Here is a 42,442-nt window from a genome sequence, read left to right on the forward strand (position 1 = left end):
ATGCGGCTTGCGTGGCCTCGGCCACGACCGGTGCCACGGCATCGCTTGCATGGCAGAGCACCGACGACACCGGCTCGAGGATGTCTGCGACGGGGCCCTTGCCTCCGAGCAGGCCGCCGAGCAGGCTGCCCACGAGGCCGTCTTCGCCGACGATGCCGCCGAGCAAGCCGCCTTCGCCGCCACCGAGGACGCCGCCCAGAAGGCCGTCGTCACCGAGCACGCCGCCAAGCAGACCACCGTCGCCGCCGAGGACACCGCCCAGGAGGCCGTCGTCACCGAGCACGCCGCCGAGCAGACCACCGTCACCACCGAGGACACCACCCAGGAGGCCGTCGTCACCGAGCACGCCGCCGAGCAGACCGCCGTCACCGCCGAGGACGCCGCCCAGGAGACCGTCGTCACCGAGGACGCCGCCGAGCAGACCGCCGTCACCGCCGAGGACGCCGCCCAGCAGGCCGTCGTCACCGAGCACGCCGCCGAGCAGACCGCCGTCACCGCCGAGGACGCCACCCAGCAGGCCGTCGTCACCGAGCACACCGCCGAGCAGGCCACCGTCGCCACCGAGGACGCCGCCCAAGATGCCGTCGTCGCCGAGCAAGCCACCCAGCAGGCCGCCGTCACCGCCGAGCAGTCCGCCCAACAAACCATCGTCACCCAGCACACCGCCGAGCAGGCCACCGCCGTCGCCACCAAGGACGCCATTCAACAGGCCGCCGACCGGGCCTTCGGCACCGAGGATGCCGTCGTCGCCCAGCACGCCGCCCAGCAGGCCGTCGTCACCGAGGACGCCACCCAGGAGCCCGTCATCGCCCACCAGGCCGCTGAGCAAGCCGTCTTCGCCGCCGAGCAGGCCGGCCAGCGGGGTCGCGTTCAGCAGGGAGCCGACCGCGCCGTCGGGGCCGAGCAGGCTGTCCACGAGCCCGTCGCCACCGAGCAGTCCGCCGGTGAGGCCTTCGCTGCCGAGCAGGCCGGACAGGGCGCCGTCGCCGCCGAGCACGCCGCCCAGGATGCCTTCGTCACCGAGGAGGCCGCTGACCAGGCCGTCGTCGCCCAGCACGCCGCCAAGCAGGCCGCCCTCGCCGCCGAGGAGGCCGCCCAGCAGGCCATCGTCGCCCAGCACGCCGCCGAGCAAGCCGCCTTCGCCACCGAGGACGCCGCCCAGCAAGCCGTCGTCGCCCAGCACGCCGCCGAGCAGACCTCCATCGCCACCGAGCAAGCCGCCCAGCAGGCCGTTGTCACCCAGCACACCACCGAGCAAGCCGCCTTCACCGCCGAGGACACCACCCAGCAGGCCGTCATCGCCCAGCACACCGCCGAGCAGGCCCCCGTCGCCACCGAGCAGACCGCCCAGCAGGCCATCGTCACCCAGCACACCGCCCAGCAGGCCGCCATCGCCGCCGAGCACGCCGCCCAGCAAACCGCCATCGCCCAGCACACCACCGAGCAGCCCGTCATCGCCCAGCAACTGCCCGATCAACCCGTCTTCGCCGAGCACGCTGCCCAGCAGGCTGCCGTCACCCAGCAGCCCCTCGAGCACCTGGCCGACGACACCATCGGTGCCGAGCAGGTCGTCCACGAGGCCGTCCAGGCCCAGCGGGGTGGTGATGCCGCCGAGCAGGCCTTCGCTGCCCAGCACGTTCTCCAGCGCATTGCCCAGCGCGTCGGTCAGGTAGTCGACCTGGCCGATCAGCGAGCCGACGAGGGCGTCGGTCAGGCCATCGCCGAGCAGGCCGTCGACCACCGGGGTCAGCACGCCGCCCACGTGAACGGCAATGTTTTCGACCGCGTTGTCCACCGGTTCGAACTCATTGGGATCGTTGGGCTTGAACTCCTCGCCGGTGACCGGCGAGAGCAGGTCGTCGACGAGGTCGGTGAGGCCGTCGGCCACCGGCATCAGCGAGGCCAGCGTGCCCGACGAGCCGGAGGCGCTGCGCACGTTGGTCGCACCGCCGCCCAGGCCGAGCGCGTTGTCGAGGGCGCCCAGCAGGTGCCCGGCGAGGCCGTCGCCCGGATCGAGCAGGTGGTCTGCGTCGGCATCCGCGTCCGAATCGGCGTCCGCATCAGCGTCGGCGTCTGCATCCGAATCCGCGTCGGCGTCCGAATCGGCATCGGCATCGGCGTCTGCATCCGAGTCGGCGTCGGCGTCTGCATCGGCATCCGAATCGGCATCCGCGTCGCTGTCGCCGATGCCCGAGACGAACAGCGGAAACCCGCCGCCGTCGCCGCCGCCACCGCCGCTCAGCGCGGCGCCCAGGCCGATGGCGCCCAGCGCGCCGAGTGCGAATTCGCCCAGGCCGATGCCGCTGCCGGCCGCGGTCTTCTTGCTCACGGCGAGCGCCGCGGCTTCCGCGTCGCTGTCGGGCGAGGTGACATCGAGGTTGCCGGCGGCCACGTCGACGTTCACCTGTTCGAGGCCGCTGGACAGCTTGGTCGAGGTGATGGTGGCGTCGGTGCCGCCCGCGAACACACCGGCCAGCGGCGCCTTGTTGGTGGCCGAGCCGGGGAAGAGCACGTTGGCCTGCCCGCCGTCGGGCACGATCACGCGATCGCCGGCGATGAGGGTCTGGTTGCCGTCCACCGGCATGCGAAATCCGTCGCGCATGACGACCGTGCCGGGCGTGGCGTTGGACAGGGTGCCCAGGCTGGTCGGCCCGGCGGGCGCGGCCATGGGGGCGCTCGAGGCGACAGGGCCCAGGGGGGTGACGCTGGCCTGAGCAAGCACCACGGGAGCGCCGCTTTCGGCGGCGGCGGGGATCGAAGCGATCGGCGATACGGTGGTGGTCATGCGGCCTCCTCGTCAAATAAATGACTACAGAGGGCAACATGCGTGCCGCCTTCGACTTCAGCCGTCAACGACGGACCGGAAACGCCGTATCTCGTTGATTCGAAATGATTTTTGTGCGAATGGCCCTGTCAGGCCAATGGTGCAAAACGGGCAGCTGTCGCCACTCGTTACGTAACACGGCGCACGCTTTGGCCGGAACGCCGGGCGCGTTCAGCGCGGTTCAGCCGCGCAGCCGGACCTGCAGGCTCTTCAGGTTGGCCAGCCACGCAAGGTAGTCCTCGTCGTCCTCGCCCAGCTCGGCCCAGGTGTCGTGCCCGTCCGCATCGGGGTCGTCGAGGATGGCCTGCAGCGCGTCGGCGGCGGCATGGCGCAGGTCGGTGGGCGGCGCGGCCTTGCCGGCGCACCAGTCGACGGCATCCGGGTGCACGTCGGCGCTGCCGTGTCCGGCGAGCAGTGCCAGCACTTCGGCCGCGGCGACGGTGCCTTCGGTCGAACCTGAATCCAGCGTCTCGCGGATGAAGGCGAGCGCGTCATCGGCTTCCTGCAATTCAGCCAGCCAATCGAGTGCCTCGTCGTTGCCGAAGCCTGCTGTCGACCATGTACCCATTCGTTTGACTCCCGTGTGTGGCGTGTCGCGGTGCGGCCACGGTTTGAAGATGCGGTGATGCTAGCGGCGCGAATCTCGTGATCGCGCGGCCTCGCAGAATTCGTCAGAATGCCAGGCGACGCTTCCCAGTAGCATGGCCGCGCTCCTGACATGGGGGCGCGTGATCATCCAGTCCGTGAGCCGCCGGGGAACGCTTCCCTTGGGCCGGCGTTGCGGCGGTGTCCTTCCAGGACACGCCGCGGTCACGGCCGATCTGCCGTGCATGGCCCACGGAAGCAGATGCCGGGCCGCTTACCCATTCACAACCACGGTTTCAGGGAGAGATTCAGCATGTCATTCGTTTTTTCGTCGTTCACCGATCACCTGGGCGCGCTGCCGCCCGAACGCGCGCGCCACGGCGATGCCTTGCGCGCACGCGTGCAGCAACAGGTGCAGGCACCGTTGCATGCCGACCTGTCGGCCTTTGCCTTCCTGCCCGACCAGGCAGACCACCCCGACCACGAAGATGCGCCGCAGGTGTTCGCGCAGGCGGTCGAGCAGATGTACCTGCCCAGGCCGTGGCTGGGCGACGAGATTCCGCTCTTCTTCCTCGGCTACCACGCCATGAACCGGCTCAGCGGCAAGCGCACCTCGCAAGGGCTGCTGCTGACCGACCAGGCCGTGTACGTGCAGGACGACTTCACCGTGCTGTCGGCCGCACCGCCACCGGCGCAGGGCCATGCCTTGCCTGCGCGCGCCGACGATGCGCCTTCGTTCGTCTCGACGCTGCTCGCGCGCTTCAAGGCGTGGAAAGACTGGTCCGGCGTGGCCGACGCGCCCGAGCCGGTGCTGCTCAAACGCTGCGGCGAGTTGCTGGCGCCGACGGTCGCGGCGGTGGTCGCGTACCACGCCGAAAACGGCAGCCAGCGGCAGGCGCAGCAGCGCGTCTGGACGCTGGCCGAGCTGGTGGCCGACTACGGTGCAGTCGACACCTTGCTCGACCCCGCCAACCCGAAGCTCGCCAAGAAGCTGGGCAAGGTGACGGACAAGTTCCAGATTCCCGCGGGCGAGACGCTGCAGTTCGCGCTGGCCGACTTTCCGCTGTTCGGCGGCCCCTACGGCGTGGCGCTCACCGCGCAGGCGCTGTACGGCAAGGACCTGATGGAGTCGCCGCTGCGCATCGCGCTGGAGCGGGTGGAGGTGCGTGCGCTGCAGATCGGAGAGAAGGGCGACCAGCTGCTGACGGGCTCGACCCCGCCGATGGCGCTGCCGGCGCACATGAAGGAATCGCTGCGCGCACCCTTCCTCGCGTTCCTGCAGCAGGAGATCGCGCGCCTGCAATCGAAGGCCTGATCGATTCGCCCACGCGGCATTCAACAAATTTCGGGGGAGTTTTCATGGGGTTCAAGGACACGCTCGCGCACGCGATGCTCGACAACGACAAGCTCAAGTTCGACGCCGCCGCGCCCGCGCTTTCCGCGCAGGAGCAATGGCTGGTCACGCTGAGCACGCCGCTGTCGGCCTTCAACGGCGACTGCGTGAACGCGGTGCTCACCGGCAAGGACAACGACACCCTGCGCGAAGGCATCGCGCAGGTGTGGAACGTGAGCGACCGCGCGAGCTTCGAGCAGACCGCGCGCTGGCTGACCGAGGAAGGGCAGCGCGCGAAGTACCTGCCGGCCTGGAAGGCCATCGGCGCGATCGATGCGGCGGTGCAGTCCACGCCCGGCGTGCTGCGCCTGGTCATGGACGCGTGGTTTCCCGCGTTCTTCCAGATCAAGGCGCGCGAGCACCTGGACATGCGGGCGCTGTCCGCGCAGACCGGGCACTCGAGTGCCGAGCTGAGCCAGCTGATGACCGGCAGCCAGAGCTGGGTCAGCGCCCTGCGCAAGCACTTCGGTGTGGCGCCGGATCAGCTGACGAGCCTGGTGGCCTGGGACGCGGTGCGCCTGGCCAGCCTGTCGCGCTGGGCCGTGCAGCTGGGCTTCATCGAACGCGCGGAGTTCGCCGACTTTGCGGGCGGCCTGGCATCGCAGGTGCGCGCGGCCCATGCCAGCTGGTCGCAGGTGAGCGCCGCGTACATCGCGGCGGGCCTGATCTGGCAGTACTCCGACGCGCGCGAAGAGCATCTGCTGCGCACCAACCGCCTGCTGTTGAGTGACACGCGCAGCCCGTGGCGCAGCGTGCCCTTCGCCTGAAGAGGTCCTAGTCCTTCGCCCTCAGCGCGTACACCGCATAGATCGGCACGCCGAGAAAGAACAGCACCATCGGCGCGAACAGCGTGTAGGGCCAGCCGATGCCTTCCATCACGCGGTAGGTGCCGTCCAGGTGCAGGCGCGGATGGGGCTGCGTGAGGTCTTCGTACCGGCGCAGGCCCCACTGGAACTCCGCACCCGTCGCGCGCACGGACGGATGTTGGCGCGCGCGGCCCACGGCCAGCCAGCACATCGCGTCGAAGGCCAGCACCGAGCCCGCAGGCGCGCGTTCGCCGAAGGTGGTGAACACCGCGTTCACCTGTTCGGGCGTGAGGTACATCAGCACGCCCTCGGTGAACAGGAAGACCGGCTGCGCCTGGCGCTTGCGCGGCAGGCCGAGCTGCTCCCACCAGCCGGGCGCCGTGAGATCGAGTTCGCGCAGGTCGTGGCGCGGATGCGTGTCGGGCAGCAGCTCGCGGCGCAGGGCCAGCACCTCGGGCAGGTCGGCATCGGTCATGCGCGACTTGCCGTCGTCCAGCCATTGGAAGTAGTGGCTCAGGCCGCAGCCCATGTTCACGACACGCGCGCCCGGGTGCAGCTTGAGGAAGTCCTGCGCCAGGCTGCGAAAGCGCCGCGTGCGCGCCAGGATGCCGTAGATGGTCGTGCGGTCGTCGGGCAGGGCATGGTCGTCGTCGCGGATCTGCTCGAGGATGCCGGCGGCGTAGGCGTCGCGCACGGCCATCTGCGGAAAGAGCGCATCGCCGGAGGCCCGCGCGGCCAGCGGAATCCGCAAGGTGGACGGCACGGCCGAGAGCTTGCGCGCGGATTTGCCGGTGGTCATGAATGCGGGGGCAGGGCCATGCGCAAAGTCTGGCCGGTCCCGCGCATGCGGGCAAGTCAGTCTTTGGTGTTGCCCGCGGGCGGGCGCTGGCGCGCGAGATGGCGGTACACGGTGCTGCGGTGAACGCCGAGCCGGCGGGCCGCGCGCGCCACGTCGTGGTCGCAGGCGCGCAGGGCTTCGTCGATGGCGTGGCGCGTGATGGTCTGCAGGGGCGCGTTGGGTTGCGACAGTGTGGCTTCGTTGAAGTCAGCGAGGGGAGCGGCGTCTTGCAGGTGCGCGGGCAGCGCATCGGCCGTCACCGCATCGCCTGGGTCGGCCAGCGCCACGAGCGCACGCAGCACGCTGCGCAGTTCGCGCACGTTGCCGGGCCAGCGGTAGGCGGCCAGGCGTTCGAGCGCATCGTTCTCCAGGCACAGGTGCTTGGCGGCGCCGCCCGATTCGAGGAACAGCCGCGCGATCAGCGCGCGCCGGTCGGCACGCTCGTGCAGCGCGGGCAGGGCGACGGTGAAGCCGGCCACGCGGTACATCAGGTCGGCGCGAAAGCGCCCGGCCTCGACCAGCGCGGGCAGGCCGGCGTGCGTGGCGCAGACCAGGTCGAAATCGACCGCCACGCCCTGGCCACCGCCCAGCGGCGTGACCACGCGGCCTTCGAGCACGCGCAGCAGGCGCGTCTGCAGCGCGAGCGGGATCTCGGCGATCTCGTCGAGAAAGAGCACGCCGCCGTGCGCTTCGCGGATGCGCCCCGGCATGCCCTTGCGGCGCGCGCCGGTGAAGGCGCCTTCTTCGTAGCCGAACAACTCGGCCTCGATCAGCGTCTCGGGCAGCGAGGCGCAGTCGACCGCCACGAACGGGCCCGCGCTGCGGCGGCTGGCGGCGTGCAGGCGGCGCGAGAACACCTCCTTGCCGCTGCCGGTTTCGCCGTTCACCAGCACCGGCACGCCTTCGTTGAGCACGCGCACGGCGCGCGCCAGCAATGGGCGCACCACGTCGTCGTTGTCGACGGGGGCGGCGTTCGCGGTCATCACCTGCCGCGCGCCGGAGCGGCCCGTGCCGCTGTTCGCCGTGCCCGTGCGCTCCATGACGGTCGCGATCTGCCGTCCGCCCGGCAGCGTGAGCAGGCTGCGCCGGTGCTCCATGCGTGGCCACTGCGCGCCCAGGAATTCTTCGGCATCGAGGTCGAGCAGGCCCTCCCACGTGCGCCCGAAGAGGTCGAGCGCCACGCGGTTGGCCGCCACGATGCGCCCGCCCTCGATCACCATCAGCCCTTCGCGCGCGGTGCCGATCAGCGCGGGCCGCGCATGGAAGCGCAACACATGGCCCGAGGCCTCGGCCAGCAGCATGCGGTGCTCGACCTGCTGCGCCGCCATGCGCACCAGGCCCAGGGCGTGGTGGTTCACGCGCGCGGTCTCGCCCGAGATGTCGAGCGCGCCGGCCAGCTCGCCGCGTCCGCTGAAGATGGGCGCCGCCGCGCAGCCCAGCCGGCCGTTCTGTGCCAGGTAATGCTCGCCGCCCAGCACCATCAGTGCCTCGCGCTCGGCCAGCGCGGTGCCGATGGCGTTGGTGCCGCGGTGGCTCTCCGACCACTCCACGCCGGGCTGCAGCGCCACGCGCTGGGCCTTGGGCAGGAAGTCGGGGCTGCCGATCTCCTCGAGGATCAGGCCGCTGGCGTCCGACAGCGCGACGATGCAGCCGTTGCCCACCGCGTGCTCGGCGAGCCCGTCGAGCTCGGGCTGCGCGCAGCTGAGCAGGCGCATCGCCTGCTCGCGCCGCTCGTTGAGCAGCGAAGGTGCCATGGGCGTGGGGTCGATGCAATGCGGATCGACCGGCCGGCTGCGCTGCCACGAGCGCGAGATGTGCGGCGCGATCCACGGCGCCGGGTCGCGGCCCTGCGCGAAGAACAGCTCGCGCGCCTGCGCGACGCTGACCGATGGCGCGGAAGCTTCACTCGTCATGCGTGACTCCGTGGACGGGGATTGCCGGCGATTCGCCTTGTGCGACATCGTAGTCGCCGCCGTCGCGCCCATCTGTCGCAGATTGCGAATGGAAACCCTCTGCGCGGGCCGCGCCCCTGTGGCGCGAGGCTTGGGGATTGTCCCGATCCGCGCGGGTATGCCGCTTGCGGTGCCTGTGCGGGCCGCCGCATGTCGCGGTGCCCGTTCATACCTTACCCAACGGAGACAACCCATGGACATGCTCGAACCGGGCAAATTCGGTACCGCAGTGCCTTTCAAGAAGCGCTACGGCAACTACATCGGCGGCGAATGGGTCGCGCCGGTGGAGAACCAGTATTTCGGCAACATCACGCCCGTCACCGGCAAGGTCTTCTGCGAAGTGCCGCGCTCCAGCGCCACCGACATCGAGCGCGCACTCGACGCCGCGCACAAGGCCAAGGGCGCCTGGGGCCGCACCTCGACCACCGAGCGCGCCAACATCCTGAACCGCATCGCCGACCGCATGCAGGAAAACCTGGCCATGCTGGCCGCCGCCGAGACCTGGGACAACGGCAAGCCGATCCGCGAGACCATGGCCGCCGACCTGCCGCTGGCCATCGACCACTTCCGCTACTTCGCCTCGTGCATCCGCTCGCAGGAAGGCGGCATCAGCGAAATCGACCACGAGACCTTCGCGTACCACTTTCATGAGCCCATCGGCGTGGTCGGCCAGATCATTCCGTGGAACTTCCCGATCCTCATGGCCGTGTGGAAGCTCGCGCCCGCGCTGGCGGCCGGCAACTGCGTGGTGCTCAAGCCCGCCGAGCAGACGCCGGTGTCGATCCTGGTGCTGATGGAGGTCATCGGCGACCTGCTGCCGCCGGGCGTGCTCAACGTGGTCAACGGCTTCGGCGTGGAGGCGGGCAAGCCGCTGGCGTCGAGCAACCGCATCGGCAAGATCGCTTTCACCGGCGAGACCACCACGGGCCGGCTGATCTCGCAGTACGCGAGCCAGAACCTCATTCCGGTGACGCTGGAGCTGGGCGGCAAGTCGCCCAACATCTTCTTTGCCGACGTGATGGAGCGCGACGACGCTTTCTTCGACAAGGCGCTCGAAGGCTTCACGATGTTCGCGCTGAACCAGGGCGAGGTCTGCACCTGTCCGAGCCGCGCGCTGATCCAGGAATCGATCTACGACCGCTTCATGGAGCGTGCATTGAAGCGCGTGGCCGCGATCAAGCAGGGCAGCCCGCTCGACGCGGCCACCATGATCGGCGCGCAGGCCTCGAGCGAGCAGCTGGAAAAGATCCTGTCGTACCTGGACATCGGCCGGCAGGAGGGCGCGCAGGTGCTCATCGGCGGCGAGCGCCAGCAACTCGACGGCGACCTGGCCGACGGCTACTACGTCAAGCCGACCGTGTTCCGCGGCCACAACAAGATGCGCATCTTCCAGGAGGAAATCTTCGGCCCGGTCGTGTCGGTCACCACCTTCAAGGACGAGGAAGAGGCGCTGGCGATTGCCAACGACACGCTCTACGGTCTGGGCGCCGGCGTGTGGAGCCGCGACATGAATCGCGCCTTCCGCATGGGCCGCGGCATCCAGGCCGGCCGCGTGTGGACCAACTGCTATCACCAGTACCCGGCGCATGCGGCCTTCGGCGGCTACAAGCAGTCGGGCATCGGACGCGAGAACCACAAGATGATGCTCGACCACTACCAGCAGACCAAGAACCTGCTCGTGAGCTACAGCGAGAACAAGCTGGGCTTCTTCTGATGACCGGCGAGGTCCTGCGCGTCACCGCGACCGATGCGGCGCTCGCGCTCATCGACGACCTCGCCGCCAGGCACGGCCCGCTGATGTTCCATCAGTCGGGCGGCTGCTGCGACGGCAGCGCGCCCATGTGCTACGCGCAGGGCGAGTTCATCGTGGGCGACTACGACCGGCTGCTGGGCCGCATCGGCGGCATGCCGTTCTACATCAGCGGGCCGCAGTTCGAGTACTGGCAGCACACCCAGCTGATCATCGACGTGGTGCCGGGGCGCGGCGGGATGTTCTCGCTGGAAGGGCCGCTGGGCGTGCGCTTTTTGACGCGCTCGCGGCTGTTCACGGAGGCGGAATGGGCGGTGCTCGAGGCGGAGGCGGCGGGGTAGGGCCCCGGCCGGTCGTCAGTTCGACGAGGCGAGCAGCTGCCGCACCAGCAGCTGCGTCGCCGGCGTCAGCGCCGCGCCCGTCTTCGTCGCCATCAGCAGGCGCCGCGTGGCCCACGTGTCCTTCAGGTGCACCACCTTCAGGTCGAGCGCCGCCACCTGCGCCTTGCAGGCGGCCAGCGGCACCACGCCGATGCCGAGGTTGGCCGCGATCATGTGGCACATCGCATCGAAGCTGCGCACCTGCACGCGCAGGCGCATCGGAATGCCGGCCTGTTCGGCCGCGCGCGAGGTCAGCTCGAGCAGCGAGCTGCTGCGGTTCAGCCCCACGAATTCGTGTGCCAGGCAGGTCTTGAAGTCGACCTGCTTCGCACGCAGGCGCGCCAGCGGATGCGGCCTGGCGCACAGCACCACGAGCTCGTCGGTCTGGAAGGGCGCGACGTCGAGGCCGTAGGCGGGTGTGTTCTCGGCGAACACGCCGACGTCGGCGAGGCCGTCGACCAGCGCGCGCACGATGTCGCCGCTCAGTTGTTCCTCGACCTCGACGCGGATATCGGGATGCTGTCCCAGGAAAGCCGCCAGCGTGGTCGGAAGGAACTCCGTCAGCGCCGACATGTTGGCCCACAGCCGCACATGGCCGCGCACGCCGCTGGCGTAGTCGCCCAGCTCGTTGCTGAACTGCTCGAAGCCCTGGAACAGGCGCATCGCATGCTGCATCGCCACATGCCCGGCCGGTGTGAGCGCGATGCCCTGGGCGCTGCGTTCGAGCAGCTTGGAGCCCGTGGCGGCTTCGAAGTCGGACAGGCGCCGGCTCGCCGCCGAGAGCGCGAGGTGACACGCTTCCGCGCCCTTGGTGATGCTGCCCGACTGCGCCACGGCGCAGAACAGGCGCAGCGTCACGAAATCGACACGCGCGGGGTTGATGGTGCTGGCCATCGGCGGATTCTAGAGAGCGCGCCAGTGCCGAAAGTCATGCGCACGGGTTAAAAGAATTTTTGACATGTTATGTCGCTGCACCTATAGTGAATCCATCGAAGCATCGCGCGCTTCCCACGGTAGACAACCCAAAGGAGAGGTATGCAATCACTGCTGGATCAACTCGAAGGCCTCGACGTGCTGGCCGGTGCCGCGATGGGCGGGCTGTCTGTTCAGCTGCAGCCGATTCCGGGCAGTACGCCGGTGGTGCAGGTGAGCATCGAAGGGCGCGATGAGCTGCCGATCTTCGTCACCAGTTCCGACATGCAGATCATCTGCATCTGCTACCTCTGGACCGAGGAAGACGTGAAGCCTGCGCGGCGCACCGAACTGCTCGAATCGCTGCTCGACCTCAATCCCTCGGTCCCGCTGTCGTCCTTCGGGCGCGTCGGCGGGCGCTACGTGCTCACGGGAGCGCTGGGGCGCAACGCGAGCGTGGAAGACATCGCACGCGAAGTGGCCGTGCTCAGCGACAACGCGCTCGATGCCCTCGACGCCTTGTCCGAATTCCTGAACTAAGCGGAGATCACATGACAGTCATCAAGAAGCTGGTCACCTTGCTGCGCGGCAGCGCCCGCGAAATCGGCGAGAGCGTGATCGACAGCAACGCCACGCGCATCTACGAGCAGGAAATCATCGACGCCAAGCACAGCATCGAGAAGGCCAAGGGCGACCTCACGGGCGTGATGGCCAAGGAGATGCAGTCGGCCCGCGAAATCGAACGCCTGAAGGGCGAGGTCGCGCGCTACGAAGGCCTGGCGCTCGAAGCGCTCAACAAGACCCAGGAAGGCCTGGCGCTCGACGTGGCGGCCAAGGTCGGCACGCTCGAGCAGGAGCTCGAGGAGCAGGCCAAGGCCCATGCTTCCTACGCGCTGCAGGTGTCCCGGCTCAAGGACCTGATCAAGTCGGCCGAGGCGCGCATCCGCGAGCACGAGCGCGAGATCGGCATCGCCAAGACCACCGAGAGCGTCTACCGCGCCACGCAGTCGATCTCCGAGAACATCGGCAGTGGCGGCTCGCGCCTGGCCAGCGCACGCGAATCGCTGGAGCGCATCCGCTCGCGTCACGAAGACCTGTCCGACCGCATGGCGGCGGGCCAGCAGCTCGAGGACGAGTTTGGTCACAGCGCGCTCGAGAGGAAGCTGGCCGCGGCAGGCATCGGCAATGATGCCGACCGCACCGGCAAGGTGATGGAGCGCATCCGCGCCCGGCAGGCCAAGCCGGCCGAACCGCCCAAGCCGTCCGAACCGGCGTCGGAGTGACGATGGTGCGGGTCAAGCCGGTACGCTGGCAGGGCTCGGACGAGGCGATCCGCGCGGTCCAGGTGGCCTTCGACGTGGAGGAGGCCGTGCTCGAGGCCGTGCGCACCGCGGCCTTCGAGCAGCATGTGTCCACGCCCGACCAGATCCGGCAGGTGCTGGGCCTGGCGACCACCTCGAAGCCGAAGCGGCCGCGTCTCACGGTGTCGTTGAACACGGCCGACTACGAATTTCTGGCGGCGCGGTATGGTCTGTCACCTGACGACCGCCTGGCCATCAAGGAGAGGGCCACGCGCGAACTGATTGCCTTTGCAGGCAAGGCGAACAAGAAGAACACCGGCACGAAGAAGCCGGGCGGCAGGTAAGAAGAAAAGAGAACAACAACCAACCCGCACGCGGGAGGATCAATGGGCGATTTCATGGGAGCGGTGACGGGGTACCCCACCGCGATCTACACGGTGCTGCTCGGCGTCGTGGTGATCTATTGGGTGCTCGCGGTGGTCGGCATGGTCGACTTCGAGAGCAGCGGGATCGACGTCGACCTGCAGACGCATGCCGACGGCGACACCAGCGACATGGGCCAGATCGCGAGCTACGTGGTCGCCTTCGGCCTGAACGGCGTGCCGTTCTCGGTGGCCGTGAGCCTGCTGGTGCTGGTGGCCTGGACGCTCTCGTGCCTGGGCGGCGAGTGGCTGCTGCCGCTGGTGCCGACGATCGTGCTCAAGCTGGTGGCTGGCACGGTGCTGCTGGTGGCCAGCGCGGCCCTCGCCATCCCGGTGACGGCGGTGGCCATCCGACCGCTCAAGGGTCTCTTCGTGAGCCACACGGCCGTGAGCAATGCGGCGCTGGTGGGCCAGGTCTGCCGCGTCGTCACCGGCGTGGTGAACGAGAAAGACGGCCGCGCCGAAGTGGCGCGCCGCGGCGCCAGCCTCAACATCCGCGTCTGGGCGCCCACGCCCAACGCCCTCAAGCGCGGCTCGCACGCGCTCATCCTCGAATACGACGAGGTGGCCGCGCGCTACCTCATCGCGGCGCACGAAGACATCGTCTGAGAAGGCGTGAACGAACCCGCCATGTCCGTTCATCGGCCACGCCGGATTCACTCACACCTTCTGCCCGCGCGCATCCCTCACCCAAGTTCGTTCGCTCGCTCTTAAAGCATCTGGAGAAAAAATGGAGCCCATCATCTTCGCCGTGGTCATACTGGCCGTCGTCATCCTCGGCCTGTTCGCGATGTTCGCCAAGTTCTATCGCAAGATCGAACAGGGCCACGCCCTCATCGTGAACACGCTGCGCGCCGAGCCCGAGGTGACCTTCACCGGCCGCATGGTCTACCCGATCATCCACAAGGCCGAGCTGATGGACATCTCGGTCAAGACCATCGAGATCGACCGCTCGGGCAATGAGGGCCTCATCTGCCGCGACAACATCCGCGCGGACATCAAGGTGAAGTTCTTCGTGCGCGTCAACAAGACCGCCGACGACGTGCTGAAGGTGGCGCAAGGCATCGGCTGCGCGCGGGCCTCCAACCACGAGACGCTCGAAGAGCTGTTCTCGGCCAAGTTCTCCGAAGCGCTCAAGACCGTGGGCAAGTCGATGGACTTCGTCGACCTGTACCAGGCGCGCGACGGCTTCCGCGACGAGATCATCAGCCAGATCGGCAACGACCTCTCGGGCTACGTGCTCGAAGACGCCGCCATCGACTACCTCGAGCAGACCCCGCTGTCGGAGCTGGACGCCAACAACATCCTCGATGCGCAGGGCATCAAGAAGATCACCGAGCTGACGGCGGTCGAGCACGTGCGCACCAACGAGCTGCGCCGCAACGAGGAAATGCAGATCAAGAAGAAGAACGTCGAGACGCAAGAAGCGTTGCTCGAGCTCGAGCGCCAGCAGGCCGACGCCACCGCGCGCCAGCAGCGCGAAATTGCCAGCGTGCGTGCCCGCGAAGAAGCCGAGACCTCCAAGATCCAGTCCGAAGAGCGCACCAAGTCCGAAACCGCGCGCCTGATGGCCGAGCAATCCGTCTCGGTGCAGCAGGAGAACGTGCAGCGCGAAAAGGAAGTGGCCGAAAACAACCGCAAGCGCGCGGTGGCCATCGAGGAAGAAAAGGTCACGCGCGCCCGCGACCTCGAAATTGTCGATCGCGAGAAGGAAGTGACCCTGCAGCGCATCGAGAAGGACAAGGCCGTCGAAGTGCAGAAGAAGGCGATTGCCGACGTGATCCGCGAGCGCATCGTGGTCGAGCGCACCGTGGCCGAACAGGAAGAAGCCATCAAGGAGCTGCGCGTGGTCGCCGAGGCCGAGCGCACCAAGAAGTCGGTCGTGATCATGGCCGAGGGCCAGGCCGAAGAGAAGATGGTGCTCGACGTGAAGGCCGCCGAAACGCAAGAGAAGCGCGCCCGCCACAAGGCCGCCGAAGAACTCACGCTGGCCGACGCCAAGCTCAAGGTGGCCGAACGCGACGCCGAATCGAAGAAGCGCGAAGCCGAAGGCGTGGAAGCCATTTCCGCCGCACCGGGCCTGGCCGCCGCCAAGGTCGAAATTGCCACGGCCCAGGCCAAGCTCGCAAGCTTCGAAGCCGAGGCTTCGGGCAAGGAAAAGCTGGGTCTGGCCGACGTGCATGTGCGCCAGGCCGATGCCGACGCGATCCTCAAGGCCGGCCAGGCCGACGCGCAGGTCATCGAAGCCCGTTCGCAGGCCGAAGCCGCCGGAATGCGGGCCAAGTTCGAGGCCGAAGCCTCGGGCAAGGAAAAGCTCGGCCTCGCCGAAGTCAACGTGCGCACGGCCGACGCCGAGGCCACGCTCAAGTCGGGCCAGGCCGATGCGCAGGTGATCGAAGCGCGCTTCAACGCCGAGGCCAAGGGCCTGCACGAGAAGTTCGAGGCCATGAAGTCCATGAGCCCCGAAACCCGCGACCACGAAGAATTCCGCATGCGCCTGGAAAAGTCGCACATCGAAACCATGAAGGGCATCGATGCGCAGACGTCCATCGCCAAGGAACAGGCCGACGTGCTGGGCACCGCGCTCGCCAACGCCAAGATCGACATCGTGGGCGGCTCGGGCGACTACTTCGACAGCTTCGTGCGCTCGCTCTCCGTGGGCAAGGGCATCGACGGTGTCATCTCCAAGAGCCAGGCGGTGCAGGTCGCCTTCAAGGAGCAGCTCTCGGGCGAGCGCGACGTGGTGAAGGACCTGCGCGACATCGTCGGCGCGCTGGGCAATTCGTCGGGCGAAATCCAGAACCTCAGCGTCGCCTCGCTGATGAGCAAGATCGCCAACGACGGCACCGAAAGCCAGAAGTCGGCGCTGCAGAACCTGATCTCCTCCTTCCGCAACTGAGCCGGGGGCGCGCGATGAACCCGAACCTGAAGTGCAGTTGCGCCGCCCATGCCGCGATGCAGCCCGTCGCGCTCGCCGAAGCCTTGCTCGGCGTGCAGTGCGGCGACTGCCACGGCATGGTGATGGACATGGACGACTGGCGCAGCTGGAAGGCCGCCGACCCGAAGCGCGTGCCGCATGAGGTCGACGACGAGGTGATCGAAGTGTTCGACGTCGCCGCCGTGCGCCACTGCCCCGAGTGCGAGCGCCTGATGCAGCGCCTGCGCGTGAGCGCGGGGCCCGACTTCCGCATCGACCGCTGCGTGGCCTGCCAGAACCTCTGGTTCGACCAGGGCGAATGGCGCGCCCTCGTGAGCCGCGGCCTGGCCGGCCGGCTCGACGAGCTGCTGTCCGACGGCTGGCAGCGCCGGCTGCAGACCGAGGAGGTGCGCGAGGCGCGCCTGGCCGCGCTGCGCCGCCGCTACGGCGACGACTGCATCGACGAGCTGGACCGCATCCGCGCCTGGCTCGACACCCAGCCTCACCGCGACGAATTGCTCGCACTGCTGCGCGCGGACTGACCGCGCCGATCCATGCAACCCACCGACGACACCGCAGCGCCGCCCGGCGCCCAGGCCCCCATCGACCCCACCGAAGCGCTGGTCTCCGGCAGCGGCAGCTACGACCTGCTGAAGAAGCGGCTCGAAACCCAGGGCGAGGGCCTGCTCAAGAAGACGCAGGCGCTCAACGAGCAGCGGCTGGCCGAGTTCGGCCGCTCCGACCAGGCGCTGATTTTGCGCACCCGCGCACGCACCGAGAACAACGCCGTGGCGCGCGACATCGTGCGCATCGGCGACCTGCTGCTGTTCGGCTACAACGTCTTCATCGGCCTGCGCAAGGAGACGGCCGTGGGCGATGTGTTCGGCCTCTACCGGCTCGCGACGGCGGGCGAAGCCGCCACCGAGAACGACGAGCTGCAGCCCGTGCCGCTGGCGGGCAGCTTCCTCGAAGACGCGCGCTTCACCTCCGACTTCCGCGAGCTCTACGCCTACTACAAGCAGGCCACGCTGCTGCAGCTGCGTGTGACGCAGGACAAGCTGCTCGCCTCGTTCCAGATCGGCCAGCAGCTGCACGACGTGCGCGTGTTCCGCTGGGCCATCGAGCGCAACGGCGGCATTCACTACATCGACAACCGCGGCGAGCGCGACATCGCCTTGCCCGCGAGCCACGATTTCGAGTGGACCGTCGCCACGCGCGAAGACCACGTGGGCGGCAAGCACCCGCACGTGAACGTGCTCGATACGGTGTTCGTCGAGACGCTGGGCGGCGACCTCACGGTCAAGATCGAGAACAACACCGAGACCGGCCTGGGCATCTACAGCGAGCCGGTGGAAGACAAGAGCCAGTCGCTCACCGACGCCGAGATCGCCTGGGCCAAGCTGGGCATGCTGATCCTGCTGCGCGTGAAGCCCTACCGCGAGCAGGTCACGCGCTACCTGGTGTTCAACATCCGCACGCAGCAGGTCGAGCGCATTGACGCCATCGGCGGTTCCTGCGTGCAGCTGCCCGAAGACCACGGCATCATCTTTCCGGGTGGCTACTACCTGCAGTCGGGCGAGTACAAGCGCTTCGACCTGCCGGCCGAGGTGGTGGAAAACCTGCGCTTCAAGCGCATGCTGCGCTCGCCCAACGGCGAGGACGTGGCCTATGTGTTCTACGACCCGAAGCCCGGGCGCTATGCGCTGTTCAACTACAACCTGATCGACAAGAAGCTCGCCACGCCGATCATCGCCAACGGCTACGCGCGCTTTGCCGATGGCCGCATGCTGGTGTTCAACGGCGACGACGTCGAGCCCACGCGCGTGCACCCGATGCAGCTGTGGCAGACGCCCTTCGCCAGCGAAGAGCACGTGAGCGCGCAGCCGCCCGCCACCGGCTTCTTCGGCAAGATCGGCAACGCCGAACTGGTGCGCGGCGTGAGCGACCTCATGGGCATCGCCCGCGCGGTGCGCGAGCAGGCGCCCACGCGCGCCGCCTACGAAGACCTGATCCGCCAATGCACCCGCGTGAGCGACGCCTACTTCTGGCTCGACGCGCCCGAGGCCACCGGCCTCATGGGTGAGTTGCGCAGCATTGCCGAGGTGGCGCGCAGCACGCTGGCCGAGTTCGAAAAGGTCGACACCATCCGCCGCGAAACCGCGCGCGCGCTGGCCCGCGCGGAAGACGAGCAGCACGCGCTGCTGGTCGACATTGCCAGCACCCTCTGGCGCGCCCCCGACGATTTCGTGAAGGCGCTGGGCCGGCTGCGCGAGCGGCGCGGCGCGCTGCAGATGCTCAAGGAGCTGCGCTATGCCGACCTGCCGCGTATTGCCGCGATGGACGCCGCGCTCGAGGTCGAGCAGCAGCGCATCGGCGAACGCGCGATGCAGTTCCTGGCGGCCGACACGGCCTTCCACGGCCAGCGCCAGGCGCTGGACAAGCTCGCGCTCGAACTGCCCAACCTGGCCATGTCGCCCGCGCTCGGCCAGATGCTGGTCACGCTCGACGAGCAGGCGGCCGGCCTCGACCTGCTGACCGAGCAGCTGGGCAGCCTGCCGGGCGGCGATGCGGTGATCCGCACGTCGATCCTCGACCGCATCTCGCTGATCTACGCCGACATCAACCGCATGCGCGCCGATGCGCGCGCGCGGCGCAAGTCGCTGGGCGCGACCGAGGCGCGTGCCGAGTTCGGCGCGCAGTTCAAGCTCTTCAGCCAGGCGGTCGAGAACGCGCTGGAATTCGCCGACACGCCCGAGAAGTGCGACGACGCGCTCACGCGCCTGCTGGCCCAACTCGAGGAAATCGAAGGCCGCTTCGCCGAGCAGGAAGACTTCCTGGCCGACATCGCCGAGAAGCGCGAGACCGTGTACGAGGCGCTGTCCGCGCGCCGCCAGAGCCTGGTCGACGCCCGCCAGCGCCGTGCGCAGGGCGTGGTCGACGCGGCAGGGCGCATCCTCGACGGCATTCCGCGCCGCATCGCGCAGTTCGGCGACCTGACGCAGGTCCACAGCTACTTCGCGGCCGACCCGATGATCGGCAAGCTGCACACGCTGATCGCCGACCTGCGCACGCTGGGCGCCGCGGTGCCGGCCGACGAACTCGACACGCGCCTGAAGACCGCGCGCGACCAGGCGCTGCGTTCCATCCGCGACAAGCGCGAGCTGGTGAGCGAGGGCGGCGACACGCTGCGCCTGGGCCGCCACGCCTTCACCGTGCACCGCCAGCCGGTCGACCTGACGCTGGTGGCCCGCGACGAGGGCATGGCCTATCAGGTGACGGGCACCGACTACCAGAGCCCGGTCGACGAACCCCGGCTGCTGCCGCTGCAGCGCTACTGGGACCAGTCGCTGGTGTCCGAGACGCCCGAGCTGTCGCGCGCCGAATACCTCGCGGGCCGGCTGCTGGAGGCGCTGCTCGACGGCAAGGCCGAGCGCACGTGGGCCGAGGTGCTCACGCTGCTGGCCGAAGACCCGCTGCATTCGCAGCTGCTCGACATGGTTCGCCGCTTCGCTGCGGCGCGCTACCAGGAGGGCTACCAGAAGGGCATCCATGACGACGACGCGATGCGCCTGCTGGGCGCGCTCGTCGGCATGCAGGACCAGGCGGGCCTGCTCGCCTGGGGCCCGACCGAACGCGCGCTGGCCTTGCTCTACTGGCAGCACGGCCACCTGATCGCGCACCGCGAATCGATGCTGCGCCGCGCGCGTGCCGCGATGCAGATGCTGGCGCTGTTCGGCCGGCGCGATGCGCTGGAGCAGCTCGAAGCCGATATCGCGCGCGCGCTGAACCACTTCGCCCGCGACGTGGTGCCCGACCTGCTGCCGCAGGCCGACACCGCAAACGACGAAACACGCGACGCGCACGACGGCCGCGTGACCACCTTGTGCGACCAGGCCGCCGCGTACCTCGTGCGCGAACTCGCCGGTCCGCATGGCGGCGAGACCTGGGCGGTGTCGGGCGCGGGCGAGGACCTCGCGGCGGCGTTGCTGCGCGAGCTGGAGCGTGGCGGCCGGCGCGATGCGTGGCAGCACGACCTCGACGCCGCACCGCCCGCCGAGCGCTGGCGCCTGGCGCGCGACTGGGTGCGCGCCTACGCGACGCACCAGGCGCCGCAATCGGCCGACTGGACCGACGACGCGGCCAGCGTGCTGGCCATGCCGTTGCAGCGCACCCGCGTCAACGCGGCGCTCGACCGCACCGTCGAGGGCCTGCGCGGCGAGCACCCGCGCGTCGCCGAAGGGCGCCTGACGCTGAACCTCAACGACTTCTGGCGCCGCTTCCTGTTCCACACGATGCACGCCGTGCCGGGCTACGAGGCGCTGCACAGCCTGCGCCACGAGCTGCTCGAACGCGAGAAGGCGCGGCTCAAGCTCAGCCAGTTCCAGGCCAAGCCGCTCTCGACCTTCGTGCGCAACCAGCTGATCGACGAGCTGTACCTGCCCATCATCGGCGACAACCTCGCCAAGCAGATCGGCTCGGCGGGCGAGGGCAGCCGCACCGACCGCATGGGTTTGCTGCTGCTGATCTCGCCGCCCGGCTACGGCAAGACGACGCTCATGGAGTACGTGGCCGACCGCCTCGGCCTGATCTTCGTGCGCATCAACTGCCCGGCGCTGGGCCATGGCGTCACGGCCATCGACCCGGTGAACGCGCCCAACAGCGCCGCGCGGCAGGAGCTGGAAAAGCTCAACCTGGGCCTGGCCATGGGCAGCAACGTGATGCTGTACCTGGACGACATCCAGCACACCAGTCCCGAGTTTCTGCAGAAGTTCATCGCGCTGGCCGACGGCACGCGCCGCATCGAGGGCGTGTGGAACGGCGAGCCGCGCAGCTACGACATGCGTGGCAAGCGCTTCGCGATCGTGATGGCGGGCAACCCGTACACCGAGTCGGGCGACGTGTTCAAGATCCCGGACATGCTGGCCAACCGCGCCGACATCTACAACCTGGGCGACGTGCTCTCGGGCCGCGAGGCGGCGTTCGCGCTCTCGTACATCGAGAACAGTCTGACCTCCAACCCCACGCTGATGCCGTTGGCCTCGCGCGACCCGAAGGACGTGCAGCTGCTGGTGAAGATGGCGCAGGGCCACGACGTGCCGAGCAGCGCGCTCTCGCACGCCTACAGCTCGGTGGAGCTGGAAGAGATCAAGGCGCTGCTGCAGCGGCTGTTCCGTGCACGCGACCTGCTGCTGAAGGTGAACCTCGCATACATCGAATCGGCCGCGCAGCAGGAGACCTACCGTGTCGCGCCGCCGTTCAAGCTGCAGGGCAGCTACCGCAACATGACCAAGCTCGCCGGCAAGATCACGCCGCTGATGCGCAACGACGAGCTCGACGCACTGCTGCGCGACCACTACCGCGGCGAAGCACAGACGCTGACCACCGGCGCGGAAGAAAACCTGCTGCGCCTGGCCCAGTTGCTCGGCAGCCCGACGCCGGAGGAGAGCGCCCGCTGGACCGCCATCTGCGACGAGTTCGTGCGCCAGCGCAAGCTCGGCGGCGCGGACGTGGACGGCAGCCAGCGCATCGCGAGCAGCATGCTCGACGTGGCGCGCGCGGTCGATGCACTCAAGCCCGAGCCCAAGCCTGCTGCCGAGGGACCGAACGAGAGCCAGCGCCTGGCCGATGCCATGCTGCAGATCGCCGTGACCTACCGCGAGCTGATCCTGCCGCTGGTGACCGCCACCGAGCGCCGGCTCGAGCTCGACCGCTCGATCAAGCAGGACATGGAGCGCCTCGCCGCCGAGGTGCAGGCCACGCGGGCCGCGCCCAAGCGCGTGCCACCGCCACCATCTCCGCCCAAAGCCGACAAGGATCACTGATGTCCGCATTGCCCGAACTGCTGGCCCAGCTCGACGCCACCCTGGCCGACACGCGCCTGAGCGACGACGAGCGCCGCGTGCTGGTCCACACCCTGCGCGAGGCCTCGCCCCCTGAAGACGGCCTGCGCCAGCTGCGCAACCGCGCCTTCGATCTCGTGCGCTCGCGCACCGCCGACCCCGAGCAGCTGTCGCTGCTCAAGTGGCTCGAAGGCGTGGTGCGCGCGATCGACACGGGCCGTTCGCCCGACAGCGTCACGGTGCGATCGCAGGCCTACTTCAGCCCCGGCACGGCCTGCCTGCAGGCGATCAACCAGCAACTGCGAACGGCGAAGCGCGCGGTCGACCTGTGCGTGTTCACGCTGTCGGACGACCGCATCACCGCCGAGGTGCTGGCGGCGCACCGGCGCGGCGTGACGGTGCGTTGCATCACCGACAACGACAAGGAATACGACCGCGGCAGCGACGTCGGCCAGCTGCGCGCGGCCGGCATTCCGGTGGCGGTGGACCGCACCGAGGCCCACATGCACCACAAGTTCGCGATCTTCGACGGCGCGCGGCTGCTCAACGGCAGCTACAACTGGACCCGCAGCGCCTGCGAGTACAACGAGGAGAACCTGGTGCTGAGCAACGACCCGCCGCTGGTGCGCCGCTTCGCGGACGAATTCGACACCTTGTGGAAAGAACTGCAGGCCCCCTGATGCCAAGACGAATCGACTACGACTGGGAACTGCCCGCCGCCATGCAGCAGCGGTTGGGCGGCAGCACCTACGGCGCGCAGCGCATCATCCACGAGCAGGAGCACCTGATGGTGATCCTGCACGAGCCGCCCTCGGGCACCGGCGCCGAGCGCAAGCCCATCGTGTTCCTGCGCAAGCCCGACGGCGCATGGCTGCATAAGGGCAACAACCCCGGCGAGCGCGCGCTGGCCAAGCTGCTCGAAAGCTACCGCGCGGCGTTCAGCACCTTCGAGATCCGCCACCAGGCCGCGGAGACCTCGGAAGACCTGTTCCAGATCCTCGGCCCGCTGATCCCGCTCACCCGCGCCGCGCGGAACATGCAGGACACCCTGCAGGCCGCGCGCGATGCGGTCAAGGGCGACCTGATGCTCATCGACCAGCGCGACCTCGCAGTGGAGATCGCACGCGGCTTCGAGCTGCTGCTGGCCGACACGCGCATGTCGCTCGACTACCGGCTTGCACGAGCGGCCGAGGCGCAGGCGCACTCGGCCCTCGAGATGAGCCGTGCGCAGCACAAGCTCAACACCATCGCTGCACTGACCTTTCCGCTCATGGCCATCGGCGCGGCCTTCGGCATGAACCTGCACAGCGGCGTGGAGAACCTGCCGTCGTGGGTGTACTGGCTCATCTTCGCGGCCGGCATCTGCCTGGGCGTGATGCTGCGCGGCTGGGTGAAGACGCCGGCCGAGCCGCCTGTGGTTGCCAGGCCAGCGTCCACGCTGAAGAAAAAGTAGGGCGCACCGCCGGGTCTTCGCGTTTCGCGAAGGCCTGCTGCCATCCGAGCAATTCCGTTCATCGCCATCTGTTCCTAGAGTCGGGGCAACCCACCTGGAGACAGAGAAAGATGAACGCACTCGAAGGCCTGAAGGTGCTGGAGCTCGGCCAGCTCATCGCCGGCCCGTTCGCCGGCAAGACGCTCGCCGAGTTCGGCGCCGACGTGATCAAGGTCGAGCCCGCCGGCGTCGGCGATCCGCTGCGCAAGTGGCGGCTGCTGCGCGATGGCACCTCGGTGTGGTGGGAGGTGCAGTCGCGCAACAAGCGCTCGGTGTGCCTCGATCTGCGCAGCGCCGAAGGGCAGGAGGCCGTGCGCGCCCTGGCGCGCGAAGCGGACGTGCTGATCGAGAACTTCAAGCCCGGCACGCTCGAAGGCTGGGGCCTGGGCTGGGAGCAGCTGCATGCGCTGAACCCGCGGCTCATCATGCTGCGCATCTCGGGCTACGGGCAGACCGGCCCCTACCGCGACAAGCCGGGCTTCGGCGTGCTCGGCGAATCGATGGGCGGGCTGCGCTACCTCAGCGGTGAGCCGGGCCGGGTGCCGGTGCGCGTGGGCGTTTCGCTGGGCGACACGCTGGCCGCGCTGCATGGCGTGATCGGCGTGCTCACGGCGCTGCACCACCGCACGGCGCACGGCGGCGAGGGCCAGTTCATCGACGTGGCGCTCTACGAGTCGGTCTTCAACGTGATGGAAAGCCTGCTGCCCGAGTACGACGCCTTCGGTGCCGTGCGCGAGCGGGCCGGCAGCGCCTTGCCGGGCATCGCACCGACCAACGCCTACCGCTGCAACGACGGCCACTACGTGCTGGTGGCGGGCAACGGCGACAGCATCTTCCGCCGGCTGATGCGCGCCATCGACCGCGCGGACCTGGAGAATGACGCAGGGCTCGTGCACAACGACGGCCGCGTGCTGCGCGTGGAAGAGATCGACGCCGCCATCGAAGCGTGGACCCTGCAGCGCAGCCGCGACGAGGTGCTGGCCGTGCTCGACGCGGCGGGCGTGCCGGTGGGGCGCATCTACACGGTGGCCGACATCGCGACCGATCCGCAGTACCTGGCGCGCGAGATGATCGTGCAAGCGCGCGGCTCCGACGGCGCGCTGCTCAAGGTGCCGGGCGTGGTGCCCAAGCTCAGCGCCACGCCGGGGCGCATCGCGCACGCGGCGCCGCGCCTGGGTGAACACACGGCGGACCTGCGGGGTGCGGGCTGGCCAGTGCGTGGCGTGGAAAGCGAGGCCGTATGAAAACCGGCAACGGCACGCGGCTGTTCATCAACGAGGTCGCCACGCGCGACGGCTTCCAGATGGAAAGCCGCTTCATTCCCACCGACGACAAGGTCGCGCTGATCGACCGGCTGAGCACGCTCGGCTACGCCAAGATCGAGGTCACCTCGTTCACTTCGGCCCAGGCCATTCCCGCGCTGCGCGACGGCGAAGAAGTGATGCAGCGCATCGCCCGCCGGCCCGGCGTGGTCTACACCGCGCTCGTGCCGAATGTGCGCGGCGCCGAGCGCGCGCTCGAAAGCCGCATCGACGAGTTCAACATCGTCATGTCCGTCAGCGAGACGCACAACCTCAGCAACCTGCGGATGATGCGCGAGCAGTCGTTCGCCCAACTGGCCGAGGTGATCGCGCTGGCGAAGCAGGCGAAGGTGCCGGTGAACGTGTCGCTCTCGTGCGTGTTCGGCTGCCCGATGGAGGGCGAGGTGCTGTTGGCAACGGTGCTGGGCTGGACCGACCGCTTCGCGGCGCTGGGCGTGCAGGGTCTCACGCTGTGCGACACCACCGGCATGGCCTATCCCACGCAGGTGCAGGCCGTGTGTGAGGCCGTGCGCGCACGGCATCCGGCATTGGAATGGACGGCGCATTTCCACAACACGCGCGGCATGGGGCTGGCGAACACCATCGCGGCGGTCGAGGAGGGCATCCGCCGGCTCGACATGTCGCTCGGCGGCATCGGCGGCTGCCCCTATGCGCCGGGCGCGACGGGCAACGTCGCGACCGAGGACGTGGTCCACATGCTGCAGTGCATGGGCTACGACACCGGCATGGACCTCGATGGCCTGATCGGCGCTGCGGCTGAACTCGAATCGCTCGTGCAGCACGCGCTGCCCGGCCTGGTCTCGCGCGCCGGCCACCGGCTGACGCGCCATGCGCCGCCGGCCGATTTCAACGCCATCGTCGAGCGCGCAAAGGCGCGCCCCATCAAGAAGGAGAACGCATGATCGATCACCTGGATCACCTGGTGCTCACGACCGCCAACGAAGAAGCCTGTGTGCGCTTCTACATCGAGGCGCTGGGCATGACGCTGGAAACCTTCGGCGCTGGCCGCAAGGCCTTTCGCTTCGGCCACCAGAAGATCAACCTGCACGTGAAGGGCCACGAGTTCGAGCCGAAGGCCGAGCTGCCCACGCCTGGTTCGCTCGACCTGTGCTTCATCGCCAGCGTGCCGCTCGAAGAAGTCATAGTGCGGTTGCAAGCGCAGGGCGTACCGATCCTCGAGGGCCCGGTGATGCGCACGGGCGCCACGTCGCGCATCCGCTCGGTCTACGTGCGCGACCCTGACCTGAATCTCATCGAGATTTCGGAGCTGGCGCCCTGACGCGCGCAGCCTGAAGACATCCACAAAAAACCACCGGAGACAAACCCATGAAACCCGCTCAACGCCTGCTCGCGGTCGGCCTCGCGCTGGCCGCCGCCGCCTCGCAGGCCGACACCTGGCCTTCGAAACCCCTGACCTTCGTGGTGCCGACGGCGCCCGCGGGCTCCACCGACATCATGGCGCGGCTGGTCGCCGACCCGCTGCAGCGCGCGTTAGGCCAGCCGGTGGTGGTCGACAACAAGCCCGGCGCCAGCGGCAACATCGGCACCGAGTTCGTGGCCCGCGCCGCGCCCGACGGCTACACGCTGCTGCTGCAGTACTCGGGCTACCACGTCGGCAACCCGTCGCTGTACCCGAACCTGCGCTGGAGCCCGACCAAAGACTTCGTGCCGGTGGCGATGGTGATGCGCGCGCCGCACGTGGTCGCGGTGAGCGGCAAGCTGCCGGTGAGCTCGATGAAGGAGCTCATCGAGTACGGCAGGAAGAAGGAGGGCGGTTTGTTCTACGCCTCGTCGGGCAACGGCTCGATCCAGCACATCGCCGGCGAGCTGCTGTCGCGCCAGACCAAGCAACCGGCCACGCACGTGCCGTACAAGGGCTCGGGGCCGGCCATCAACGACCTGGTGGCGGGCAATGTCGACATCTTCATCACCACGCCGCCCTCGGTCATCGGCCACTTCGCGGGCGGGCGCATCAAGGCGCTGGCGTACACGGGCAGCAAGCGGCACGCGTCGATGCCGAACGTGCCGACCTCGGCCGAGGCCGGGTTGCCGGGCTACGAGGTCGAGTCGTGGTTCGCGGTGTTCGCGCCGGCGAAGACGCCGCCCGAGGTGGTGAACAAGCTCAGCGCCGAGATCAAGAAGATCGTCGAGAGCGAGGCCTTCCGCAAGAAGGTGGACGAGCAGGGCGCCTTCGCGACCTACATGGACCCGGCCACGCTGGGCCGGTTCGTCGACCAGGAACTCGCGGCCTGGTCGAAGGTGATCAAGGGCGCCGACATCAAGCCGGAGTGAACGCCCCCGGCGAGGCTCAGGGCTTGACGCCCAGCACCGACAGGATCACCGCCGCGAGGCCGAGCGCCACGGGCACCTGGTGCCCGGCCAGCGCGCGGGCCTGGGCGACGGACAGCCTGGATTGCTGAAGGAGGTTCTTTTCCGAATGAAGGGGTGTGGACATGGTGTCTGCTCCTGTGTGGGGCGAACGGTGTGTTCGCGTGGGTTCCACGATAGGCCTCTCAACCGGCGATGGCGCATGGGTTTTGTCGACACGGCGTTTCCGTTTTCGCAACGATCCGGGGGTTCTGGCAGGGAACTTCTGCTCAGAACTCAGAATAGGGTCATGCAACGGAACGCACGAAACACACACATGAAGGGCTTGACGATGCGCAGGGCCGCCCCGGCGGATGCGGTGCCCTGGCCGCTCCTGTTCGACGCGGACGGCCCGCGCCCCGAGATCGAAAAGTACCTGCTGCGCGGCGAGCAATGGCTGGCCGAACAGGCCAGCGAAGTCGTCGGCCAGATGGTGCTCATGGCCACGCGCGTCGACACCTGGGAGATCATGAACATCGCCGTGGCCGACGCCCACAAGGGCCAGGGCATCGGCACCGCGATGCTGAAGAAGGCGAAAGCGCTTGCCAGGCAGCGCGGCGCGCACCGGCTCGAAGTCGGCACGGGCAACAGCAGTCTGCGCGAGCTGGCCTTCTACCAGCGCTTCGGCTTTCGGATCGTCGGCGTCGACGTCGACTACTTCGTGCGCCGCTGGGGCAAGGCGACGAAGCAGAACGGCATCCCGCTGCGGGACCTGGTCCGCATGGAGATGGTGCTGTCGCGCGACGCAGGCTGATCGCCCCGCACCACGACCGCGCTCAGTGTGCGCAGGACACTGGGTGCTTCCCGCAGCGAAATCAAGGAGGAGGGCGAAGCCCGGGGGACATTCGCGGAGGGAAGTACCCGGTGGCCTGTGCACGCGCCCTGAAAAGAATCACCCCGCGATCAACTTCTGCACCAGCTCCGCAGTCGTCGCCGCCGCGTACTTGCGCATCAACCGCGCCCGATGCAATTCAACGGTGCGATGGCTGATGCCCAGCGCCTTCCCGATCTCCTTCGAAGTCAGCCCGCGCATCACCTGCGCCGCTACCTCGCGTTCGCGCGGCGTGAGCTCGGCCTTCACCGCGCGGCGCGAGCCCAGGTCTTCGAAGGTCCAGATGCCGGCCTCGTGCGGCGCCGCGCGGTTCATCGCGTGGCCGGTGACGTGGCACCAGAAGGTCTCGCCGGCCAGCGCGCCGTGCAGCCCGCCCAGGCGCTTCATCATGCGGTTGTCGGCGTAGTGGCCGCTGGCGTTCAGAAAGGGCTCCATGCGCTTGCCGATGCGCTCGAACTCGGCCACGCTCGGGTACAGGATGCTGAACGAATGCCCGACCAGCGCGGAGGGCTCCGCGCCGAAAATTTCGCACACACGCTGGTTGCAGGCGACGATGGTGCGGTTGCTCGAGACCACCATGCCGACGGGTGCATGTTCAAAAGCCAGTCGGTAATCGATCTCGGGCATCGGGTGTCACCATTACGAAATACTACGTATACGAGTAGGTAGTATCGTTGAAGCCTTTCCCACCCACTCTCCACCACCCATCAAGGAGCCCGAGTGAACAAGATTTATCCCTCCGCAGACGCGGCACTCAAGGGGGTCGTGGCCGACGGGCAGACGCTCGCGGTCGGCGGCTTCGGCCTGTGCGGCATTCCCGAAGCGCTGATCGACGCGCTGAAGGATTCCGGCGTGCAGAACCTCACCGTCATCTCGAACAACGCGGGCGTCGACGGTTTCGGCCTCGGCAAGCTGCTCGAGACGCGCCAGATCAAGAAGATGATCGCGTCGTACGTGGGCGAGAACAAGGAGTTCGAGCGCCAGTACCTGGCCGGTGAACTGGCCCTCGAATTCACGCCCCAGGGCACGCTGGCCGAGAAGCTGCGCGCCGGCGGCGCCGGCATTCCGGCCTTCTTCACGAAGACCGGCGTGGGCACGCAAGTGGCCGAAGGCAAGGAACTGCGCGAGTTCGGCGGCGAGACCTACGTCATGGAGCACTCGCTGGTGCCCGACGTGGCACTGGTCAAGGCCGACGTGGCCGACAAGGCCGGCAACCTGCGCTTTCGCCTCACGGCACGCAATTTCAACCCCGCCGCCGCCATGGCCGGCAAGGTCTGCATCGTCGAGGTCGAGAAGATCGTCGAAGTGGGCGAACTGGCCCCCGACGACATCCACCTGCCGGGCATCTACGTGCACCGCCTGGTGCTCAACGCCACGCCCGAAAAGCGCATCGAGAAGCGCACCGTGAGCGCCTCGGTCGATGCCGCCGCCGCCAAGGTCGAGGCCCAGACCGCCATCGCCCAGGCCGCCGCCGCCGGCAGCGAATCGGCCGTGAAGGCCGTCAACAAGAAAGAAGGAGCCTGAGATGCCCTGGACCCAAGACCAGATGGCGGCCCGTGCCGCTCAAGAACTCGAAGACGGCTTCTACGTCAACCTCGGCATCGGCATTCCGACCCTGGTGGCCAACCACACCGGCACCAAGGAAGTCTGGCTGCAAAGCGAAAACGGCATGCTCGGCATCGGCCCGTTCCCGACCGAAGACAACGTCGACGCCGACCTCATCAATGCCGGCAAGCAGACCGTCACCACGCTGCCCGGCTCGGCCATCTTCGGCAGCCATGACAGCTTCGCGATGATCCGCGGCGGCAAGATCAACCTGTCGATCCTGGGCGCCATGCAGGTCAGCGCCAAGGGCGACCTCGCCAACTGGATGATCCCCGGCAAGATGGTCAAGGGCATGGGCGGCGCCATGGACCTCGTGGCCGGCGTGAAGCGCGTGATCGTGCTGATGGAACACGTGGCCAAGAAGAAGGACGGCACCGAAGACCTGAAGATCCTCGAGCAATGCTCGCTGCCGCTGACCGGCGTGGGCGTGGTCGACCGCATCATCACCGACCTGGCCGTGATGGACGTCGTGCCCGAAGGCCTCAAGGTGATCGAGCTGGCGCCGGGCGTGAGCTTCGACGCGCTGCAGGCCAAGACCGGTGCGAAGCTGATCCAGTAAGCAACCCGCACAAGGTCGCGAACGCAACGACAGCAACAAGGGCAGGGCCGCGCAAGCGGACCCTGCCTTTTTCATTTCTTTTTTCCTTCCCTGAAGGGGCGACGCATGGCAACGAGTGAAGAAGTCCTGGCCGGTCTCTGGCAACTGGCGGGGCTGCCCGCCGAGGCGCTGGCTTTCGCGCGGCTCACGGGCGCCGACCCGGTGCTGCCGTCGTCCTTCGCGGTCGGCCTCGCGGCGCAGGCCAGCATCGCCGCCGCAGCGCTCGCGGCCTGCGAGCTGGGACACCGGCGCGGCGTGGCGCGGCAAGAGGTGGCGGTCGACACGCTGCACGCCGCGCTCGACTGCACGGGCTGGTTCAGCCTCGACGGCCGCGTGCCCGATTTGTGGGACACCTTCTCGGGCGTGTACCGCTGTGCCGACGGCTGGGTGCGCATCCACGCCAACTTCAAGCACCACCGCGAAGGCGCGCTGTGCCTCATGAAGCTGGACCCGGCCAACGCCACGCGCGCCGACGCCGAGGCCGCGATGGCCGGCTGGCGCGCGGTCGATTTCGAAACGGCCGCCGCCGCGCAAGGCCTGGTGGCGACCGCACTGCGCCGCTTCGACGAATGGGACGCCTCGCCGCACGGGCAGGCGGTGGCGGCGCAGCCGCTCTTCACCATCGAGCGCATCGGCGATGCACCGCCGCGCGCGCTGCCGCCGCTGCAGGGCGACCAGCGCCCGCTCGAAGGCCTGCGCGTGCTCGACCTCACGCGCATCCTCGCGGGACCGGTCGGCGGCCGGGCGCTGGCGGCCTATGGCGCCGACGTGATGCTGGTCAATTCGCCGAACCTGCCGAACATCGAATCCATCGCCGACACCAGCCGCGGCAAGCTCTCGGCCCACGTCGACCTGTGCACTGATGAAGGCCGCGCTGTGCTGCACGGCCTCGTCGCCGACGCGCATGTCTTCGTGCAGGGCTACCGCCCCGGCGGCATCGCGGCGCTGGGCTTTGGCCCCGAGGCGCTGGCGCGCGAGCGGCCGGGCATCGTCTGCGTCTCGCTCACGGCCTATGGCACGCAGGGGCCGTGGGCCGATCGGCGCGGCTTCGATTCGCTGGTGCAGACCGCCATGGGCTTCAACCATGCCGAGGGCGAGGCCGCGGGCGACGGCAAGCCGCGCCCGATGCCGATGCAGATCCTCGACGAAGCCAGCGGCTACCTGATCGCCCTCGGTGCCGCGGCCGCGTTGTGGCGCCAACAGCAGGAGGGCGGCAGCTGGCATGTGCAGGTGTCGCTGGCGCAGACGGGCCAGTGGCTGCGCGGGCTGGGCCGCGTGGACGGCGGGCTGTCGATCGCGCGGGCCGATGTCGCGCCGTACGTCGAGACCTCCGCCTCGGGCTTCGGCGAACTGGCGGCGGTGCGCCACAGCGCGCAGCTCTCGCGCACGCCGGCCGCCTGGCCGCAGCCGTCGATGCCGCCGGCCAGCCATCCGCCGGTGTGGCCCGCCACTGCCGGGGGATGAGAAACTGGGCGCATGGCTTACCTAGACATCGACAACCTCCAGAGCATTTTTCTTGACGACGAGGCGCTGCGCGCACGGCATCTGCAGCGCCAGCCTTGCGGGGCCCTGAACATCACGAGCGGCCGCATCGTGGCCTGCGATCCCCTGGTGCAACCCGAGCGCGAGCCTTTCGTTCGCAGCGTGAGCGGGCGGGGCGCATTCCCCGTCGAGGTGCTGCAAGGCGGCGGCCGCCATGCGCTGGCCGTGCTGTGGCTGCGTGAACGCGGCGGCCTGCAGGCGAGCGATCTGCAATGGGAAGCGGCGCTGCTCGAAGGGCAGTCGCAGGATGAACTCGGCAGCGATGAGTTCTACGGCCACCCGGTCGATGCCGGCGTCGGCTGCTTCATGGACGTCGACGGCGCCAAGGCCATGGCGGAGCGCGAGGCGCGCGAGTCCGCCACCAATCCCGAGTACGTCAGCTACTACGACGATGTGCTCGGCGCCGACCTCGCTTCGGCCGACATCGCCGACCATTACCCGCTGGGCGCTGGCAGCGCGAACAACGTGCTGATCTTCAGCGCCGGCTGGGGCGACGGCAGCTACCCGAGCTTCTGGGCGCTCGATGCGGCAGGCGAGCCCGTGGCGCTCGTGACCGACTTCATGGTCATGCAGGGCGGCGACGCGCGCGACGAGGACGACAAGCGCAGCGACGCTTATGTGGCCAGCCTTTCGCCCGAGAAACTGGCGGCGCTGGAGGCGTTGGGTGCGGCGGCGGTCCAGGGTGATGCGGTGGCGATCCAGCCGCTGCTCGACGGCGGGCTCGCGCAGCCCAACGAGATCATTCCCTCGCTCGGCGAGACCGCGATCATGAGCGCCATCCGCATGAACCAGCTGGACGCGCTGCGCGTGCTGCTGGCGGCGCTGCCGGGCCAACTGCCGATGCCGCCCCAGTTCTATCGCATGGACGAGGAAGAGAGCTACATCGACTACGCGCGCCGGCTCAAGAAGCCGCGTGTGGAAGGGTTGATCGAACTGCTGGAAAAGGCTGCTGCACCAGCGGCCAAGCCTGGGTTCCTGAAGCGCCTGTTTTCCTGAGCGCGCGAGCCGGTCACCTGGCGTTCGCCGCGCTGTCAGGCAACAGCACCTGCTGTTGCGCCGTGGCCGTCGCGCGCAGAAATTCCCACACCGTCTGCATGCGCGCCAGGTGCTTCGTTTCCGCAGGCATCGACATCCAGAAGGTCCGCGTGAAGTTCGCCGCGTCCGGCAGCACCGGCTTGAGCGCACGGTCGTCCTGCGCGATGAACGCCGGCAGCACCGCAATCCCCGCGCCCGCCGCCACCGCCCGGTGCTGCGCCAGCACGCTGGTGCTGCGCAGCGCGAAGCTGTCGGGGCGGTGCAGTTCATCGAGGTACTGCAGTTCCTTGCTGAACAGCAGGTCGTCCACGTAGCTGATGAAGGTGTGGCCGCGCAGGTCTTCGCGTGTCTTGATGGGCTTGTGCGCGGCCAGGTACTGCTTGGATGCGTAAAGCCGCAGCGTGTAGTCGGTGAGCTTGGTCACCACCACCGGTCCGCGTGCCGGCCGCTCGAGCGAGATCACGATGTCGGCCTCGCGCCGCGACAGGTGCACCAGCCGCGGCATCGCGAGCAGGTCGATGGTGAGCTTCGGGTGCTGCACCGCGAACAGCGCCAGCTGCGGCGCCAGCACCACGGTGCCGAAGCCCTCGGTGGCACCGATGCGCACCAGCCCCGACAAGCCTTCCTGCGAGGCTGGCGCGGTGCTTTCCACGGCCTGGAAGGCGCTCTCCATCGCCTCGACCTGCGGCTGCAACCGGCGGCCCGCCTCGGTGAGCCGATGGCCGCCGGCCTCGCGCGAAAAGAGGGGCGCGCCCACCTCCTTTTCGAGCGCCTGGATGCGCCGCGCGACGGTGGTGTGGTCGACCTCCAGCCGGCGCGCCGCGCTCATCAGCGTGCCCGAGCGGGCGAGTTCGAGAAAGTAGCGCAGGTTGTCCCAGTCCATGTGCGTGCGGCCTCGTGCGGGGTGGCGTGCGGTGCTTTGCATTTTTGCAAAGCGATGACGCATATTTGTCTATTGTCATGGCAAATCTGCAAAGCTAGGATGCAGGCTGCACCGGTTCGAACCGGTCCCGTATTCACAGGAGACAAACCCCCATGGACGCCACCACCACCCCCTCGACCCAGGTCGCCACCGTCAAGCTGCTCATCGGCGGCAAGTTCGTCGAATCGAAGACCACCGAATGGCGCGACGTCGTCAACCCGGCCACGCAGCAGGTGCTGGCCCGCGTGCCCTTCGCCACGCAAGCCGAACTCGACGCCGCCGTGGCCTCCGCCAAGGAAGCCTTCAAGACCTGGCGCAAGACGCCCCTGGGCGCGCGCGCCCGCATCTTCCTGAAGCTGCAGCAGCTCATCCGCGAGAACATGGGCGAGCTGGCCGCGATCCTCACGGCCGAGCAGGGCAAGACGCTGCCCGACGCCGAAGGCGACGTGTTCCGCGGCCTCGAAGTGGTCGAGCACGCCTCGAACATCGGCAACCTGCAACTGGGCGAGCTGGCCAACAACGTGGCCAACGGCGTCGACACCTACACGCTGCTGCAGCCGCTGGGCGTGTGCGCCGGCATCACGCCGTTCAACTTCCCCGCGATGATCCCGCTGTGGATGTTCCCGATGGCCATCGTCACCGGCAACACCTTCGTGCTCAAGCCCTCCGAGCAGGACCCGATGGTCACGATGCGCCTGTGCGAACTGGCGCTCGAAGCCGGCGTGCCGCCCGGCGTGCTGAACGTGGTGCACGGCGGCGAAGCCGTCGTCAACGGCATCTGCGACCACAAGGACATCAAGGCGATCAGCTTCGTCGGCTCGACCAAGGTCGGCACGCACGTCTACAACCGCGCCACGCTGGCCGGCAAGCGCGCGCAATGCATGATGGGCGCGAAGAACCACGCCATCGTGATGCCCGACGCCAACAAGGAGCAGACGCTCAACGCACTGGCCGGCGCGAGCTTCGGCGCGGCGGGCCAGCGCTGCATGGCCGTGTCGGTCGCGGTGCTGGTGGGCGAGGCGCGCAACTGGGTGCCCGAGCTCATCGAGAAGGCCAAGACGCTGAAGATCGGCGCGGGCACTGAAAAGGGCGTGGACGTGGGCCCACTGGTGTCGTGCGCAGCGTACGACCGCGTGAACAGCCTCATCGAACGCGGCGAAGCCGACGGCGCCAAGCTGGTGCTCGACGGCCGCAAGCCCACTGTGCCCGGCTACGAGAAGGGCAACTTCGTCGGCCCGACGATCTTCACCGGCGTGAAGCCCAGCATGACGATCTACGAACAGGAAGTGTTCGGCCCCGTGCTGTGCATCGCCGACGCCGAGACCATCGACGAAGCCATCGAGCTGATCAACAGCAACCCGAACGGCAACGGCACGGCGATCTTCACGCAGTCGGGCGCCGCGGCGCGCCGCTTCCAGGAAGACATCGACGTGGGCCAGGTCGGCATCAACGTGCCGATCCCGGTGCCGGTCCCGATGTTCTCGTTCACCGGTTCGCGCGCTTCGAAGCTCGGCGACCTGGGCCCGTACGGCAAGCAGGTCATCATGTTCTACACGCAGACCAAGACCGTGACGGCACGCTGGTTCGACGACAGCACCGTGAGCCAGGGCGTCAACACCACCATCAGCCTCAAGTGAGGCAGGGGCTTCGCGTCGCAGCCTGGGCCGCCACGGCGGCGCTTGCCCTGCTGGCCGGCGGGGCGCAGGCGGCCGGCTCCGACGAGCCGGTCGACTGCAACCCCAACGGCAACCAGCAGCAGATGAACGACTGCGCGCTGCGCGATTTCCGCGCGGCCGACGCCGAGCTCAACATCCGCTACGGCGAGGTGATGAAGACGCTCTCGCCGCAGATGCGCGTCGCGCTGCGCACCGAGCAGCGGGCCTGGCTCAAGGGCCGCGACCCGGGGTGCAAGCGGGCCGCGAAGGCGAACGAAGGCGGCTCGATCTGGCCGCTGGTGTTCAACGCGTGCCTGGAAAAATCGACCCGCAAACGCACCGCCGAACTGGACCTCTGGAAGGGTCGTCAACCATGAATTTCGAACTGTCCGAAGAACAGAACGCCTTTGCGCAGACCGCGCGCGATTTCGCGCAGGCCGAGTTCGCACCGCACGCCGCGCAGTGGGACGCCGAGGCTGTCTTTCCGCGCGAGGCCATCGCCAAGGCCGGCGAACTGGGCTTTTGCGGCCTGTACGCGCCCGAGCGCATCGGCGGCCTGGGCCTGCCGCGGCTCGACTCGGCGCTGGTGTTCGAGGAAATGGCCGCGGTCGATCCGTCGACCACGGCCTTCATCACGATCCACAACATGGCGACGTGGATGCTCGGCACCTGGGCGACCGACGCAGTGGCGCAGCAGTGGGGCGAAGACCTCACGAGCGGGCGCAAGCTGGCGTCGTACTGCCTGACCGAACCGGGCGCGGGCTCCGACGCGGGGTCGCTGAAGACGCGCGCCGAACTGCAGGGCGCCGAGTACGTCATCAATGGCGGCAAGGCCTTCATCTCCGGCGCCGGCTCGACCGACGTGCTGGTGCTCATGGCCCGCACGGGCGGCGCGGGCGCCAGCGGCATCTCGGCCTTCGCGGTGCCGGCCGACGCGCCGGGCGTGAGCTACGGCAAAAAGGAGCACAAGATGGGCTGGAACAGCCAGCCCACGCGCACCATCAACTTCGACAACGTGCGCGTGCCGGCGCAGAACCTGCTGGGCAAGGAAGGCGAGGGCTTTCGCATCGCCATGAAGGGCCTCGATGGCGGGCGCATCAACATCGCGACCTGCTCGGTGGGCGCGGCGCAGGGCGCGCTCGACGCGGCGCGCCGCTACCTGCACGAGCGCCAGCAGTTCGGCAAGCCGATCGCGAGCTTCCAGGCGCTGCAGTTCAAGCTGGCCGACATGGCGACCGAGCTGGTGGCCGCGCGGCAGATGGTGCGGCTGGCCGCCAGCAAGCTCGACGCGGGCCATGCGGACGCGAGCACCTATTGCGCGATGGCCAAGCGCTTCGCGACCGATGCGGGCTTCAACGTCTGCAACGACGCGCTGCAGCTGCACGGCGGCTACGGCTACCTGAGCGAGTTCCCGCTCGAGCGCCTGGTGCGCGACACGCGCGTGCACCAGATCCTCGAAGGCACCAACGAAATCATGCGCGTCATCGTTGCGCGAAAATTGCTGGAAGGCGACAGCGATATCCGCTGAACGCGCCGCATCCAGGACCTGAAAACAATGACCGACAACGTAGTTCTCTTCAACGAAATCAAGACCGCCGGCGGCCAGCGTTTTGCCGTGGCCACGCTCAATGCGCCGGCTTCGCTCAACGCGCTGTCCGTGGACATGGTGCGCCTGCTCACGCCCAAGCTGCGCGAGTGGGCGGCCGACGCCGGCATCGTCGGCGTGCTGCTCGACGCGGCGGGCGAGAAGGCCTTCTGCGCCGGCGGCGACCTGCGCCAGCTGTACCAGACGCTGCTCGACTGCGGCCCCGCGCGCAACACCTACGCCGAAGACTTCTTCCGCGAGGAGTACGAGCTCGACCACCTGATCCACACCTTCCCCAAGCCCTTCCTGTGCTGGGGCCACGGCATCGTGATGGGCGGCGGCGTGGGCCTGCTGGCGGGCGCCTCGCACCGCGTGATGACGCTGCAAAGCCGCATCGCCATGCCCGAGATCAACATCGGCCTGTACCCCGACGTGGGCGGCAGCTGGTTCCTGCGCCGCACGCCGGGCCGCACGGGCCTGTTCCTGGCGCTCACGGCCGCCAACATCAACGCGCACGACACCATCTTCTGCGGCCTGGCCGACGTGCTGGTGCCGCACGAGCGCAAGGGTGCGGTGATCGAGGCCATCGCGTCCACGCAGTGGGCCGGCGGCGACGCCAAGGCCGACCGCGCCACGCTGTCGCGCATCCTGGCCCAGGCGGGCGAGGGCGCCGAAATGCCCGCCTCGAAGGTGCGCGAGCACTACGACACCATCAACGCGCTGATGGCCGGCGACGACCTGCTCGACATCGCCAAGCGCCTGCGCAACGTGCAAAGCGACGACGCCTGGCTGCAGACCGCATCGAAGACCTTCACCAAGGGCGCGCCGAGCTCCATCGCGCTGAGCTTCGAGCTCTGGCAGCGCGTGCCGCGCATGTCGCTGGCCGAGGTGTTCCGCCTCGAGTACTGGGCCTCGCTGGGCTTTTGCGCGAACAAGGATTTCGCCGAAGGCATCCGCGCCGTGCTGGTCGACAAGGACCGCAACCCGCGCTGGAACCCCGCCACGCTCGAAGAGATCACGCCGGCCTTCGTCGAAGACCACCTGCGTCCGCGCGGCGAGATGCCGGCGGAACTGGCCTCGCTGACCTGACCGGCCCCATTCCCTGCACAGAACAACGGAGACAAGACACATGAAGATCGCATTCATCGGCCTGGGCAACATGGGCGGCCCGATGGCCCTGAACCTGCACAAGGCAGGCCACACGCTCAGCGCCTTCGACCTCTCGGCCGAAGCCTGCAAGAAGTTCGCTGCCGAAGGCCTGCCGATCGCGAAGTCGGCGGCCGAGACCGTGGCCGGCGCCGAGGTGGTGATCAGCATGCTGCCCGCCAGCGCGCACGTCGAGGGCCTGTTCCTCGGCGGCGCCGGCAAGCCCGGCCTGCTCGACAGCATCCAGGCCGGCACGCTCGTGATCGACAGCAGCACCATCGCCGCCGCCACGTCGCGCAAGGTCGCAGAAGCGGCCGCCGCCAAGGGCGTGGCGATGATCGATGCGCCCGTGTCGGGCGGCACCGGCGGCGCCATTGCCGGCACGCTGACCTTCATGGTCGGCGGCGACACCCAAGACCTGGAGCGCGCGCGCCCCGTGCTCGAGAAGATGGGCGCCAACATCTTCCACGCCGGCGCGGCAGGTGCCGGGCAGACCGCGAAGATCTGCAACAACATGCTGCTCGGCATCCTGATGATCGGCACCTCGGAAGCGCTCGCGCTGGGCGTTGCCAACGGGCTCGACCCGAAGGTGCTGTCCGAAATCATGCGCCGCAGCTCGGGCGGCAACTGGGCGCTCGAGAAGTACAACCCCGTGCCCGGCGTGATGGAAGCGGCACCGGCCTCGAAGAACTACGCTGGCGGCTTCGGCACCGACCTGATGCTCAAGGACCTGGGCCTGGCGCAGGAAAACGCCACCGCCGTGCGCGCGGCCACGCCGCTGGGCGGCCTGGCACGCAGCCTGTACGCGGCACACAGCCTCGCGGGCCACGGCGCGCTCGATTTCTCGAGCGTGCTGAAGCTGGTTCAGAAGGCCGGCTGAACGGCGCGCCGGCCGCGCCGCGCCATCGCGAGCAGCAGGCCGGCCGCCACGAGGTTGGCGCCGATCGCCACGAGGATCGGCAGCAGGTAGCTGCGCGTGAGGTCGAAGGCGAAGCCCGCGGCGCTCGGGCCGATCAGCGTGCCGATGGCCACGCTGGTGTACAGGATGCCGATGATCGCGCCGATGTGGCGCCCGCCGAACCAGTCCATCACCAGCGCGGGCAGCAGCGCGACGAAGCCGCCGTAGAACACGCCGTAGGCAAAGGCGAACAGGGCCAGCCCCCAGAACCCGCCCGACACGGCCCACACCACCAGCGACAGTGCCATGCCCGCCGACATCAGCGGCAGCGCATGGTCCCGGCCCATGCGGTCGGCCAGCCCGCCCAGGAAGAAACGACCCGCCGTGCTGCCCACGCCGATCGCGCCGAGCAGCAGCACCGCCGACGACGCGGCCACGCCGTGGTCGAGCGCGTAGGGCACCAGGTGCACGAAGGGCACGAACAAACCGAACGAGCTGATGAGGCAGGCCGCGTACAGCCCCGCGAAACGGCCTGAGCCGACCGCCTCGCGCACCGAGGCGCCGGGCGGCAGCGCGGTGGAAGCTTGCGCCTGCGGCGGATCGCCATCGGGCCCGAGGCCGCGTGCGCGCGGGTCGTTCTCGACCAGCAGCGCCATGCCCACGCCCACCACGGCCGCGAGCATGCCGAGCGCCAGGTAGGCGTCGCGCCAGCCCAGCGTGTCGATGAACCACGAGGCCAGCGGCGGCATGGCCAGCGTGCCCACGCCGATGCCGCTCACGGCGAGCCCCGAGGCGAAGCCGCGCTGGCGCACGAACCAGCGCTGCACCGCGCCGAGCACGGGCACGTAGGAGGCCCCCACGCCGAGACCCACCCCGAGCCCGTAGGCCCAGAAGATCTGCGTCAGGCTGCGCGCCTGCCCCGCGAGCACCAGCCCGAGGCCGACCAGCACCATGCCCGCGACGGCGAGCCGCCGCGCGCCCCAGCGGTCGGCGAGCGGGCCGCTGAACACGCCGAGCCCGAAGTACAGGAAGCCCGCGAGCGAGAACACCAGCGACACCTCGCCGCGCGAGGCGCCGAAGTCGCGCTGCAATGCATCGAGGAAGGCGCTGAAGGTGTAGGCGCAGCCGAAGCCCACGAACATGACGGCGAAGGCGCCGGCGACCACGAGCCAGCCGTGGAAGAAGCGGGGGCGTGGCGCGGCGGGGGAGTCGGGCGTGTTCGGCGATGTCATGGGGCGATCCGTGGTGGTGGTCGATCTTCAGGCCGTGCACCACCACGCACTGGCCGGATTCGGACGTGATCCTCCCGCCCTCGGGCTCACAGCAATTCGATCCCCGGCAGGCTCTTGAAGCAGCTCTCGCGCGTGACGCGCACGAAGTCGTCCAGCCAGGGCCGCGCCGACGTCGCCTGCGTGCAGGCCATGTACAGCCGCCCCGTCAGGCCCCGGGCGCCCACGCGGCGCGCCGTGACGTAGCCGCGGTCGAGGTAATTCTGCACCGCCCACAGCGGCAGCGTGGCCACGCCGCGCCCGCTGGCCACCAGCTGCAGCATCGCCACCGTGAGCTCGGTCGTGCGCCGGTGCGCGGGCTCGACGCCGGCGGGCGCCAGCACCTGGCGCACGATGTCGAGCATCTCGTCGGGCACGGGGTAGGTGATGAGCGTCTGGTCGGCGAAGTGCCGGGCCGTGAGGTGGGGCTTGGCCGTCAGCGCATGGTCGTTGGCCAGCAGCGCGACGATCTCGAAGCGGAACAGCGCGTGGTAGTCGACCGTTTCATCGGGGTCTTCCTCGGAGACGATCGCCACCTCGGCGCGGTTCTGCATCACCAGCGCGATCGGGTCGGGGTGGAAGCCCGAGACGATGTCCAGCTCGATCTCGGGCCAGCGCTGGCGGAAGGCGTCCATCGCGGGCATCAGCCAGTCGAAGCAGGTGTGGCACTCGACCACGATGCGCAGTTGCCCGCTGCGCCCCAGCGCGAGCCGCGCCACGTCGCGCTCGGCCTCTTCGACGAGCGGCAGCGCGGTGTCGGCCAGCTGCAACAACCGCAGCCCAGTGGTGCTGAACTGCGGCGGCACCGACTTGCGCTCGAACAGCTGCGCGCCGTAGCGCTCTTCGAGCAGCTTGATCTGGTGCGACAGCGCCGACTGCGTGAGGTTGAGCAGCTGCGCCGCGCGCACCAGGCTGCCGGTGTCGCGCAACGCGGCCAGCGTGCGCAGGTGGCGGATCTCGAGGATGGACTGCATCATGAAAATGATTCAAGCGAACTGGCAAAAGGTTTCGTTTGAATCATATGCGCCAAACGCCGACCATCACCGGTTTCCAAGACCAGCGACCGGATTACCTGCAATGACCACCCGTACCCACATCCTCGGCTTTCCGCGCATGGGCGCCCACCGGGAACTCAAGTTCGCCCTCGAGAAGCACTGGCGCGGCGAAACCGGCCACGCCGCGCTCGAAGCCGTCGGCGAGGCGCTGCGCGCGCGCCACTGGCAGGCGCAGCGCGACGCGGGGCTCGACTTCGTGACCGTGGGCGACTTCGCCTTCTATGACCACGTGGCCAACCACATCCAGCTGCTGGGCTGCGAGCCGGCGCGCTTCGGCTTCAGCGGCGACGAGCCCGAGCTGTCGCGCTACTTCAAGATGGCGCGCGGCGTGGAAGACGAAGCGGGCCACGTGCACGACGAGAGCTGCACCCACGGCGCCGAAGGCACCTTCGCGCTCGAGATGACGAAGTGGTTCGACACCAACTACCACTACCTCGTGCCCGAGTTCGATGCGGCCACGCAGTTCAGGCTGGCATCGACGCGGCTGTTCGACGAGGTCGCGCAGGCGCAGCAGGCCGGCCACGCGGTCAAGGCCGTGCTGCTCGGGCCGCTGAGCTTCCTGTACTTGGGCAAGGAAAAGGCGGCGGGGTTCGACCGCTTCTCGCTGCTCGAATCGCTGCTGCCCGTGTACGAGCAGGTGCTCGGCCGGCTCAAGCAGCAGGGCGTGGAATGGGTGCAGATCGACGAGCCGATCCTGGGCCTCGACCTGCCCGAGGACTGGCGCAATGCCTTCGAACGCGTGTACTGGCAGATCGCGCGCAACGCGCCGAAGCTGCTGCTGGCGAGCTACTTCTCGCCGCTGTCCGAGAACCTGCGCCTGGCCTGCCAGCTGCCCGTGGCCGGCCTGCACGTCGATGCCGTGCGTGCGCCGCAGGAGCTGACCGGCGTGGCCGACTGGCTGCCGGCGCACAAGGTGCTGTCGGTCGGCGTGGTCGACGGCCGCAACATCTGGCGCACCGACGTCGATGTGGCGCTGGGCAAGCTCAGGCCCGTGGCGGAGAAGCACCAGGGCGAGCTGTGGATCGCGCCGTCGTGCTCGTTGCTGCATGTGCCGTTCAGCCTCGCGGCCGAGACGAAGCTCCACACCGAACTGAAGTCGTGGCTCGCCTTCGCCATCGAGAAGCTCGATGAGCTGCGCGTGCTGCGTGCCGCCGTCGAGGGCAACGAAGCCTCGGTGGCCGCCGATCTCACGGCCGCCCG

At 68.8% G+C, this 42,442-nt stretch carries 37 protein-coding genes and 1 pseudogene; 28 read left to right on the forward strand and 10 right to left on the reverse strand.

The annotated features are described in order from the left end of the window. A partial coding sequence (locus VBO01S_RS16335; protein ID WP_062476368.1) for a hypothetical protein occupies positions 1-2,785 on the reverse strand: 2,785 nt, incomplete at its 3' end. Between the two features lie 220 nt (positions 2,786-3,005). Next, a complete protein-coding gene (locus VBO01S_RS16340; RefSeq protein WP_082818166.1) occupies positions 3,006-3,392 on the reverse strand; it encodes a DUF4259 domain-containing protein in 387 nt (128 codons plus the stop codon). A gap of 330 nt (positions 3,393-3,722) precedes the next feature. Here VBO01S_RS16340 and VBO01S_RS16345 point away from each other — a divergent pair, with 330 nt between their 5' ends. Next, positions 3,723-4,724, forward strand: coding sequence for a hypothetical protein (locus VBO01S_RS16345; RefSeq protein ID WP_062476374.1), 1,002 nt, complete (start codon positions 3,723-3,725; stop codon positions 4,722-4,724). A 44-nt stretch (positions 4,725-4,768) separates the two neighbouring features. Further along, the gene (locus VBO01S_RS16350) at positions 4,769-5,569 is read left to right on the forward strand and encodes a DUF1266 domain-containing protein (protein WP_062476377.1); all 801 of its coding nucleotides are present in this window, start codon (positions 4,769-4,771) and stop codon (positions 5,567-5,569) included. Between the two features lie 7 nt (positions 5,570-5,576). Here the strand turns inward: VBO01S_RS16350 and VBO01S_RS16355 are convergent, their stop codons facing one another. Next, positions 5,577-6,407 (reverse strand): class I SAM-dependent methyltransferase, encoded by an 831-nt coding sequence (locus VBO01S_RS16355; protein ID WP_174543671.1) that lies wholly within the window; start codon positions 6,405-6,407, stop codon positions 5,577-5,579. A gap of 56 nt (positions 6,408-6,463) precedes the next feature. Next, entirely contained in the window at positions 6,464-8,359 is a 1,896-nt protein-coding gene (locus tag VBO01S_RS16360) for a sigma-54-dependent Fis family transcriptional regulator (RefSeq protein ID WP_062476380.1), read from the reverse strand. Between the two features lie 232 nt (positions 8,360-8,591). On the opposite strand from VBO01S_RS16360, the gene adh reads away from it, so the two are divergent. Together adh and VBO01S_RS16370 are read left to right on the forward strand one after the other, a co-directional pair. Continuing rightward, a complete protein-coding gene (adh, locus tag VBO01S_RS16365; RefSeq protein ID WP_062476383.1) occupies positions 8,592-10,112 on the forward strand; it encodes an aldehyde dehydrogenase in 1,521 nt (506 codons plus the stop codon). Continuing rightward, positions 10,112-10,489 carry a DUF779 domain-containing protein gene (locus tag VBO01S_RS16370; RefSeq protein WP_062476386.1) on the forward strand — a complete coding sequence of 126 codons (378 nt, stop codon included), beginning with the start codon at positions 10,112-10,114 and terminating at the stop codon, positions 10,487-10,489. The genes adh and VBO01S_RS16370 overlap by 1 nt, the downstream gene beginning before the upstream one ends. Positions 10,490-10,504: 15 nt before the next feature. Here VBO01S_RS16370 and VBO01S_RS16375 read toward each other — a convergent pair whose 3' ends face one another. After that, positions 10,505-11,422 carry a LysR family transcriptional regulator gene (locus tag VBO01S_RS16375; RefSeq protein ID WP_062476388.1) on the reverse strand — a complete coding sequence of 306 codons (918 nt, stop codon included), beginning with the start codon at positions 11,420-11,422 and terminating at the stop codon, positions 10,505-10,507. A gap of 141 nt (positions 11,423-11,563) precedes the next feature. On the opposite strand from VBO01S_RS16375, the gene VBO01S_RS16380 reads away from it, so the two are divergent. The 13 genes from VBO01S_RS16380 (at position 11,564) to VBO01S_RS16440 (ending at position 27,026) form a co-directional block, all read left to right on the forward strand. Beyond that, on the forward strand, positions 11,564-11,980 hold the full coding sequence (locus VBO01S_RS16380; protein WP_062476391.1) for a YjfI family protein: 417 nt from the start codon (positions 11,564-11,566) through the stop codon (positions 11,978-11,980). A gap of 11 nt (positions 11,981-11,991) precedes the next feature. Next, entirely contained in the window at positions 11,992-12,723 is a 732-nt protein-coding gene (locus VBO01S_RS16385) for a PspA/IM30 family protein (RefSeq protein ID WP_062476393.1), read from the forward strand. Positions 12,724-12,725: 2 nt separating this feature from the next. After that, positions 12,726-13,085, forward strand: a complete 360-nt coding sequence (locus VBO01S_RS16390) for a hypothetical protein (protein ID WP_062476395.1) — start codon at positions 12,726-12,728, stop codon at positions 13,083-13,085. Positions 13,086-13,127: 42 nt separating this feature from the next. Beyond that, on the forward strand, positions 13,128-13,772 hold the full coding sequence (locus VBO01S_RS16395; protein WP_062476398.1) for an OB-fold-containig protein: 645 nt from the start codon (positions 13,128-13,130) through the stop codon (positions 13,770-13,772). A 121-nt stretch (positions 13,773-13,893) separates the two neighbouring features. Next, positions 13,894-16,062 (forward strand): flotillin family protein, encoded by a 2,169-nt coding sequence (locus VBO01S_RS16400; RefSeq protein ID WP_062476401.1) that lies wholly within the window; start codon positions 13,894-13,896, stop codon positions 16,060-16,062. Between the two features lie 14 nt (positions 16,063-16,076). Further along, complete coding sequence (locus tag VBO01S_RS16405) at positions 16,077-16,622, forward strand: TFIIB-type zinc ribbon-containing protein (RefSeq protein ID WP_062476404.1); 546 nt, start codon at positions 16,077-16,079, stop codon at positions 16,620-16,622. 12 nt (positions 16,623-16,634) lie between these two features. Further along, positions 16,635-21,902: a DNA repair ATPase gene (locus VBO01S_RS16410; RefSeq protein ID WP_062476407.1), complete on the forward strand. Its 5,268-nt coding sequence runs from the start codon at positions 16,635-16,637 to the stop codon at positions 21,900-21,902. Then, a complete protein-coding gene (locus VBO01S_RS16415; protein ID WP_062476410.1) occupies positions 21,902-22,600 on the forward strand; it encodes a phospholipase D-like domain-containing protein in 699 nt (232 codons plus the stop codon). The genes VBO01S_RS16410 and VBO01S_RS16415 overlap by 1 nt, the downstream gene beginning before the upstream one ends. After that, positions 22,600-23,373 carry a magnesium transporter CorA family protein gene (locus VBO01S_RS16420; protein WP_062476414.1) on the forward strand — a complete coding sequence of 258 codons (774 nt, stop codon included), beginning with the start codon at positions 22,600-22,602 and terminating at the stop codon, positions 23,371-23,373. The genes VBO01S_RS16415 and VBO01S_RS16420 overlap by 1 nt, the downstream gene beginning before the upstream one ends. A gap of 110 nt (positions 23,374-23,483) precedes the next feature. After that, complete coding sequence (locus tag VBO01S_RS16425) at positions 23,484-24,656, forward strand: CaiB/BaiF CoA transferase family protein (protein WP_062476417.1); 1,173 nt, start codon at positions 23,484-23,486, stop codon at positions 24,654-24,656. Next, positions 24,653-25,636, forward strand: a complete 984-nt coding sequence (locus tag VBO01S_RS16430; RefSeq protein ID WP_062476420.1) for a hydroxymethylglutaryl-CoA lyase — start codon at positions 24,653-24,655, stop codon at positions 25,634-25,636. Before VBO01S_RS16425 ends, VBO01S_RS16430 begins: the two co-directional genes overlap by 4 nt. Then, entirely contained in the window at positions 25,633-26,013 is a 381-nt protein-coding gene (locus tag VBO01S_RS16435; protein WP_062476423.1) for a VOC family protein, read from the forward strand. Before VBO01S_RS16430 ends, VBO01S_RS16435 begins: the two co-directional genes overlap by 4 nt. A 47-nt stretch (positions 26,014-26,060) precedes the next feature. Then, a complete protein-coding gene (locus VBO01S_RS16440) occupies positions 26,061-27,026 on the forward strand; it encodes a Bug family tripartite tricarboxylate transporter substrate binding protein (RefSeq protein ID WP_062476426.1) in 966 nt (321 codons plus the stop codon). Between the two features lie 16 nt (positions 27,027-27,042). Here the strand turns inward: VBO01S_RS16440 and VBO01S_RS32690 are convergent, their stop codons facing one another. Next, positions 27,043-27,189 carry a hypothetical protein gene (locus tag VBO01S_RS32690; RefSeq protein ID WP_169805059.1) on the reverse strand — a complete coding sequence of 49 codons (147 nt, stop codon included), beginning with the start codon at positions 27,187-27,189 and terminating at the stop codon, positions 27,043-27,045. Positions 27,190-27,393: 204 nt separating this feature from the next. Here VBO01S_RS32690 and VBO01S_RS16445 point away from each other — a divergent pair, with 204 nt between their 5' ends. After that, positions 27,394-27,855: a GNAT family N-acetyltransferase gene (locus VBO01S_RS16445; protein WP_169805060.1), complete on the forward strand. Its 462-nt coding sequence runs from the start codon at positions 27,394-27,396 to the stop codon at positions 27,853-27,855. A gap of 138 nt (positions 27,856-27,993) precedes the next feature. Here the strand turns inward: VBO01S_RS16445 and VBO01S_RS16450 are convergent, their stop codons facing one another. Continuing rightward, positions 27,994-28,560 (reverse strand): LuxR C-terminal-related transcriptional regulator, encoded by a 567-nt coding sequence (locus VBO01S_RS16450; RefSeq protein ID WP_062476432.1) that lies wholly within the window; start codon positions 28,558-28,560, stop codon positions 27,994-27,996. Positions 28,561-28,653: 93 nt separating this feature from the next. On the opposite strand from VBO01S_RS16450, the gene VBO01S_RS16455 reads away from it, so the two are divergent. The 4 genes from VBO01S_RS16455 (at position 28,654) to VBO01S_RS16470 (ending at position 32,674) form a co-directional block, all read left to right on the forward strand. After that, on the forward strand, positions 28,654-29,457 hold the full coding sequence (locus VBO01S_RS16455) for a CoA transferase subunit A (protein WP_062476435.1): 804 nt from the start codon (positions 28,654-28,656) through the stop codon (positions 29,455-29,457). A gap of 1 nt (position 29,458) precedes the next feature. Continuing rightward, positions 29,459-30,097, forward strand: a complete 639-nt coding sequence (locus tag VBO01S_RS16460; RefSeq protein ID WP_056573812.1) for a 3-oxoacid CoA-transferase subunit B — start codon at positions 29,459-29,461, stop codon at positions 30,095-30,097. 105 nt (positions 30,098-30,202) lie between these two features. After that, the gene (locus VBO01S_RS16465) at positions 30,203-31,600 is read left to right on the forward strand and encodes a CoA transferase (RefSeq protein ID WP_062476438.1); all 1,398 of its coding nucleotides are present in this window, start codon (positions 30,203-30,205) and stop codon (positions 31,598-31,600) included. Between the two features lie 12 nt (positions 31,601-31,612). Continuing rightward, positions 31,613-32,674 (forward strand): DUF4241 domain-containing protein, encoded by a 1,062-nt coding sequence (locus tag VBO01S_RS16470; protein ID WP_062476441.1) that lies wholly within the window; start codon positions 31,613-31,615, stop codon positions 32,672-32,674. A 13-nt stretch (positions 32,675-32,687) separates the two neighbouring features. On the opposite strand, the gene VBO01S_RS16475 is transcribed toward VBO01S_RS16470, so the two are convergent. Further along, the gene (locus VBO01S_RS16475) at positions 32,688-33,596 is read right to left on the reverse strand and encodes a LysR family transcriptional regulator (RefSeq protein WP_062476442.1); all 909 of its coding nucleotides are present in this window, start codon (positions 33,594-33,596) and stop codon (positions 32,688-32,690) included. 152 nt (positions 33,597-33,748) lie between these two features. Between VBO01S_RS16475 and VBO01S_RS16480 the strand changes: the two genes are divergently transcribed. From VBO01S_RS16480 to mmsB, 5 genes are read left to right on the forward strand one after another with little or no spacing between them, the layout of a single operon-like run. Then, a complete protein-coding gene (locus VBO01S_RS16480; protein ID WP_062476444.1) occupies positions 33,749-35,272 on the forward strand; it encodes a CoA-acylating methylmalonate-semialdehyde dehydrogenase in 1,524 nt (507 codons plus the stop codon). After that, the gene (locus VBO01S_RS16485; protein WP_062476446.1) at positions 35,269-35,667 is read left to right on the forward strand and encodes a lysozyme inhibitor LprI family protein; all 399 of its coding nucleotides are present in this window, start codon (positions 35,269-35,271) and stop codon (positions 35,665-35,667) included. Before VBO01S_RS16480 ends, VBO01S_RS16485 begins: the two co-directional genes overlap by 4 nt. Further along, positions 35,664-36,818 (forward strand): acyl-CoA dehydrogenase family protein, encoded by a 1,155-nt coding sequence (locus tag VBO01S_RS16490; protein ID WP_062476448.1) that lies wholly within the window; start codon positions 35,664-35,666, stop codon positions 36,816-36,818. Before VBO01S_RS16485 ends, VBO01S_RS16490 begins: the two co-directional genes overlap by 4 nt. Positions 36,819-36,845: 27 nt before the next feature. Beyond that, positions 36,846-37,964: an enoyl-CoA hydratase/isomerase family protein gene (locus VBO01S_RS16495; RefSeq protein ID WP_062476451.1), complete on the forward strand. Its 1,119-nt coding sequence runs from the start codon at positions 36,846-36,848 to the stop codon at positions 37,962-37,964. Between the two features lie 40 nt (positions 37,965-38,004). Further along, on the forward strand, positions 38,005-38,901 hold the full coding sequence (gene mmsB, locus VBO01S_RS16500) for a 3-hydroxyisobutyrate dehydrogenase (protein WP_062476455.1): 897 nt from the start codon (positions 38,005-38,007) through the stop codon (positions 38,899-38,901). On the opposite strand, the gene VBO01S_RS16505 is transcribed toward mmsB, so the two are convergent. Then, positions 38,886-40,151 (reverse strand): MFS transporter, encoded by a 1,266-nt coding sequence (locus tag VBO01S_RS16505; RefSeq protein WP_062476458.1) that lies wholly within the window; start codon positions 40,149-40,151, stop codon positions 38,886-38,888. The two genes, mmsB and VBO01S_RS16505, sit on opposite strands and share 16 nt — an antisense overlap. Before the next feature lie 86 nt (positions 40,152-40,237). Next, on the reverse strand, positions 40,238-41,164 hold the full coding sequence (locus tag VBO01S_RS16510) for a LysR family transcriptional regulator (protein WP_062476461.1): 927 nt from the start codon (positions 41,162-41,164) through the stop codon (positions 40,238-40,240). A 100-nt stretch (positions 41,165-41,264) separates the two neighbouring features. Here VBO01S_RS16510 and VBO01S_RS16515 point away from each other — a divergent pair. Further along, positions 41,265-42,442, forward strand: a pseudogene (locus tag VBO01S_RS16515) (5-methyltetrahydropteroyltriglutamate--homocysteine S-methyltransferase); the annotation flags it as partial.

Origin of the sequence: Variovorax boronicumulans NBRC 103145 (genome assembly GCF_001591345.1) — a bacterium.
Taxonomy (GTDB): domain Bacteria; phylum Pseudomonadota; class Gammaproteobacteria; order Burkholderiales; family Burkholderiaceae_C; genus Variovorax; species Variovorax boronicumulans.

Coding starts and splice junctions, on each gene's coding strand:
- VBO01S_RS16340 (WP_082818166.1), bottom strand. CDS start 3,392: ATGGGTACATGGTCGACAGCAGGCTTCGGCAACGACGAGGCACTCGAT.
- VBO01S_RS16345 (WP_062476374.1), top strand. CDS start 3,723: ATGTCATTCGTTTTTTCGTCGTTCACCGATCACCTGGGCGCGCTGCCG.
- VBO01S_RS16350 (WP_062476377.1), top strand. CDS start 4,769: ATGGGGTTCAAGGACACGCTCGCGCACGCGATGCTCGACAACGACAAG.
- VBO01S_RS16355 (WP_174543671.1), bottom strand. CDS start 6,407: ATGACCACCGGCAAATCCGCGCGCAAGCTCTCGGCCGTGCCGTCCACC.
- VBO01S_RS16360 (WP_062476380.1), bottom strand. CDS start 8,359: ATGACGAGTGAAGCTTCCGCGCCATCGGTCAGCGTCGCGCAGGCGCGC.
- adh (WP_062476383.1), top strand. CDS start 8,592: ATGGACATGCTCGAACCGGGCAAATTCGGTACCGCAGTGCCTTTCAAG.
- VBO01S_RS16370 (WP_062476386.1), top strand. CDS start 10,112: ATGACCGGCGAGGTCCTGCGCGTCACCGCGACCGATGCGGCGCTCGCG.
- VBO01S_RS16375 (WP_062476388.1), bottom strand. CDS start 11,422: ATGGCCAGCACCATCAACCCCGCGCGTGTCGATTTCGTGACGCTGCGC.
- VBO01S_RS16380 (WP_062476391.1), top strand. CDS start 11,564: ATGCAATCACTGCTGGATCAACTCGAAGGCCTCGACGTGCTGGCCGGT.
- VBO01S_RS16385 (WP_062476393.1), top strand. CDS start 11,992: ATGACAGTCATCAAGAAGCTGGTCACCTTGCTGCGCGGCAGCGCCCGC.
- VBO01S_RS16390 (WP_062476395.1), top strand. CDS start 12,726: ATGGTGCGGGTCAAGCCGGTACGCTGGCAGGGCTCGGACGAGGCGATC.
- VBO01S_RS16395 (WP_062476398.1), top strand. CDS start 13,128: ATGGGCGATTTCATGGGAGCGGTGACGGGGTACCCCACCGCGATCTAC.
- VBO01S_RS16400 (WP_062476401.1), top strand. CDS start 13,894: ATGGAGCCCATCATCTTCGCCGTGGTCATACTGGCCGTCGTCATCCTC.
- VBO01S_RS16405 (WP_062476404.1), top strand. CDS start 16,077: ATGAACCCGAACCTGAAGTGCAGTTGCGCCGCCCATGCCGCGATGCAG.
- VBO01S_RS16410 (WP_062476407.1), top strand. CDS start 16,635: ATGCAACCCACCGACGACACCGCAGCGCCGCCCGGCGCCCAGGCCCCC.
- VBO01S_RS16415 (WP_062476410.1), top strand. CDS start 21,902: ATGTCCGCATTGCCCGAACTGCTGGCCCAGCTCGACGCCACCCTGGCC.
- VBO01S_RS16420 (WP_062476414.1), top strand. CDS start 22,600: ATGCCAAGACGAATCGACTACGACTGGGAACTGCCCGCCGCCATGCAG.
- VBO01S_RS16425 (WP_062476417.1), top strand. CDS start 23,484: ATGAACGCACTCGAAGGCCTGAAGGTGCTGGAGCTCGGCCAGCTCATC.
- VBO01S_RS16430 (WP_062476420.1), top strand. CDS start 24,653: ATGAAAACCGGCAACGGCACGCGGCTGTTCATCAACGAGGTCGCCACG.
- VBO01S_RS16435 (WP_062476423.1), top strand. CDS start 25,633: ATGATCGATCACCTGGATCACCTGGTGCTCACGACCGCCAACGAAGAA.
- VBO01S_RS16440 (WP_062476426.1), top strand. CDS start 26,061: ATGAAACCCGCTCAACGCCTGCTCGCGGTCGGCCTCGCGCTGGCCGCC.
- VBO01S_RS32690 (WP_169805059.1), bottom strand. CDS start 27,189: ATGTCCACACCCCTTCATTCGGAAAAGAACCTCCTTCAGCAATCCAGG.
- VBO01S_RS16445 (WP_169805060.1), top strand. CDS start 27,394: ATGCGCAGGGCCGCCCCGGCGGATGCGGTGCCCTGGCCGCTCCTGTTC.
- VBO01S_RS16450 (WP_062476432.1), bottom strand. CDS start 28,560: ATGCCCGAGATCGATTACCGACTGGCTTTTGAACATGCACCCGTCGGC.
- VBO01S_RS16460 (WP_056573812.1), top strand. CDS start 29,459: ATGCCCTGGACCCAAGACCAGATGGCGGCCCGTGCCGCTCAAGAACTC.
- VBO01S_RS16465 (WP_062476438.1), top strand. CDS start 30,203: ATGGCAACGAGTGAAGAAGTCCTGGCCGGTCTCTGGCAACTGGCGGGG.
- VBO01S_RS16470 (WP_062476441.1), top strand. CDS start 31,613: ATGGCTTACCTAGACATCGACAACCTCCAGAGCATTTTTCTTGACGAC.
- VBO01S_RS16475 (WP_062476442.1), bottom strand. CDS start 33,596: ATGGACTGGGACAACCTGCGCTACTTTCTCGAACTCGCCCGCTCGGGC.
- VBO01S_RS16480 (WP_062476444.1), top strand. CDS start 33,749: ATGGACGCCACCACCACCCCCTCGACCCAGGTCGCCACCGTCAAGCTG.
- VBO01S_RS16490 (WP_062476448.1), top strand. CDS start 35,664: ATGAATTTCGAACTGTCCGAAGAACAGAACGCCTTTGCGCAGACCGCG.
- VBO01S_RS16495 (WP_062476451.1), top strand. CDS start 36,846: ATGACCGACAACGTAGTTCTCTTCAACGAAATCAAGACCGCCGGCGGC.
- mmsB (WP_062476455.1), top strand. CDS start 38,005: ATGAAGATCGCATTCATCGGCCTGGGCAACATGGGCGGCCCGATGGCC.
- VBO01S_RS16505 (WP_062476458.1), bottom strand. CDS start 40,151: ATGACATCGCCGAACACGCCCGACTCCCCCGCCGCGCCACGCCCCCGC.
- VBO01S_RS16510 (WP_062476461.1), bottom strand. CDS start 41,164: ATGATGCAGTCCATCCTCGAGATCCGCCACCTGCGCACGCTGGCCGCG.